Raw genomic sequence first — 57,671 nt, 5'->3', positions numbered from 1 at the left:
GATGACAGCATCGAGTCCTGATCCACATAAGCGATTGATCGTCGTACCGGCGACTTCGACCGGTAGACCAGCTAGTAGTCCAGACATCCGGGCGACGTTACGATTGTCTTCTCCCGCCTGATTCGCATTGCCGAAAATGACTTCCTCGATCGTCTTCGGATCGACTTGTGGATTACGTTCAAGCAATGCTTCGATGACACGTGCTCCTAAGTCATCTGGACGAACCTGACGCAACGCGCCGTTATAGCGACCGATCGGTGTCCGAACGGCATCGATGATAGCGACACGTCTCATGATGTCACCTCACGATTCGTATAGTCATAGACGCCACGACCTGTTTTACGACCGAGTCGACCCGCTTTGACATACTGTTCGAGTAGTGGTGCCGGACGGTATTTTTCGCCGAGCTTCTCATGCAGATACTTTAAGTTATGGAGTCGAGTATCGAGTCCGACCAAGTCCCCGAGTTCGAATGGTCCCATCGGATAGTTTAAGCCGAGTTTGATCGCTTTATCGATCTCTTCTGGTGTTCCGAGTCCTTCTTGTAACATGTAGAACGCTTCGTTTCCGACGAGCGCACTGATCCGCGAAGTCACGAACCCCGGAAACTCACGGATGACGACCGTTTCCTTCTGCATCTGACGCGCCACCTGCTCAAGAGCTGCGACCGTCTCATCCGACGTTTCAAGACCACGAACGAGCTCGATCAGTGGCATCAGATGGACCGGATTGAAGAAATGCATCGCCATGACCCGGTCCGCGCGGTTCGTAAAGGACGCGATTTCCGTCGGACTCATCGTTGACGTGTTCGTCGCAAAATAACAGTCCGGTCGTGCATGTGCTTCTAACGTTTCAAAGACTTGCTGTTTGATGCTCAGTTGTTCCGGTACCGCTTCAATGACGAGATCCGCTTGTTTCGCTGCCGTTGCCAAATCCGTCGACAGACTCAGCCGATCGAATAGTCCCTCGACCTCGTTCGCGGACATCTTGCCTCGCGTGATGCATTTCTCTGCGATACGTTCGAGTTCTTGATACGCACTTTCAACATACGCTTCTTTGATATCAACGAGTGTCACCTGAAATCCGCGGTGTGCGGCAACATACGCAATGCCACGTCCCATGACGCCGGATCCGACGACGACGATTTGTTCTACCATCTAATTTCCCCCTTATCCCCTGTGCTGTTAAAAAAGGCTGGACTTCCCGACGGAACTCCAGCCTTCCCTCTTGCTTATAGTCCGAACGGATTGAGTGGACGACTGCCGTAATACGACAAGATACTCTTCGTTTCTGTGTACAGATCAAGTGTTTCGATACAGAGTTCACGACCGAAGCCCGATTGTTTATAGCCACCAAACGGTGTACCCGGGAAAGCAGAGAACGGACAGTTGACCATGACGATCCCGGCTTTGATTTGATTGGCGACACGTGTCGCTTTCGCGCCGTCTTTCGTCCAAACGGCTGAGCCGAGTCCGAACGACGTATCGTTTGCTAAACGAATCGCTTCTTTTTCATCTTTGAACGGCATGACGACGACGACCGGTCCGAAGATTTCTTCATTGACCGCTTTCATCTCGTGCGTGACGTTGGTGATGATCGTCGGTGCGTACCAGAATCCTTTTTCGTATCCTTCTGGTGCTGAAGCGTGACCGCCTGTGACGATCGTTGCACCGTCCGCTTTCGCCGACTGGACATATCCATCGATGACATCGACTTGTTGTTGGTCAATGATCGCTCCAACGTGTGTTCCTTTATCGAATGGGTTACCGAGGACGAGTTGTTTTGTCTTCGCGACGAACTGTTCCATGAATGCTTCGTAGATCTCCTCGTGGACATACAGGCGCGAGCGCGCTTCACACGATTGACCGCTGTTATAGAAGATCCCGAACAACGAACCATCAACGGCTGCCGTTACGTCTGCATCTTCAAAAACGATGTTCGGTGATTTTCCACCGAGTTCAAGTGTGACTCGTTTTAGCGTCTCCGACGCACGTCCCATGATGTCTTTTCCGACTGGAGTCGAGCCCGTGAAGGCGACTTTATCGACGTGAGGATGTTCGACGAGATGGTTGCCGATCTCGCGTCCAGATCCCGGGATGACGTTGACGACACCTGCTGGTACACCAGCCTCTAGACAAATCTCACCGAGAATGATGGCTGTCAACGGTGTCAATGTCGCTGGTTTGACGACGACCGAACAACCGACCGCAATTGCTGGTGCGACTTTCCAAGCTGCCATCATCAACGGATAGTTCCACGGAATGATTTGCGCACAGACACCGACCGCTTCCTTTTCAGTGTAGTTATGGAATTGTCCCGGTACGTTATTGACGACACCGCGGTGACCGACGATCGCACCTGCATAGAACTCGAAGTCTTCAATCGCTTGCGTGACTTGCCCTTGCGCCGCAGCCAGTGATTTCCCCGTATCAAGAATCTCCAGTTCGACGATTTCGTTGAAACGGGAACGCATGATGCTCGCAATCTTATTCAAGATTTGTGCCCGACGTCCGACCGGCCACATCTTCCACTTTCCGTGATCAAACGCATCGCGTGCCGCTTGAACGGCACGATCGGCGTCTTCCTTCGATGCTTTTGCGACATCCGCAATCACTTCGCCCGTTGCCGGATTATATGTTTTGAACGTCTCGCCTGTTGCGCCCTCAACTTGTTCGCCGTTGATGAGCAAGTGATAGACGGACCGTTTCATTTCAAGTGTTTTTTCATGTACTGTCGACATTGTATTCACTCCTGTTCCTGTTGATTGAAAATCGGTGATCGTTTTTCGAGAAATGCTTGCATGCCTTCTGTTTGATCGGCTGTCGCGAACAAGAGATAGAAGTTACGGCGTTCGTGCTCCATCCCATCCTGTAACGATAAATCGACAGCTTTGTTTGCCGCATCCTTGATCAATCGTAACGCCATACTCGGTTGGTTCGATAACCGCTCTGCCATCGCCAGCACCGTCGCTTCGACGTCAGCCGTCACCCGGTTGATGATACCGAGTCGTTCCGCTTCCTCTGCCTTCATCCGGTCACCGGTGAAGAGCCACTCGAGCGCCCGCGTCCGACCGATACATTTCGTCAAACGCTGCGTTCCGCCTGCTCCCGGCATGACGCCGAGTCCGACTTCCGGGAATCCGAACTGCGTCTCCGGATCGGCGTAGATTAAATCACAAGCGAGTGCCAGTTCGAAGCCGCCGCCAAGGACGAAGCCGTGGACACCTGCGATGATTGGCTTTTTGATTCGGCTGATCCGGTCCCAGTCCGCGAACGGATCGAGGAGTTCCATCGAAATCGGTGTCGCTTCGAGCATCTCCTCGATATCGGCACCTGCTGAAAACGATTTTCCGTTTCCCGTCAAGACGATGACCGTCACCCGATCGTCGCGGTCAAACGCCTCCATCGCCTCGACGATTTCCCGGACCATCGTCCGGTTCAGCGCATTGTATCGTGCCGTCCGGTCGAGTCGAATCCGACCGATCCGATCGACCATTTCCGTCTTAACGTACTGTTGTGTCGGCATGGACATCTTCACCAATCATCAATGTGACGAGATCCCCTGCAAAGCTCATCAAGTCTTTCCCGGATGCTTTTCCTTCGAGCGAACGCATACCTGCTTGCATCGCTTCCTGACTTTCATAGACCATCTCGCACATCAAGTAATACTTTCCGTCTCCGCCCATTGGTGAGCCGACGATTTTTGTGACGTTCATTTCTTGCAGTCCTGGAATTTTTGCTGTCAATGGACCATGGACCTCAAAGTAGTGCTGATCGAATGCTTCCTTGTTTTCCGGATGTTTGTAAAGTGCGATTAATTTTGCCATATTGATTACCTTCCTTCACATGAGAGTAGAGACGGGTTTCATCGCCTCAAATGGATTTTTACACGATTTACAGTAGAGAATACTCCGACATGCCGTTGGTCCGAATAAGTTTTCCATCGTCACATACGTCGATCCACAATACGGACAGTCGATCTCCCACTTCCCTTGTTCAAACCGTGGGGGGGCAATGCCGAATGCCTTTAATCTTTGCATGCCTTGTTCCGTGATCCGGTCTGATGTCCACGGTGGATCAAACCGAAACTGGACGTCGACCTGTTCGACGTTCGGAATCACCTGCAAGGCGGATTCGGTATTTTTTTTGATGATTTCAAGCGCCGGGCAACCGAGAAACGTCGGGAGAAGCGTGACGCGCACTAGGTAACCATGCTCCGTCGCTTCCGCGTCCATCGTCTCGACCATGCCAAGATCTAAAATACTGACGCTATCAATTTCCGGATCCTTCACCCCGTTCAGGGCTTCTCGGATCGCATGATGGAGTGTCGTCGTCATGCTTCCCTCTCCTTTCACCACGTCGCTGTCTGATCGATCAAGTAAACTTCTCCGAGCGTTGAAAGCGCGTCATTCAAATCTTCCGTGTGATCGCCGTCCCGCCCGTTACGCGTCATCTGCATTTCTGGAAGCGTCACGTTCAATTCGACGAGTAACGGTGTGATCGTCTGATACCAACGATCGAGTAAAATCCCTTGCCCTTCGATCAACCGCATCTCTTCGATTACTTGACCGTGTTCGCCATAATCGAACATGTCACCGAAGTCATAGAGGACTTTTTCTAGGGCTGCATCCATCTTCTGGCGTGCCGTCTCCGTCGATTGATAAAGCTGAGTGAACCATGTTTGCCAGTGCAGCAAATGATAGTACAGTTCCATGTTGATCTTGACGGCAGCCGTAGCGAGTGGCTCGTAACTGCTCGATTTCAAGGCATCAATCCGGATCTTTTTCGCGACCGTGTAGCAATAGTTCCGCACGACGGCGAATGCCCAGTCATATTCAGGTTTCTCCATATAGTAGCCAGGTCCGTTGACACGTTCGACGAGAATCGAATTCTTCCGTTCATGTGCTAGTCGGACATGAGCTAATGCATCAGCATTCCCTTCGCCGAGTTCCTCGAGGAGTTGGTAGTACATCGCTGCGTGTCCCATCGAATCTTGTGCGATCGAAGACGAAGCGACATCCTCTTCGATATGCGGTGCGAGTCCGAGCCATTCCGAACCGCGGTACGCGTAGAGGAAATCATCATCCGCGAGTTGATAGAGTAAGGAGGCGAGTGCCGTCCGTTCTTGTTCCGTCATTTGGAGTCGCCTCCTTGCCAAGACATGATCTCTTTTTCATCGAGCATCTGTTGCTCGTAATGCCGCCATTTCTTCTTCAAGTAGCCGTATCCTTTCGTCGTCCGGTAGTCCTTATTATCAAGACGTTGCAACATCTGCTTCTCATCCGGTGACAAACCACAGATATCTTCGCGTTTGACGACCCAGATGTCGACGACCGGTTCCCGGCGCATGAAGTTTTCTTGTGCCATCAGTAGCGCCATCTCCTTATTCGGAGCGAGCAAGCTGAATTGATGGGTGAACGCCGCGTTCGGCGTCCGTTTGCTAAAGACTTCGAATTCGTGATAAAACGTCTCATTCATCGTGCTTTCCCCTCTCATGCCTTCGTTTCAGCGAGTGCATCCCGTACCCAGGCGTTATTTTCATAAGATGTCCGGCGCAGTTCCAGTCGCTCCTTCGAACGTGGTCCTCCCCCTTGGATGATCGTCTTGAATTTCGTCCAGTCTGGTTGTGCATATTCCCATTGCCCGGTCTCTTCATCAAAACGTAACGTCGGATCCGGAATAACGAGTCCAAGAGAACGAATCCGTGGCACGTACTTCGTAAAGAAGTTTTGCCGGAGCTCTTCGTTCGTTTTCGTCCGAATCTTATAGGCGATCGTCACGTCCTGTTTTGATGTCCCGGTCGTCTCTTTCGAGGCTGGTCCAAAGAACATCAACAAGGATTCCCACCACTCGTCCAGTGATTCCTGAATCATCGCCCGCTGTTCCGGTGTTCCTTCTGCGAGTGCCATGATGATCGACTCTCCGTGTTGCGCGTGGAAGACTTCCTCTGCACAGATTCGTTGCAAGGCACGCGCGTACGGTCCGTACGAAGCACCGAGCATGTTCGTCTGCGTGATGATTGCCGCCCCATCGACGAGCCAACCGATCATCCCGGCATCAGCCCATGACCGTGTCGGCATGTGGAAGACGTTATGGAACTTCAATCGTCCGGTGAATAAATCGTCCATCAAATCCCCGCGTGTCTTGCCATATGGCTTCATCAAATCCTCGACGACACGAAGCAACAGTTGCCCGTGTCCCATCTCATCCTGGACCTTTGCCATGATGCCAAGCTTCCGGCGAAGCGATGGTGCTTTTGGAACCCATTCTTTTTCCGGAAGCGCACCCATGATTTCACTGATACCGTGCATCGAAATCAATTTGATTAGCGTATCCCGGTAAAAAGCAGGCATCCAGTCATCAGCTTCAATCTTTTCACCTTGCTCAATCCGTTCCTTGAAGCGTGCTAATTTTTCTTCTTCCGTCAGTTGTACGGGTTCGAACAGTTGTGTTGCATCATACATGCTAGTTCCTCCTTTGAATCAGACGAGTGATGTCGAGCGTCGATCAACGATCCGAACGGCTTTCCCTTCTGATCGTGGTAACCCTTGATGCGGGTGACAGACGAGATCAATGGAAATGAGACATTCCGATTTGATGGCGTCACATATCGAACGCATTTGTCGCTCCGAGATGTTTTCGAATTCGATATGTAGCTCAACGGCATCGAGTCCGGCTTTGCACACAAGATGGATTTGATAATGCGGCGTCACGTCCGGCTGTTGGAGTAAGACGCGTTCAATTTCAGATGGGAAGACATTAACGCCTCGGATGATCAGCATGTCGTCCGTCCGACCTTTGACACGTGACATTCGTGTCGTCGTCCGACCACAGGCACACGCCTCATGCGTGATCGATGCTAAGTCACCCGTCCGGTAGCGAATTATTGGAAGCGCTTTCTTTTTTAAGCTTGTAAAAACGAGTTCCCCGACCATACCATCTGGTACCGGTTCCCCCGTAACGGGATCGACGACTTCCGTAATGAATAAGTCATCCATGATATGCAGACCTGCCTGCTCCTGACACTCCATCGCGACACCTGGTCCCATGATTTCACTGAGTCCATAAATATCGAATGCCTGTAGATTAAAGGTTTGTTCGAGTGTCTGACGCATCTCTTCCGACCATGGTTCAGCTCCGAAGATGCCGTAACGCATGCTTGTCTTTCGTGGGTCGATGCCTCGTTCGATCATGCGTTCTGCTAGTCGTAAGATATAAGAAGGTGTCCCACAGATGCCATCCGGTCGAAAATCCTCAATCAACGTGATTTGGCGATCCGTATTGCCGCCGGAAATCGGCAAGATCGTCATGCCTAGTTTTTCTGCCCCTGCGTGAAGCCCGAGTCCCCCTGTGAACAGTCCGTAGCCGTATGCATTGTGCAATAAGTCAGCTGACGAACCACCGGCTAAGACTAAGCTGCGCGCCACGGCACCTGCCCAGTCGTCTAAATCTTCTTGCGTGTACCCGACGACGGTCGGTTTACCGCTCGTTCCAGACGAGGCGTGAATCCGGGTGACCTGTTCCCGTTCGACGGCGAATAGCCCGAACGGATAATGATCGCGTAAATCTTGTTTGCGTGTGAAGGGAAACTTCCGCAAATCCTCGATCGTTTGAAAGTCATTTGCTGTCATCCGCAGTGTCTGCAGACGTTCTTGATAGAACGGGACGCGTGTGACGTGCGCCATCGTTTGACGTAATCGCTCCATCTGTAGCTGCTCCCGCATTTGCGCATCCATTGTTTCCTGATGTTGATCGTACATACCTGCACCTCCTCATCATGTATACAATAATTAAACGGTCGTTTGTTTTTAGTTATATGTTTAACGTACGATACGTTCACAATGTTGTCAATCTTGTTTTGTTAAATGCTCCCAAACGATTCTTACTTTATCACTTCAACGCACTTTGTCAGTAAATAAATTGGCTTATAAAGCTGATTTTCATAATCGAGAGTCTTTTTTTGGAAAATATTTCTGAAATGATTTGCTCATTTTGTAACGGGTTGATAAAATATCGTGTGACAAGTGTTATACTATTTTTGGTAAGACCACTTGATTGAATGAGGATTCGTTGTAGTGAAGGGGGATCACGATGAAACCAGGTTTAGCTGTCGGGGATACAGCAGAGATTCAAGCGGTCGTCTCGCAAGATATGTTTGCACGGTTCGAAGGTCAATTGGTTCATCCGGCATACTCCACCGTTTCGATGGTCTACCATATGGAATGGGCAGCACGTCAACTCATTCTGCCCTACTTAGAGACAGACGAAGAAGGCGTCGGGGGTGCGGTTTCGTTGAAGCATCTCGGGATGGCAGCAGAAGGCGCACGATTAATCGTGACCGCTACAGTAACACGCCTCACGGCACGTCGTGTTGACGCCGACATCGAAGTCCGGGATGGACACACGATCATCGGTACAGGGGAAGTCACACAATTCATTTTGGAAAAAAGCCGAATTCAAGAAAAATTACAAAATAATGTTTCAACAAAATGAAAGCGCTTACTTATATTTGATAGAGGAGGACTCTACTATGAACACGTTAAACCCATCTACGAATCCAACGCTCTCGATCATGGAAAAAATCGCGGGTCACGAACAAGTCGTCTTTTGCAACGATCCGGTATCAGGCTTACAAGCGATCATCGCCATTCACGATACGACGCTCGGTCCCGCTCTCGGTGGATGTCGTATGGCGCCTTACGCTTCTGTCGATGAAGCACTTGACGATGTCCTCCGCCTGTCGCGCGGCATGACGTATAAATGTGCTGCCGCTGACGTTGATTTCGGTGGTGGTAAAGCCGTCATCATCGGCAATCCAGCAACGGATAAATCACCGGAGCTTTTCCGTGCCTTCGGTCGCTTTGTCGATTCGCTTGGTGGACGTTTTTACACCGGAACGGATATGGGCACGACGATGGATGATTTCGTTCACGCTAGTCGGGAGACATCACGCATCGTTGGCATTCCAGAAGCCTTTGGTGGTAGCGGGGATTCATCGATCCCGACGGCTGAAGGTGTCGTCTATGGACTTCGGGCGACGATCGAGACGTTATTCGGTTCAGACGATTTGAGTCGTGCGACTTACGCGATCCAAGGACTTGGCAAAGTAGGCTTCAAGGTCGCAGAGAAACTGTTACTCGCCGGTGCGACGATTTATGTTTCAGACGTCAATGAAGCCGCACTCGCAGCAATCGTAACTCAAGCCGAAATGGCACCCGGGACAGTTCGCGTCGTCTCACCTCACGAAATTCATCTGACGGATGCTGATGTTTTCGTTCCATGTGCGTACGGTGGTGTCATTCACGCTCAAAACATCGCCCTCTTACCGTGCAAAGCCATCTGCGGTTCGGCGAACAATCAGCTTGCGGATGAACAGCTCGCTCACGTCTTGATGGACCGCGGCATCTTGTATGCACCGGACTATATCGTCAATGGTGGCGGATTGATCCAAGTCGCGGACGAACTGTACGGAGCAAATCACGAACGGGTCCTCCTGAAGACGCGTCACATCTATGACGCCGTGCTCGAAGTCTTCAAGGAGTCGCACGCAGAGAACATCACGACGGTTGAAGCCGCGAACCGAATGTGTGAAAAACGGATGCAAATCCGAGCAAAACACAACAACATCTTTACGAATACGACAAAACCAAAATGGGATATCCGTAACCACTGAAGGAGGGGCTGACATGGAGCAACATTTTCCGATTCAACGCATCATCGATGAAGAAGGTCGTATCATCGACGCATCAAAAGAACACGATTTGACAAAAGAGCTCGCCCTCACCCTGTATGAACAGATGCACCGAATCCGGACGTTTGACCGAAAAGCGATCAACTTACAACGCCAAGGGCGCCTCGGCACTTATGCACCGTTCGAAGGACAAGAAGCAGCGCAAGTCGGTAGTGCACTGGCGTTGTCCGATCAGGACTGGTTATTCCCGACGTACCGAGATCACGGTGCGACGTTGACGTTCGGTGCCGACATGGTTCGGACCCTTCTTTACTGGAACGGTCGTGTCGAAGGTTGCGTGCCATCTGAGAAACACATCTTCCCTCCTGCCGTGCCGATTGCGACGCAAATTCCGCATGCTGTCGGCGCCGCATGGGCGGAAAAACGAAAAGGAACGACGAACGTCGCGGTCGCTTACTTTGGTGACGGGGCGACTTCTGAAGGCGACTTCCACGAAGGGATGAACTTCGCCAGTGTCTTCCAAGCACCGGTCATTCTGTTCAACCAAAACAATCAATTCGCGATCTCTGTTCCGATCGAAAAACAGATGCATTCCGAAACGATCGCCCAAAAAGCGATCGCCTACGGGATGCCGAGCGTCCGGATCGACGGGAACGATGCGTTTGCCGTCTATTTCACGATGCAAGCAGCCGTTGCGCGTGCCCGATCTGGCGGCGGACCAACATTGATCGAAGCCGTCACGTGGCGGTTTGGTGCCCACACGACAGCTGATGATCCAACGAAATACCGCGATCAAGCTCGTTCACGTGACCGGGTCGATCCACTTGATCGACTCGAACAGTTCTTAAAACACCAAGGCTACTTCGACGAAACATGGATGCAACAGCTACAGGAACGGCATCAGGCAGAAGTTGAAGCGGCAGTAACTGCGATGGAGCAATTCAAGGCGCCAGACGTCAATGACCTGTTCGACCATACGTACGCGACCTTACCGGTTGATGTCCAGCAACAAAAAGAAGCGTATCTGCTAGCAAGGGGGAAATGAGATGGCAACACCAATCAATCGTCAAACGGAGATGACACTCGTCCAAGCTGTCACAGATGCCTTACGAACGAAACTGACAGAGGATGAGACGACGCTCGTCCTTGGAGAAGATGTCGGAAAAAATGGTGGCGTTTTCCGGGCAACGGACGGCTTACAAGAAGAGTTCGGGGAAGACCGGATTGTTGATACACCGCTCAGTGAAGCTGGCATCGTCGGTACGTCGATCGGCCTTGCCATCAATGGCTTTAAACCGATCGTCGAGATTCAATTTCTCGGCTTCATCTACCCTGCCTATGAACAAATCATGACTCACGTCTCCCGTATTCGGATGCGGACGATGGGACGGTACAGTGTGCCGATGGTCATTCGTGCGCCTTATGGTGCCGGTATTCGGGCACCGGAAATTCACTCCGACAGTACAGAAGCACTCTTTACATCGATGCCTGGTCTTAAGGTCGTTTGTCCAGCGACACCATACGATGCAAAAGGATTATTGATTGCTGCAATTGAAGATCCAGATCCCGTTTTGTTCCTTGAGTCGATGCGCAGTTACCGTTCATTCAAGGAAGTCGTACCGAGCGAATCGTATACCGTTGAAATCGGAAAAGCGCGCTGCGTCAGCGAAGGGACGGACGTAACGTTGATCGCCTGGGGAGCAATGGTTCAAGTATCCCAAAAGGCAGCAACGGCTGCTCAGGAACGCGGAATTTCTTGCGAAGTCCTCGACTTACGGACGCTTTATCCACTTGACCGGGAAACGATTGCTGCTTCCGTTCAAAAGACGGGTCGTGCCGTCATCGTCCATGAAGCCGCAGCAATGGGTGGTCTCGGTAATGATCTCGTGACGTTGATTAATGATACGGCGTTCCTTTATTTACGGGCACCGATTGCCCGCGTGACCGGTTTTGATGTTCCGGTCCCGCTGTTCGCCCTCGAAGACCATTACATTCCGACGCCAGAACGTGTCCTTGCGACGATTCAGCGTACGGTCGAGTTTTAAGGAGCTGAATGCCATGATCGAAGTTAAATTACATGATGTCGGTGAAGGGATGACAGAAGGTGAGATCGCCCATTACCTCGTCCAAGTCGGAGACCATGTCACGACGGATCAACCGGTCGTTGAGGTCGCGACTGATAAGATGGTCGCCGAACTACCGGCTCCCGTTTCCGGAATCGTCAAGGAAATCATCATCCCGGTCGGTCAGACGGTGCAAGTCGGTACGACGTTGTTGCATATCGAAGCAAGCAACGCTTCTGATATGCCAGTCACTGTAGCACCTGAAGCGTCGCGCGTACCTGAATCAGTACCTGTCGCAGTCCCACCTGTTCAAGCATCTCCAACAAAACGTGTCCTTGCGACACCATATACGCGAAAAATCGCCCGTGATCACGGGATTGATATCGAAGCTGTAACGGCTTCCGATCCGTCAGGTCGAGTCTCGGAGGACGATGTGCTTCGCTTCGTCCAGGCTGCTACTGCTCCACAAGAGACAGCTGTACCAATCCTTGAAGAGGTTACGTACCAAGAGGCATCACCGGAAACGATTCCGTTCCGCGGCATTCGCAAGCAGATCGCGAAAAAGATGACCCAGTCGCTGTATACGATTCCACACGTCACCCACTTCGAGGAAGTTGACATGACACGTTTGCTCGCTTTACGTGCCGAATGGAAAGCCGCTGGACGAAACATCAACATCAATGCTTTCTTCATCAAAGCCTTGATCGTTGCCTTAAAAGAGTATCCTGTCTTTCATGCCAAACTCGATGAAGCGAATGAATGTATTCGATTAGAGCAGGATTTCCACTTTGGCATGGCAACAGAGACACCGGACGGGTTGATGGTTCCTGTCATCCGTCATGCCGATCAGCTCTCGCTGACGGAACTGCATGAACAATTGGTCGCCTTGCAACAACGTGCTCAAAACGGTGCCTTACGCGCAGCAGATTTAAAACCAAGTACATTCACGATGAGCAATGTGGGTCCGCTCGGCAGTACGGGAGCAACACCGATCATCAATTATCCGGAAACGGCACTGATTGCCTTCCATAAGACGAAAAAACGAGCCTGTGTCGATGAAGACGATCAAATCGTCGTCCGCTCGATGATGAATTTGTCGATGTCGTTTGATCATCGTGTCGCGGACGGGGCAACGGCTGTTGCCTTTACGAACCGCTTCGTGTCACTGATTGAACATCCGACTACCCTACTTTTGGAGTTGATCTAACATGGTTGTTGGCGAACTTACACAAGAACGGGATCTCCTGATCATCGGTGGAGGTCCCGCAGGTTACACGGCAGCGATCCGCGCAGCACAAGGCGGTCGAAACGTCACCTTGATCGAACAAGATGAACTCGGTGGACTGTGTTTAAACCGAGGCTGTATCCCGTCCAAGGTCTACGCGCATACGGCAGAAGAGATGTTACGCATGCCGCATCTTGAAGACCTTGGATTCACGGTCCCTGCTGTCCATGATTTCAGTAAAATGAATGCTTACCGGAATCGAGTCGTGCAGCAATTACGTCAGGGAGTGGTCGCCCTCTGTCAGGCGAACCAGATTGAGCATATCTCTGGTGCAGCCTCCTTCCTGTCAGAAGACCGGATCGGCGTCGAGTCGGGACATCAGTTCGATACGTACCGGTTCCGGGACGTCATCATTGCGACCGGCAGTCACAGTATCCAGCACGAGGAATCGTGCCGTTTGAATGCCGAGCAGCTTTATCAACTCGAGCAGCGACCAGAGAGCTTATTGATCATTGGATCCGACACGTTAGCACTCGAAGCTGCTGCTTGTTTCCATGCACTTGGGACAGAGGTGACGTTGTTCGCGGATCACTTATCACTCGAACCAAGCCTTGAAAAGGAACTGAAGCGGACATTCAAAAAACAAAAAATCCGTCTCGTATCGGATGTCGTGACACGTATCGAGGCTTCATCAGACGCGACCGTTACCGTCATGAAAAACGGAGAAGAAGTCGCCTATCAGGGTGCCTATCTGTTCCAGTCCCTTTCCCGGATCCCGAACAGTTTGACACTCGGTCTCGAACGGATCGGTGTGACGCTTGCAGAAGACGGAACGATTCCAGTTGACGCATATGGACGAACGAATCAAGCGCATATTTACGCGATTGGTGACGTGACACCGGGTCCCCAGCTCGCCATTCGTGCGATTCACGAAGCGAAACGGACGGCAGCTCACTTGTCTGGTCAAGACGTCGATCTGACGACACCTTACTACCCAACGGTTCTACGGACTTTCCCACCGATTGCTTCGGTTGGGATGACAGAACAAGAAGCGAGTGAAGCCGGACACACGCTCCAAACCGGACAGTTCCCACTGAATGCAAACGGAGCGACGACGATTGAAGGTGGCAGTGGGTTCGTTAAGGTCATCGCTGACGAGCAAACATCACTAATCCTTGGTATTCATATGATCGGGGACGATGCCCATCGTCTCGTCGGACAATTTACACAAGCACTGGAACTGGCAGCGAAACGGGAGGATCTTCTCTTCCCTGTCATGGCTCATCCGAGTCGAGGCGAAGCCCTGACGGAATCGATAGAATCCTTATTCGGTCAATCGATCCACCTGCCACCCCGTCAACAGGTCGGTTCGCGCGCGTAATCTAAAAGAGGTGCCTCTGCGTCAGAAGCACCTCTTTTGGATTCGTCACTTCATTTCGTGTAGAAAGGAAAACATGTCATGGAACTGTACTTCACTCGTTTGCACTGGAATACGCATACGTTTCCGGTCGCCGCTACAGCAGATGGTCTCTGTTATGTCGGCGCTTGGGATGAACCGGAGGATCTATTCGACGACTGGTCGCGAAAACACTTCCCCCGAGCCGATCGGATTGCTTCTGACACCGCGCTTGCTCCGTATACGGAGCAGCTACTCGCTTATCTGAATCAGCAGTCGACGACACTGTCCTTTCCGCTTGCGCCTGTCGGTACCCCGTTCCAGCTTGAAGTCTGGAATGCTTTACGCGCGGTACCGTACGGTCAAACCGCCACCTACTCTGATATCGCGGAACGTCTCTTTCGACCGAACGCGACTCGCGCGATTGGCACGGCAATCGGAAAAAATCGATTACTGCTTGCGATTCCGTGTCACCGGATCATTGGCAAAAAAGGCGATCTTCTCGGCTATCATGGCGGTCTGAATATGAAGCGGACGCTACTCGCGCTCGAGCAACGCCTCTGATTCTCGTCCCTCTTCGCTGAAAGATAGAGCAAAAAGAATCCCGAACGGATCGCGGACTTGCGCATACCAACCTCCAAAGTCTGCTACAGCAAGAGGTGTGACGATTTGACCGTCTGTCGTTAATCGCAGATACACTTGCTCGAGCTCTTCAAGTGACGTAAAAGTCAACAACAGATGGAGTGAAGGAGAGATCTCCAGTGCATCACTCTCGTCCCAGAGCATCAATTCGAACGCACCATTTGATAAATGTGCGTGATAGACGGTGTCTCCTGTTTCGTCCATTACGAGACGACGACGTGTCATCGCAAATATGTTTTCGTAGTAAGCAATCGCCTGCTTGGCTTGTCCCGAAAAAACGAGACAAGGAGTGGCTGCATACTGCATGGAAATCCCTCCTTAAATTATGATTTAGTATCATCTTTCGCACTTTTCTTCCCGATCTCCTTCTATACACAAAAAGCCCCAATTTCCTATCCAACCGGACACGGAAAGCGGGGCTTCTTCGAATCAATCAAGATATTACACCAAAGCGATAAGCTGTTTTCCAGTGATACGCCTCACCGGGTGACAACAGGATTGATGGAAAATCAGATTCATGGACTGCATTCGGATGAGCTTGCGTTTCAAGGCATAAGCCAAGCGATGGTCGAGCCGAAACCCCATGAACCGTATAATCGGTCAGCAGTTGTGTTCCGGTATAGAGCACGACTGCTGGCTGATTTGTTGTCACGTCGACGAAGCGACCGGATACCGGATCTTCAAGTCGGAGTGTGTCAGCCCGCAACACGAATGGATGATCGTAGCCGTTTCCGACAGCAATCGTCTCGGGATGTTCCAGCGTAATCCCGTCACGAATCGACTGACCGTTACGGAAATCAAACGGGGTTCCGGAGACATCCCGTTGTTCGCCCGTCGGCAAGCCATCTGGCTGGACGGGTAAGTAGTAGTCACTTGGTAACGTCAAGACGTGATCCAACACATCCCGCTTCGCATTTCCCGATAAGTTGAAGTACGTATGATTCGTCAGATTGAGGGGTGTCGTTTGATCCGTTACAGCCGTCATCTCAAGCGTCAGTGTCGTATCGTCTAGGCGATAATACACGTCGAGCGTGACCGTTCCCGGATAACCTTCTTCTCCGTCTGGACTGTTCAAGCGCAAGTGGAACAATCTATCCGTCGCTTCAATGACATCGAACCACGCTTGATCGAATCCGTGAATCCCACCATGTAGATGATTCGCACCGTCGTTTGCGACGAGCGGATAGACGTCTCCCGCTACTTCGAAGCGCGCCTGTCCGATTCGACCAGCGACGCGTCCGACGATTGCCCCGAAGTAAGGCGAGTGCTGTTGATAATCTTCCACCGTCTCGAGGCCAAGGACAACACTCTCTAAATGACCATCCCGATCGATCGTCCGGATATCTTGGATGATGCCGCCGTAGTTCCAGAGTGTCACTTCGATGCCTTCCTGGCGTAACGTATGGCGGATCAACTCTTTCTCAAGTAGTCGTGTCATCGTTGTTCCTCCACCGGTTGGCGCGTCACGAGTTGAATGAATCGTCCGAACGCTGCCTGACCGTCTTCCGTCTGCTTAAAGACGCCACAGTCCTCGAGACCACGTACGAATTTCGCGGCGACTGCTTGTTCGACGTACATCGTGACATCTTGACCGTCATACGCTTGTTTTAGTTCCTCTGCCCAGTCAGCATGAGCAACTGCCACTTCGTCGATTTCACCTGTGATGAATCGTTCAACCTGTTGCAACTCTTGGAGCAAACGTGCCGGTAAGACCGCCAGTCCCATCACCTCGATCAAACCGATATTTTCCCGTTTGATATGGTGAATATCAGCATGCGTATGGAAAATACCGTCCGGATGTTCTGCTGACGTCCGGTTGTTCCGTAAGACGAGATCGAGCTCGAATTGTCCATCACGCTGACGAGCAATCGGCGTCACCGTATTGTGTCGCGTCTCACCTGTGTGTGACTGGATCTCTTGACTCTCATCCGTATACGTCAACCACGTCTCATAGACGGTCGTCGCAACATCGAGTAGTGCCGACGCATCTGTACTTTTCAGACGCAACACACTCAGTGGCCAGTGTAAAGTTTCACCAGTGACTGTCGGCTGATCCGGGAACGTAAAGGATGTTAAAGCTTTTGCCCGGTCCATCGCAAACGTATAGCGACCGCCCTGATAATGATCATGCGTCAAGATCGATCCACCGACGATCGGCAGGTCGGCGTTCGAACCAGCAAAGTAATGTGGGAATTGCTCGATGAAGGCGAGCAGACGTGCAAACGCATCCCGATTGATGACCATGTCACGATGTTCCTGCGACAAAATGATGCTATGTTCGTTGTAGTAGACATACGGTGAGTATTGTAGTGCCCATGGTTCTTCCATCAGTGTCAGCGGAACGATTCGGTGATTCGCACGGGCTGGATGATTCGCACGACCCGCGTAGCCGACGTTTTCAACGCATAACAGGCAGGTCGGATAGTTCGACGTCGTCGGTGCCTCCGTCCGGGCTGCCGCGATTTCACGCGGATCTTTTTCCGGCTTCGATAAGTTGATCGTGACATCGATCGTTCCGTAAGCTGTCTCCGCTTGATAACGTTTATTTTTAGCAATCCGTTTCGTTTGAATGTAGTTACTTGCTTGGCTCAGTTGGTAAAAATAATCCGTCGCAGCAATAGGTGATTCAGCGTACAGACGACGGAATACCGCCGTCACGTCAGATGGACGGGCGACGAAGATATCCATCACATCTGCTGCGAACTGCTCTTTGTCTTCAAGACGCGCCGGCAACTGTCCGCTTGCGATCAACACTTCGATCATGTCATCCAAAACATCTGGAATTGGGCGAGATGGTACGTCTGCCTGTTCTTCAAAATCGGCTTGACCGACCCGCGCTAGAATCCGGTTCCGGGCGTAGATCGCATCTTCCGGTTCAATCAAGCGTTCCTGGATTGCTTGCGCTACTAACTGTTGGATGAGTTCATTCATCGCCGTCACTCTCCTCATTCTGTCTCTCTTTAACGAACGCTCGTCCGGTATCCTTCTGGATTGTGCGCATGCCAATTCCAAGCATCACGGATGATTGTTTCGATGTCGGTACGTTGTGGTGTCCAGCCGAGAACTTCTTTTGCTTTAGCGGATCCGGCGATCAAGATACTCGGATCCCCTGCACGACGTTCGATGATTCGTTCTGGAATCGGATGTCCAGTTACACGACGAGCTGCTTCGATGATTTCTCGCACGGAAAACCCTTGGCTTGAACCGAGGTTAAAGACCGTACTATCGTTGCCATTCGCTAAAAAATCGAGTGCTCGTATATGGGCATCGATCAAGTCTTCAACATGGATGTAATCACGAATGCACGTGCCATCCGGCGTTGGATAATCATCGCCATAAATCGAAATTTCTGCCCGTTGTCGGTTGGCGACTTCAAGGACGAGCGGAATCAAATGTGTTTCTGGTGTATGGTCTTCCCCGATCTCTCCGGTTGCCCGTGCACCGGCGACATTAAAGTAACGTAACGCGACGTAACGTAAGCCATACGCTTGTTCAGACCATCGCATCATCTTCTCCATCATCAACTTCGTCTCACCATAGGCATTCGTTGGACGTGTTTCCGCTGTTTCGAGAATCGGCATTTGTTCCTGTTCACCGTATGTCGCTGCCGTCGAAGAGAAGACGATTTGTTTGATGTCATGAGCAGTCATCGCTTCGAGCAACACTTGTGTCCCGTAAACGTTGTTATCAAAGTAACGTAATGGTTCCGTCATCGACTCGCCGACGAGTGAAAAAGCAGCGAAATGAACGACTTGTTCAATCGTCTCTTCCGTAAAGACGCGATCGAGAAAAGCACGATCGCGTATGTCTCCTTCATATAGACGCGCTTGCGGATGAACCGCTTCACGGTGTCCGGATTGCAGATGGTCGATGACGACGACATCCTTTCCGGCATCAATCAATTGATAGACGGCATGGGAGCCGATATAACCAGCTCCACCTACGACTAACGTTGCCATTTAGATGACCTCCCGTTCGATTTCACGTGCTCCGTCACCGACCGTCGCCGTATAGAACGTCGCCGGGTAACCGATCCGTGCTTCATAATGTTCGCCGACAGCTTGTTTGAAGGCGTCGACTGCCTCGTCTTCAACGATCGCAATCGCACAGCCCCCAAAACCAGCACCTGTCATCCGTGCGCCGAGCACGCCCGGTTGTTCCCAAGCCGCTTCGACGAGTGTATCGAGTTCAATCCCTGTCACTTCATAATCTTCCCGTAACGAGACGTGTGAAGCGTTCATCAACTGACCGAACGTCGTCAGTTCTCCCGCTTCAAGTGCTGCTAGTGCCTGAAGCGTTCGTTCATTCTCTGAAATCGCATGGCGGGCGCGACGCATCAAACGTTCGTCTTCCCATGCGACTTTTGCAAATTCTGAAGTCGTCCATTGTCCGAGTGCTTCCCGTGGCGTGAATTGATTGAGATAAGCGAGTGCTGTCTCACATTCCGCCCGGCGTTCATTGTATTTCGAATCCGCCAATTCACGGCGTTTGTTCGTATTCATGATGATGATTGTATACCCCGTCAAATCGAGTGGGGCATACGTATAATCGAGCGTCTCACAATCGAGCAACAATCCCGCTCCCGCTTTTCCCATACCGATCGCAAACTGATCCATGATACCACTGTTGACGCCAATATAACGGTTTTCGACTTGTTGACCGAACCGGACGAGATCAAGACGTGGAATCTCTAATCCGTATAATCGATTGAGCAAGACACCGATGACGAGTTCAAGCGAAGCCGATGATGAAAGACCAGCTCCATTCGGGATGTCACCTTGAATCAGGATGTCACATCCTGAATCGATTCGGTACCCGGCTTCCTGTAAGACTGTAATCATCCCCTTCGCATAGTTCGCCCAACTGTGCGTCGCGTCATACGCAAGTTCGTCGAGTGCGACTTCGATGATGCCGTCTTGCTCGAAATTCAGTGAGTAGAAGCGGAAGCGTTGATCGTCTCGTTTTCGTGCGATCGCATGCGTACCGAACGTCAACGCACATGGAAAGACGTGACCGCCATTGTAATCCGTATGTTCACCGATTAAGTTGATCCGTCCTGGTGCAAAGAAGCGATGCGTCGACGGTGAGCCAAACCGCTGTTCAAATTGTGCTTCTAACGTCTGGTCTGTCATACGATCGTCTCCTTTGATTCAAGTAGTGAGAGCGCACGGTGGACTGGCTGAATCCGCAAGCAGCGGGCTTCATAGTCTGTCGTGTATGAGAACGTCAAGCCTTGTTGCATCAAGTAAGCGCCGCTTAACGTCCGGTCCTCGACTTGATAACGCATTGCTGGGTCGAGTCCTTTTAGCTTGAAGTGATACTGGTGTGTTCCGTATTGTCGAAGTGGCGCGATCGCAAGCAAGACCGTTTCTTCTTCCGATGTATATTGCATGACGCTTGGCGTCTGTTGTGTAAAAGCAGATAGGCGGTACTGGATGCCGCGTTGGATCGTCGGACGAATCGCTTGATATGTCTCGATCCAGCCTTTTGCTTCCGCAAGTTCATCCGTTGACCACTCGCTTAAGTTACCACCGATGCCGAGTGTACCTTGCATCGAGGAGACGAAGCGTGTCGCAAGTGGTACGTTGCGCCCATTTAACCAGTTCGGTCCGTCCGTCACCCAGCAGCTCATCATCTTCGCATTGTAGGCATACGAGAAGTCATGCTGAATTTGTAAGCGATCGAGTGGATCGGTGTTATCACTCGTCCAGACTTGTTCCGTCCGTGAGAGGATTCCAAGGTCGATCCGTCCGCCACCACCTGCACAGGCTTCAAAGTCGACCGTCGGATGCAAGCGACGTAATTCATCAAAGATTCGGTACAACGCATCGACGTGACGTTTCCATAATTCCTGTTGGCGATCCGTCTGGTCTTTTGGAACACCCGGTTCCGAGAAGGCGCGGTTCATGTCCCACTTGATGTAGTCGATTGCGTGACGCGTCAGCAAGTCATCCATCATCTCGAGAATGAACTGCTCGACTTCTGGTAATCCGAGATTCAAGACGTATTGATTCCGTGACGTCGTCCGAACCGCATCCCGTGCATGGTAAATCCAGTCCGGATGCGCCCGGTATAGATCAGAATCCGGGTTGACCATCTCCGGTTCGACCCATAGTCCGAATTGTAAACCTTGCTGTTTCACATACGAGATCAAAGGCTCTAGACCGTTCGGGAATTTTTCCCGATTGACGTGCCAGTCCCCGAGTCCCGCTTGATCGGAATGGCGTTCGCCAAACCAACCGTCATCGACGACGAACAGCTCACAACCGATTCCTGCTGCAAGATCAACGAGTTCACGTTGACCAGATTCCGTCACATCGAAATAAGTCGCTTCCCATGAGTTATAGAGAACTGGACGCTCCGTCGCACGCGGCATGATGACGTCACGCTGAAACGAATGCGCATAGGCGCTCATATCCGCAAACCCGTCCGCATAGCCGATGTAGAACGTTGGTGTCGTCAACTGTTGTTGATGTGATAGTTTCCAACTGAAGTCAAACGGATTCATTCCACCTGACAGTTGGACAAAACCGAACGCATCTTGTTCGACATGAATCGCCCAGTTGCCGGAATAAGCAAAATGTCCGTAGACGACTTCACCGCTGTCTTCTGTCGCGTCCTGCTCGAGCGCGAACCAGGGATTCGCTTGGTGACTCGTCACCCCACGCCGACTTTCAATCGTCTGACGCCCTGGTGTCACCGGTGTGATCTGTTTCTTGAACTCACCTGTCCACATGCCAGCAAAGTGATGAAGTTTTAAATTCGGTTGATGCCAGCGTCCCATCGCAAAGGACTGGGCTGCTGTCAAACGAACAGGTAATCGTCCCGTGTTTTCGACGACGATCGAACGACCGATGATGTCGTAATCGGTGAACACTTCGTACTGAACCCCGACACGCATCTCCTGCAAGGGATCAAACAGCCAGAGCGTCAATTTCGTTTCTGTCTGCTCGGATCGTTCAAACTGGAACTGGTGAATCCGTTGCCCGTCCTCTCGTTCCGACTTCAATGTCGGCTCCGTATACAACATCTCACCGAATGGTACGAAATCGTACGTCGCGACGCCATCTGGTGATTCAAACGAACTGTGTGCGACGATCGGACTCGGTAACGCTTCATAATCATCTCGATATGGTAACTTGGCACCGAAATACGTGTGAATCAGCTTACCGTTCGCACCGATCGTGACGACGTGAGCGACCCGTTTCCCTTCGATGACGAAACGACGTCCTGCTACTTCAAAGATTGCCATGGTTCTCTTCCTCCTTACGTCGTCAGAATCAGTGTCTCAAGTGGTGCGAGCTGGACCGTTCCACGATATGTCTCATCTTTTGTCAATGCTTGGTATGTTCCGTCTAACGTGACGTCCCGCGTTTCTTTCGTGTCATGGTTCATCAAGAAGAGGAAATCACGTTTTTCGCCATGACGACGCACGATTTCGACTTGATCCGGCGCCTCGATCATCTCGATGCCGGCCTCAGTGAACGCTTGACGGTAAATCGTATCGATCATCGCATCATCAATCGATGAGCCGATGTAGGTAATCATTCCTTTATAGGCATTGCGCGTCACAGCCGCTACACCCTCATAGAACGTATCTTCATAGACAGCGAGCGTCTCTGCTGTCGTTGGTGTGATGAGATCACACCAGAGGCGGGCTGTTGAGGATTGTCCTGCCATCTCGCCAATGCCTGCCACCTTGTGTTGTTGAACGGACTGGAGTGATTCGTATTCGTCGATTTCGATGCCCGCATACGGCGCGAATTTACCCGGTAACGTCGTTGGTACGACATGGTTCCGTGCATCCTTGACGCCTGTCCGGTACGTGAAGATGACATGACCACCTTGTTCCATGTACGCAATCAAGGCGTCATCGAACGTTGGATTCGTTAAGAAATAGAGCGGAACGATGATCAGTTTATAACGAGATAGATCATCACCTGGGAAGACGATGTCAGTTGCGACTTGTTGACGAACCGCTCCACCATAGAAGCGAACGAACTCCGTCCGGAAATCAAACGCATCACTGTGCGGCTGGTGTGTCCACGCCCAGACGTTTTCTTGATCGAAATAGACACCGACTTTCGCGTCATAACGGCTCGCGTTGATCTCATCGCCGTACGTATTCAGTTCTGTCATGATCTGTTTGACTTCTTCGAATTTCCGTTTCGGTTTTCCGTCATGATCGATGATGCCGTGACAGAACTCCTCTGTTCCGAAATGAGCAGCCCGGAAGCGGAAGTAGACGATCGCTTCTGCTCCCCGCGCGACCGCTTGGTACGTCCAGAGGCGAATATGCCCTGGTCGCGGCAAGTAACCGATTTTGCTCCAGCCTTGTGCGCCACTCAATTGTTCCATGACCCAAAATCCTTTTCCTTGCTTCGAAGAGCGGCAAAGATCGTGATCACTCGCCATCTTCTCGAACCGGTTCGGCTCCGGTAGTCCACCCCAGACTGGGTAGTTATCGAACGCCACGTAATCGAGGTCTTGCGCCATTTGTTGCTGATTGACCGCCATGTCACTGTAGACCAGATTGTGCGTGATGAAGACGTTCTCTGGAATGTAGCGACGTAAGACATCAACTTGTAATTTGTTGTAGTACGTATAGCCGTCGGCACAGAAGCGATCGAAGTCGACGAGCAAGGATGGGTTGTGTTCCTGATAGACTTTACGCGGTACCGGGATTTGCTCCCACGCCGTGTACGTCTGACTCCAGAAGACGGTTCCCCATGCTTCGTTCAAGGCATCGAGCGTTCCGTAACGGTTCTCTAACCAACGCTGAAAAGCAGCGCGGTCGACATCGCCGTAAGAACGATCCGATTTCTCATGCCCGTATTCATTATCCGTTTGCCACCCGATGACACGAGGATGTTGACCATATCGTTTCGCCATCTCTTCCGTGATCTTGACGGATAGACGCTGGTAGGTTTCGCTGTGGACCGTATAATGGCGACGAGCACCAAAGCTGATTGTCACACCGTTCTCATCGACCGGTAAGATTTCTGGATACTTCGTACATAACCAAGCCGGTGGTGTCGCAGTTGGTGTTCCGAGTACGATGTCGAATCCTTCCGCACTCAAGCGTTCGATGACGTCATCCCAAAAGCTGAAGTCATAGACGCCTTCTTCCGGCTCCATCATGGACCAAGCGAATTCTGCGAGACGAACGACGTTGACGCCAAGTTCCTTCATCAGCCGGAAATCTTCCTCCCATAGTGCTCGTGGTGTTTGTTCTGGATAATAATCGACTCCTAAATACATTGTGCTCCTCCTTACGCAAAAACAATTATTTTACTGCACCCGCCGTCATTCCTTTTTGGAAGAAACGTTGGAAGAAGATATAGAAGATCATCGTCGGTAAACTGATCAAAACAAGTGACGCGTAGATTTTTCCTGGGTCCCCACCGAGTGCATCTTTGAAGAAACTTGGTGCCATCGTCACTGTCTGATAGGCAGGATCCGTCATGAACGTAAGAACCATCAAGTATTCGTTCCATGAGTTAAGGAACGCATAGATTAAAGCTGTTGCGAGGGCTGGTTTTGCGAGCGGTAGCATAACTTTGAAGAAGACTTCAAGAATCGTCGCCCCATCGATATACGCGGCTTCCATCAGTTCGTTTGGTAGTTCATCGAAGTACCCTTTGATGAGCATCAGACCGAATGGTAAGAAGAATGCGACTTCCGCTCCGATCAGTCCCCAGTGGTTGTTCAGTCCGTCAAACGAACGGAGCGTGAAGAACAATGGAACGATCATCGAAGCGACGGGTAACATCAGACCCGCTAAGACCATGTTGAACAAAAGGCGTTTTCCAGCAAACTCAAGTTTCGAGAAGGCGAACGCCGCGAATGCCAGAATCGTGATCGAGATGATGATCATGAAGAAGGCAACGAAGAAACTGTTGAAGACGAACGTTGGGAAGTTCGGGTTTTGCAGTGTCGCGATATAGTTGTCGAATCCATTGATTCGGAGACTCTCTTTGAACATGACGAAAATCGGGAATAACCAGACGATTGATGCCAGCACCAATACAAGGTTGATCATCCAGCGGCTTTTTTTAGATTCTACATCCATGGGTCGTTCCTCCTTAGTTATCCATTTTCTTTTGTACGCGCAATTGGAAGTACGTGATGAGTAAGGCAATCGTCAACAGGATGATGGCAACAGCACTCGAGTAACCAACTTCCTGTTGCAACATCGATTTCCGGAATAGATAAGTCGAAATGAACTCCGTCGACGATCCCGGTCCGCCGGCTGTTGTGATCCAGACTAAGTCAAACGTCTTCAGACCACCGATGACACCGAGGATCGAAAGTGTGAACGTCGTTCCTTTCAAGTTCGGGAAGACGATGCTCCACAGTGTCCGGAAGAATCCAGCTCCATCGATTTTTGCTGCTTCGAAGATTTCCTTCTCAATCGTCAACATCGCCATGTAGTACATGACCATTGAAGAACCCGTCCACTGGAAGATGTTGATTGCAATGACGGAATAAAGCGCGATATCCGGGTCACCGAGCCAGTTCTGTTCGAGGCTACCGAGACCAATTGCACGGAGGAACTCATTGATGTAACCAAACTGGAAATCATAGATTTGTGAGAATGCCGCACCGAGTACGACAGGGCTCAAGACGACCGGGAAGAAGAAGACCGACTTCATCGCCGTCCGCATTGGTCCCGGTGTATGCAGGAAGTACGCCAAGACAAGACCGATACCGGCTTGGATCGTGACTGTTAAAATCGTGAAGATGAACGTATTCTTCAGCGAGAGATAGAAGTCTGGATCTTGGAACATCTCAGCATAGTTGTCGAGTCCGACGAACGCTTTGTCAAACGAGATTCCGTCCCACGAGAAGAACGAGTTATAGGCGTTATAGAAGATCCCATAATAGATGAAGCTGACGACGAACAAGACGATCGGGGCAACGAAAGCCCATCCGACCATGTTCCGCTTCATGTTCTTTTTCTTCCTTGGCGCAGGCGTACGTGTCGCTACCGGCTGGAGCGGTTCTGCTTTTGGTTTAATCGGCAATTCCTGTCGCTCTGTCTGCATATGGATTCCCCACTTTCCTCAAGTCCAAAAATCAGGAAGTGGCACGCAGGCGTACCACTTCACTGTCGAGTCTTATTTCGCTGATTGATCCGCTGCGTCTTGAACGCGTTGTAATGCTTCTTTCGGATCTTGTCCTGTCGCGATATTTTGAAGTTCCTTACCGAGGATATCGTTTAATTTCGTATCCCGGATACCACGGCTAGCAACCGCTTTTGCTAATGTTTCGTTCAACATCTTGTACGACTCTTTTTCACCTTCCGATGTGAAGGCAGCATCTGAATCGACTTTGACGTCCTTGATTCCAGGTGCCATCTCGAACTCACCCATGTAGACTTCTTGTCCTTTTCCTTGGCTCATGAAGGCGATGAACTCCGCTGCACCTTCTTGTTGTTTTGACTCTTTGTTGACACCAAGTGCCATGTCGATCGATGCGATGACGGGTTGCTCTGTTCCGCCTGCTAAGTTCGGGAGTGGAACGAATCCGAGCTCATCATCGATTTTCCATTTTTCTTTTTTCTCTTTCGTCGTCATCGAGTGTGCTTCCCATGAACCGATGACCCACATCGCTGCTTTTTTATCGAAGAATTGGTTCATCCCGTCATTGTACGTCGCTAAACCAAGTGCACCTTCTTGGAAGACTTTATCCTTGAAGAGGTCTTGCCAGATTTGCGCTGTTTTGACCATCTCGTCGTCTGTCCACTTCGCTTCACCCGAAAGAACTTTTTGGATGTAGCCTGGTGCGACTTGGTGACTGAGGACGTTGTAGACGTCGATATCGATCCACGCATCTTTTGCTCCGAGCATGAGTGGGATGACTTTATCGCCTGAGTCTTTGATCTTCTTGACTGCACTGACTGTTTCTTTGTAGTTCTTCGGTGGTGTCACGCCGTATTTGTCGAGCATCGTCTTGTTGTACATCAAGTACGCTTGACCTGTGAACCCGATTGGCACTGCATATTGTTTACCGTCGAGTGTCGTTTGTTCGATTCCAAGCTCGACGAACTTGTCTTTCCAGCCTTTGCCTGCTGCTTTATCCATGTACGAATCAACGGGTACGACACGATCCTTGTACTGCTGGATCATCGGTTCTTTTAGACCGATGATGTCTGGACCCTTACCTGACAACATCGCGACTTGTAATTGTTTTTCATAGTCTTCACTGTAGCGTTTGAATTGAACGACGTATTTGTCTTGCGATTCGTTGAACGCATCAACGACTGCTTTCCCCGCTTCTGGTTGTGGCGCCCAGCCCCACCATGTGACGATCGTCTTGCCGTCTTTCGTTTTCGTTTGTTGCTCGTCTTCGCCACCACAAGCAGCAAGGAATGCGGATAATGTTAGGACTGATGCTGCAGCAACGAGTTTCGTTTTTTTGAATTTCATGTAAGAGCTCCCCTTTTATGTGTAAGTAGTCAAGCGTATCGTCTAGCGTGTTCCCCTTCAATTTGTGCTTTTTTGCACCATTCTTCGATCACTTTCGTCTGAATCGGCATTCCCTGTAGCTGAATCAATACGCGGGCAATCAATCGAAGACGGTACGCCAGCGTATCAACGTCCGGTCGGACGAAGAGATAGAACTCCCCACCGAGCGTTAAACAACCGGCAGAGCGCATGTGTTGCATGAGTGCGCGTAATTCAATGTATCCGCTCTCATTTTTTCGAATGTGTAGCTCGGATGAACGGATCGTCAGGACCCCTTGTACCGATGACATCCGGAATTGAAACACACCGTCACGTCGTGGTCGGACGAGCACGATATCCTGCTCGTCTGTCGGGACATCGCCTGGACCCTGTTCTGTCATCTGTTGCGTCGACCGATGAAAATAAAAACCGCGGATTGCTCCGTAACGCCCGAAAGCTTCACGGTACGAAACCCATGGATCGTATGGTTCCATTGCGCGATGCCTCCCTTTCCTGCTTCAGCTTGATTAGCCCTTGCTAACCTGCATCCACCTCCACTTAGTTGACCATGAACTTAGTAAATTAAATTTATTATCTAACTTTACATCGACTATAGCATATCACTTTTTAATTTGTAAACGGTTTCATTAAATTATTTTTGAATAACAAAACCGATTCCATCTCCTGCTGGTTCGCAAGACACGGAATCGGTTCATTAAATCGTTTGAAATAAACTGTTCGTTGCAAGGGCCGCCGCACTGAGTGCTCCCTGTTTTTCACCCCATGGGACCATCTTGACATCGGTTTCACGTGAAGCAGCGGTCAACGCCGTGTGCTCGACCCGTTCCTTGATTTGATCAACGATCGTCGGTGCGAGCTCGAACATTGGTCCCCCAAGTAAAATCCGGCGTGGATTCAGGAGATGAATTGTATTCAAGACACCGATTCCGATGTATTCCCCCGCCCGTTCATACGCCCGAACCGCCTGCTCGTCTCCCTCGTTCAACCGCTTGCGCAAATCAGCAAGCGTCGAGACTTGTGGATCAACGACCGCATAATCCCGTAACAATGCTTTTTCACCTGCTAGTGCTTCTAGACATCCCCGGTTCCCGCACGAACAAATCGGACCGTCGAGATCAAGACGCATATGTCCGACCTCTCCCGTAATATGATGTTGTCCGTCGACAAGCTGTCCGTCGAGCACATAAGCACCCCCGATACCTTCCCCAGCATAGAGATAGAAAAATTGTTCGACCCCGACGCCTTCACCGAACAATAACTCAAACGAAGCGAGTGCCCGGACATCATTTTCGATGAAGACAGGATAGTCAAAGCGTGCTTCGAGTTGTACCTTCAACTCAACGTCATGCAGGTGAAAACGTGGAGCAAAAAGAATGACACCTGTCTCCGGATTGACCATCCCGTGGACGGAGATCCCGATGCCGTGAATCGTTCCTCGTCCTTCTGTCTGTGCAATCAAGGTCTCGCATAAGCGTCCGATTGCTTCGACCAGTTCTTCATTCGTCTCAAAGCGTCCCACGGCTTCGGACTCATGAATCGTGTTCCCACTTAAATCAGCAACGACACCGATGAATTGGTGACTAGTTGCATCGATGCCGATGACGTACTGTTCTGTTGCGACGAGTTCGAGCATGATCGGTTTTCGTCCCCCGTTTGATATCCCGAGCTCTCGCTCTGTCACGAGTTGTTCTGCAATCAATTCACTGACGATGTTTGATACCGTCGGCTTCGTCAAGTTCGTCCGTTGTGCTAACTCGACCCGCGAAATCGGTTGATGCATCCGAATCAGTCGCAAGACGAGTGCTCGATTATAGGAACGCATCCATTTAGAATTACGCGGTGTTTCTTTCGCCATGTCCCCCTCAACCCCTTTGGTCTGTCTCTTTACTATCTTCGCATATTTTGTAAGGGATTTCACGGTCTCATCAAAAAACCGTTCATCTGCTGAACGGTTTTTGTGCACTTTCATGCTTCGTCATATGGTTGTTCCAAAATCAAGACACGTGAACCGTCCGGATTCTCGGTCAGTTCGATTTCGACGATGGCTTGACCGACAAGCAAGACGATTGGTAGAGAAGGATCATTTTCACGGAAGAAACCGATTTTCCCGTGGTGTGCATCCATATAGTCCGCATATAAAAATGTGCCGTTGACGTGCAACTCATCCGTCACTCGATTGAACGTCAAGCGTGGGACACCGTACCAGGCTTCCCCATTCAAATAAAGCAACGGACGTTCGCCGACCGATTCATTCATCGCCCGTCGGACCTCGATCGCCCCCGTCGTATCGTAATACAATCGATCCTGACCACGTGTCGCGATGACGATCGGATGTTTCTGATACAAGACGACTTCTAAAATTTCATCTGCTTGTTCGACGAAATAGCCAGTCTCATCCGACTGGGCAAAACTAATCGTATACAGCTGCATCCAGGAAACAATATCCGTCACTTGAACCGGTTTATGAAAAAGCGCAGAAACAAGCAGTGTTTCTTGCGGAGTCACAATCAGATTGACGGAGATATCCGCTAAGCGGATCGTCCGGATTTGTGTCGAAGGATACGTATGGTCATAACTCGGAACAAGCATCGCTTCATAGTGATCATCCTTTTCGACCAGTTCAATCGACGGCATGCGTCGATCAAAATCCGCAATTTGAATTCGTTTCATCCGACATCTCCTCTCACTTTCGCTAACAGCCTCACGCAAGTTATTACCCAATATCTGGTTTTCGTGCACTCCCCTGAATTCAAAAAACCGGAACGCATGCGTCCCGGTCATTGTAGATACAGATCATATAGTAGATATAGAATGCCTCCGACGATGATTAAAAATGAGAAGATGCCCGCTTTCCCAAAAAAGACGCGATCGACGGTTTCATCCCGTTCGAATCTTGGCTTCGTCATACAGTACCGCTCCCTTTAACAAACTCGTAGTACTTTATTCATTTCGACATCCACCATCCTATCCCTTGTTATGATCTGTCATTTCATTCCATTTGCGAAATAAATCAATGTTTCGGTCTCATCTTCTGTCAACGATCGTCCGGTCTCTTCTGCATACAAGGTTCGCATATCCTTCAGTCGTCCTTCGGTCGCTTTCGTTACGCGAATGGCTCGACGCAACATCTTGACCTCTTCTTCAAATTCTGACTTTGGCATCGCTTCTCCATGCGACCAGATATAATAGTCGGTATCTAAACGATCCAGTGTCGCTAGTAAACGCGTCGTCCGCTCAACCGTATAATTCACCTTCGGCGAAAAGATATCGGCATACATGGCGTCACCTAAGAACACGACACGTTCTTCCGGGATGTAGACGAGTAGGCTTCCTGGAGAGTGATCATTTTCGACTTCGATCAGTTGGCAATGCACCCCACCTAAATCGAGATCCAGTTGTCTTTCAAAGCCGATCGTCGGTAAGACAATTTCGATATCGCGTGTCACACCGAACTCGAGCTTGATCGCGTCGGCGCAAAACGGAATCTCAATGCCTTGATCCATTCGTTCTTGCAGTGCTTCATCCGTCCAGGCATACGGCTGCATCTCCTTCATATGCGTGATCGTTTGCTTGGTCGCAATTGATGGGAGACCAAGATGTTTCATTCCAAAAATATGATCCCAGTGCCAGTGTGTCAATGCCAACAAGGTCGGCGATCCAAGTTCATGTATCTTCATTTCTTCTAAGAATAGTGCTGCATGGGCTGAAGAGTTCCCCGCATCAATCATCAATTGATGGTTCTCCCCGCGCACGACAGCGAGAATCGGGCGGTCCGTCTCGCTGACCGGTGTCTGATACCAAATCCGTGAAGTCAGTTGTTTGAAGTGTTGCATGCTCTACCTCCTTATCATCTGCTCTTAGTATACGTCATGACAAAACCGGGTTCATCTAGAAGACGAACCCGGTCTGCTTAGTTGTTATTTTTTAGCGTTTGGTCGAAACGGCCACCAGACTCCTTTACCGAACGATACCGTGATTGCTGGAATCAAGAGTGGTAAGACGATCAAACCATACAAGAGTAGACCTGTGATGACGATCGTCGCGATTTGAACGAGACTCAAGACACCAGACGGCATCATCGCCCCGAAGGTTCCTGCAAGAATAATCGCTGCCGTGATGATGACAGACCCCATTTTTTTCATCGACAGGAACATCGCTTCCTTCGTATCGAGTCCGTTGATCGTCTCTTCCCGGAAACGGTCGAGTAGGAAGATCGAGTAGTCGATACCAAGGGCAATCAACATGACGAATCCGAAGAACGGAACAGCCCAACTGATACCGTCATATCCGAGTCCGTTGACGAAGATCAGCTCTGCGATCGACATCGACGTATAATACGTTAGCAATAACGAACCAATCATGAACAACGGCATGATCAATGAACGGAACATGATCGCTAGAATCACGAAGAGACTGATCAGCATGACCGTCACCGTTCGTTTGAAATCGGCTTTTGACGTATCGTTTAAATCACTGTTGACGCTTGAGATCCCACCGTATGCAACACTGCTGTCTTCAAATGGTGTATCTTTGATTGTCTTCGCTGTCGTCTCTTTGATCGCAGCGACAGTTTGAATCGCTTCTGGAGAATACGGATCATCCTCGAGGATGACTTCGAACTTCAATCCCGTCTGTTGATCAATCGCGTAACGATCAATCGCTGGTTTAAAGGCTTTATCCGATAGCGTATCTTTTGGTACGAACACACCTGTCCCCCGAATCGATGTCGCTTGTCCCATCTCGGTCAGAAGATCCGAGATTTCCTCAAGACCACTTTCAATTTTCGTCAGTCCTTCGTTCGCTTGACCGACACCATCCGCAAGTTGTGTTAATCCGTTCCCCAACTGACCGGCTTGCGCTCCTTGAGACGCGATACCGCTCGCTGCTTGACTAATGCCAGCTTGAACTTGGCTCAATTGACCAGACAATGCATTCAACGTTCCGACGGTTTGCGGGATGTTTTGGGTCGATTGTAACCCTTGACCGACAAGCGTCAACTGTTGGTTGATTTGCCCGAGTCCGTCTGCTGCTTGTTGCAACTGACTCGCACCTGCTGAAGCCGCGTCTCCTGCCGGTAGCTGTCCTGTGATACCGTTGAGATTATCTTCAACGGTCGTCAGACCAGACTGAACGTCCCCAAGACCAGCTGTTGCTTCTTTCATGCCATCAGCAACTTGTTTTAATTGACGATCGACGTAGAAATCATTGATGACTTCGCCTGTCGGACGAGAAATCGAACGAACCGATTTGACCCCGTCAATCTTCACCAGTTCGCGACTGAGTTGTTCCGCATAAGGAACTGTTTTTTCAGTAATCAAATCATCGTCACTCTTCAGGATGACGTTGACCGGGAGCGACTCACCTGCACCAAATCCATCCGAGATCGCATTGAGTCCTTTGACCGTCTCATACTTCGCACCAATCTCATCGACGGTATTAAACGAAAGGTCATCATCATACGTAAAGAGTGTCGGGACCGTGACGATCGCAACGATGATCATCGCAAGCAACGGACGACGGATTGATAATCCACCATAATGTGCCCAGAGCTTGCTATCCTGGTGACTCGCTGCCTTCTTAGATGGCCAAAATAGCTTTTCTTTTAATGTCGCCATGAAGAATGGAACGAGTGTGAACAAAACAAGTAAGAGTACGGCAATCCCGACCGCAACGGCGACCGATGACTTAAAGATCGGGAAGTCCGCAAAACCGATCGCTGAGAAACCGACAAGAACAGCGAGACCACTGATTAGTAACGTACGCCCTGCTGTCTTATACGTGTTGACGATTGCTGTCTCAACGTCGTGCCCTGCCGTCAACTCTTCCTTATACCGGCTCAGGAGCAAGATACAATAATCCGTCCCAATCCCGAATAGAATGGCGACGAGGAAGATTTGCGTATAGTTCGATACCGGGAAGCCGAACCAATCGACGAAAAAGGCGACGAGTGATTGACTGATCAGGTACGTAAACCCAACTGCAACGAGTGGGACGAACGGTGTGACGACTGAACGGAAAACGAGCAGAAGCAGTCCGAAAATCAATCCGACGGTAATCAGTTCTGTCCGCTTCAATCCTTCTTGTGAGCTCGTATTAACGTCATCGTTGATTAACGCTTCACCCGTTAGATAGATCGTTTGATCCTTTGGTAAGAGATCCGTCCGGATTTGTTTTGCCAGTTTGACGATTTCTTCTTGCGAACCGTCGACTGTAATCGGCACGAGGACCGTCTTTTTATCTTTTGAGACGAGCTGTCCTTCCGTCTCTTTGTTTTCAAACGGATCCAGCACATCCGTGACCGGACGATCAAGTGCTTCTAAATCCTGAACGATTTGTCCGATCGACTTTCGATCGGCATCGCTGACTTTGTCTTTGAGCGGAATGACAAGCGAGATCGTTTCTTCGCTGGCCCCCGCTTTTTCTAAAATGTCAGCTGCCCGTTGCGAATCAGCATCATTTGCAAGCTGAATCGCACCTGCTTCTTCTGCTTGTTTAGCCAAGTTTGGTGCCGTAAATAGTAAACCTACTGTAACGATGAGCAATAACGCAAGAATTGCCCAGCGCCATTTGACGATTTGTCGCATATCCGATTCTCCTCTTCCTTCTATCTGTTTTTAGTCATTCAACTGCAAAATCTCTTTAATCTTTTTGAAGGTTTCGATGAACTGAATGATTTCTTCTTCCTCGACCTTTCCTTCAATCAAATTCTCAAGATACGTATAGATTTCTTGCTCCGCTTCTGTTGCCACTAACCGACCTGATTCCGTCAACGAAATGTACTTCGTCCGGTGGTCGTCTTCTCGTCGTTCGACGATGACGAGACCTTTTTCCGTCAACTTTTTCAGCCGGTTGGAGATGGCACTTTTGTGAACACCCTGCACTGCCGCGAGACGACCGGACGAAATCGGTCCATATTTTCCGACGAGCTTCAACACATGAAGTTGCTCCGGTGAATACATTTGCCAAACGGGTGCTTCGACCGACTTCAACACACGTTCTGTTCCGTGGATCATGACTTCTTCAAACAGGAGGACTGCTTCACGTAAATTGTCTTTCATTTTTAGTTTACCCCCTAAACTTACGAAGTTAGTTTAGCCCCTCAACTAGAAGGCTGTCAACTCTAAACTGTCACAACTTACAGATGCAGAACATGACCAATTTCTGTATGATAAAAGAAGAGAGGAGCTTGCTTATGTTGACTTTGTTTTGGATTGCGTTAGTCATCTGTCTCGTAGGTCTTGTCTTTACGTTACGGATTGCCAAGCAACCAGCAGAAGAAAAGTATGACCATAAAACTTCGGCCAAAAACATGTCTTGGATGTATTTTATTTTTCTTCCGATCATTTTGATTTTATTAGGCATCTTCTATTATTTTTTAACATGACATGAAACAGCACACATCGTCTGATGTGTGCTGTGTTTTATCACTTCAAGGTTTTAGGACGGACGATATAGATATCGCATTTTGCATAACGGGAGATGTTTTCAGAGACACTCCCGATCATGATGCGTTCCATCGCATTCATCCCGACCGCCCCGCAGACGATCAACCCAGCACCGACACGTGGTGCGATGACCTTCGGAATCAATGTTTTGGGAGAGCCATTTTCGATGACCAGTTCAACTGTCTCGATGCCTGCTTCTCGTGCCCGCTTCTCGTAACGATCGAGCAGTCCTTGTGCATATTCCGTGACGTTTTGATCAATGAAACGCTTATTGGCACGTACATTAGCAAATGTCTGAATATCAATGACATGGGCGATAACGAGTTTAGCACGATCGAGTTTGGCAAATTTCACTGCCTTTTCAAAGGCAAGATCTGCCGTCTTTGATCCATCGACTGCCACTAAAATCGTATGATACTGGCTCTCCATCAAGAATCATCCTTTCTGCACGACTCTCTTACAGCATCCGGTCATTTTCATTTTCGAGGGCGCGGTTTTCGTGATCAAGTTTCCGTTCTGCCTCGATCCCTTCTGGTTCAGTCTCCAAAATACTTTTTGGTTCCGGCGCAGGACGTGCTGCTCCTGCCTCGTCTGCTAACAGGACATACTCACCTTGCTGGACACGTAAGACATGCTGACGAATATCCGACTCTGGTAACCCAAGTTCCGTAAAGGCAGTTTGAATTTCCTCAGCCGAAGACGGTTTGCCTGTAAACCGCTCAAACAGCGTCCGTTTCCCGGAGACGAGTTGAGCCGCTGATTGTCCACGTAACATCGCCATATCGGTCTTGTCTTGTAACACGACATACAGATCCTCTTCTAAATAACCCGCAAAATGTAAATCCTCGATTTTTCGAATCAAATCCGTTTCATTTTGATAGACACCAATCCATTGTTTTTTTCCCATGACACACGTCTCCCCCTTTTATAACAGCTATATGGGATATACCCCAAATTCACCTAAAACATGACTAAGACGAAGAAGACTTCGGTGATTGCTGTCGAAAAAGACGTTGCCGTTTATAAAAGACGTAATAGCACAACAGTAAAGCACCTACGATCCCGATTCCTGTTACGATTTGTTGCACAAGAGCGAGGCGATCGTTAAAGAACAGTCCAATCAAATACCAGACGAGCGTGAGACCAAACACCCAGTCGGAATGAATGATGACAAACAAGAGTCCTCCGATAATCGCTACGACGAGTGCGAGCGTACTCCATTGCTGTTCGGAAAGACCAAATAGCGAAGTGAACTGAAAATCGGATAAGATCCGAAATGGTAAAATCAACAACATCGTACTCATCCAGGCGAGCAGGACTGAAATCGGAGAGCGCATCCAAGGCGATCGTCGCGGATGGTGTTGAATTTTCATATAAACTAAGCACAGACTAATGAATGAAATCGTTGTCCAGACAAGTTCCCATGGTGGTCCGGTCATACTACTGACGCCAAGCGTCACGAGTGATAACGCGAGCCATCCTCCGATATCTTCAATCAGTTCTCGATCTGCAGGAAAGGCACGAACCGGTCGAATACACCAAATTAACAACGTCGTGAACACGACACCTGTAATCGCATCGAAAAAAGATGCTGGAACAAGAGGCAACGCAGGAATGGTGACCGGATTTGACCAAACGACGCGCGCTAGCAATGCAAAGAGGAATGCTCCTATATTCATGAGGCGTAAAAATGTTAAATACTGCACGTCCCTCTTCACCTCCTCGTTCATTCTGTTATTCAATTCCCCTTGCAAGAGGCAGAAAAACAAAAATGTCGCTTTGTTCTGTTGCTAAATTCCGGTACGATGAAAAGAAAAGGAGGAACGCGAATGGACGCATTTTTATTGCCCTATCAATACAACTTTATTCGGAATCAAGTCGATCTGTTACAACATCAATTCGCTGCCGTTCATGATCCGGATGTTCGTGATGCTGTCCGGTATAGTGCTGCTGAAAAGATATTCGATCTATTGCCCGTACTTACACCAGAACAGGAAGCGCTGTTGACGAACATTCGTGACGCTGAATCCGAACAAGATCTCCTCGCGTATTTAGCACATGTCGAACCGTTCGTCCAACCGTTTCCGAGCATTTCTGAATCACGGATCCGTCAGCTCTTCAAAAAAACGAAAAAGTTACATGTTCCGCCACTTCACTCCTTTGAATGGGCTCACACGACGTTTTTAAGCTGGAACGATACCGGGAATCGTAAAAAATACTTCGTCTATCCTTTGGACGATCAATGGATCGGCGTCGAGGGAACCTATCTTCCATCGATCCAAAAAGGGATTTGTGCGATTTGCCATACGTATAGTGACATCACACTCGTAACCGCCACGACACGTCGTTCAGCTGAACAGCATCAGACGATTGGTCATCATATGTGTATCGACAGCGATGCATGTAATCAAGCTGTGACGAATCCAGAAGTCATTGAAACGTTCTTAGCACGCACGCAAAAGAAATGATCGGCATCAAAAAAACACGTTCGTATGACTGATCCGATAAGGTTCGGTATACGAGCGTGTTTTTGAATATGACGACGTTCATGTGTTCGTTATCGCTGGATCATGCAAGCAAAATTGATTCTTCCCGCGACGTTTTGCCTCATACATCGCTAGGTCTGCTTGCTCGATCAAGTCCGATCGAGAAGCTGCATGCGCCGGATAGATCGCTCCACCGATGCTCGCTGTTACCGGAAGTGGAATGATACCATGGTGAAACGGCTGTCGGAACAAGGAAACGAGATGTTCCCCACACTGCACCACTTCTACTTCTTGTTCAACGTCAAATAACAAGACGACGAACTCATCTCCACCTTGTCTTGAAATGACTGTATTGGGCGGCAATTTCTTTTGTAGACGTGTCGTAACATCGACGATGAGTTGATCTCCGACACGATGTCCATACGTATCGTTAATCTCTTTGAAGTGATCGATATCAATAAAGAACAACCCAACCTGCCCGTCAGTCGCTTCCGCTCGGTACAAGGCATCTTGGAACAGTCGCGCAAACAGATATCGATTCGGTAACCCTGTTAAGGCATCGTGATATGCCATGTGTCTCATCTCCTCCATGGCAGTTGCTAATGCTTCCGTTCGCTCTTCCACCTTCGCTTCGAGATTTTCGCGCAACCGTTGATTGTCAACAACGATCCGGATTTGACGGGAAATCAACAACGGAATCGCAATCATTAACCCAATCGTCAAACCGTTCCAACTAATCGTTTGTCGTGCCATCGTCACGAATAGAATCAATAAGAATAAGTAAGGAGTGATCAAACGTAAGACATCGATCCATCTCCGTGTAACGTCAAGAGGAACGAGAGATTCCTCAGCATCAAAGCGATACGCGGCAAGCCCGACAATCAGGACAGTCGCTAACCATAACGGATCGAGCCAACTCGAAGGAAATGGATAATCAAATCGTTCGAGTATCACGTATAATAGATCAGCGAGTAACTGAAAATGAAATGCGAGTAGAATCAATAATAACGAGCCGCCATTGCCACGCTTCATCAAACCAAAGAATAAGACAATCATTCCACCGAGCAACAATAAATCACCGATCGGATAACGAAGCCATAAAAGCGTTTCAATCGTCAACAAGGCATTCGCTTCTAAATAAGGCGTCACTAAGTAGTGCCACGAAAGAGATCCTGCAACGACTAAAATGATGAACTCATCGAACAAAAAGACCCGCAAATTGACTTCTTGTCGTCGATTACGCAGGAAATAACCGAAAGCAATGATATAGATCAAGATTTGAAGACTGAAGATCAAGTCGATCCAATCAAACGGTTCTGTTCGCGTCCATTCTCGGAGGAAGTATAGAAGTTGTCCACATTCGCCTATACCAAGCATCGCATTAGCGAATAATAATAGAAGAAATAAGCGGTAAGTAAAAGGGCGTCTTGTATGGCGTCGTTGTGCCCGCCAAATCAAATAGAGGGAAAGCGTTACGCCACCGATCGTGAACAGACTGTTGACGACTTGTCCGATTACCGTATCCGTGCCTACATACGTCACCCAGACGATATGAAACAGCAACCAGCCCATAACGACTCCCAACCATCTCTGATACATGACGATTCCCCCTTTCCTTTTTTAACCATAGTTCGTTTGTCCTATAGGTATATCGGTTCAGGATTGCTGTTTATTCACTCTTTTTTTATTTTATTAAAATCTTTTTTTCGCATGATTACTCATTTTAAAAACAACCAAAAACCGTGTTCACACCTAAGCGGTCTGAACACGGTTTAACTGGAACGTATCACGTTTTCTTTAACTAGAACGTCGATTCTTTTCTGTCGACTCAATGGATTCACTTAGACTGAGCGGTAACACGATGATGAATCGACTACCTTTGCCAACTTCAGATTCGACATGGATGATGCCTTCGTGTTCTTTGACGATTTCCTTACAAATCGATAAACCGAGTCCCGTTCCACCGATTCGACGTGTATCCGAGTTATCGACACGATAGAATTTATCAAACAAGTGAGCAAAGGCATGATGCGGAATCCCAATTCCTTCATCCTTCACTTCAATGATGGCTTGATCGTCTTTCGTATCAATCCAGACATCTATGCGCCCACCATCTGGAGAATACTTGATCGCATTGTTGATCAAGTTACTCATTAATTGTTTAATCCGGTCTTCATCTCCTAAAATGAATGGACGATCCGGGCTGAGCAACTGCAAATGGAGATCGTGCTGTTCACTTGAAGCGTCATACAAGGACATCACTTGTTCAGTTAGGGTAAACAAATCGAGATGTGCCATTTGGTACAACTGTCCACCTGACTGCATTCGCTGAACGTCTAAGAAGTCCGTGACGAGGTTCGATAACCGTTCCGTCTCATTATGGATCGTCGCTAGATATTTCTGCTGTTTTGAGTCATCGATCTTTCGATTCAGCATCAACTCTGTAAAACCATAAATAGATGAGAGTGGTGTTCGTAACTCATGCGATACGGTCGAGACGAGTTCTGTTTTGAGACGATCGGCTTCTGTTTCCCGGGTAATATCCCGTAAGACGAGGATGATTCCCTTCCATCCTCCGACAACATCAATACGTTCCGCGTAGACTTCGAGATGAGCGGTGTTGTTTCGAATATCAAACCGGACCTTGTCCGGTGAAATCTCACCGGAACGAATCAAATCTAGATACGTATTAAAGGCTTCGACGTCATCCACCAACTGACGCATTACATTGATGACGTACTCACTCGACGGTAACGTTCGATCTACCGTAAATTCCGATTGTAGTTCTGGAATTAACTCAAACAACGGACGGTTGACGTATAATTCTCCATTTCCATCCTCAAGATAAATGATTGCTTCTCGGATTGAGTCCAACACTTGCTCGGTCTTTTCTTTTTCTTGACGCATCCCTTCGTAAGAACGCGTTCGTAGGAGCGATAACGTCATCTGTTGCGCGAACTCGCGAATATCCGTTAACTGCTGTCCTTTATAGGCAGATTTATAACGAACCAGATAGATGGCTGCAATCAATTCATGCGTTTCTGGATCTTCGATAGGAATCGTCACTTCATACGTGCTAAATGAATATGGATAGTCTTTTTGACGCGTCACCCGTTTTTCCGATTGGATGAATTCCATCTCCCGAACCGATCGATTGATGACGGACATCTCATCTTTCAAAAGAACTTTTAAATAATCCATCGTCATCCCATTCGTCGTCGCACCCATGAACTGTCCTTCTTCATAGAGCAATAGGGCACCGTACTCCGAAGAGGTGATATCGATCATCTTTTGAACGATTGCCGGGTACGATTCGACGGTTTCACGAACAGCAAGCGCCTCGGTCAATTCGCTACGCAATCGGAGCTTTTCCTCATTCTTTTTCGTTGTTTGATACGCTTCTTCGAGTTCTTCTTGTTGCGCTTGCAGTTCTTCTTGTTGCGCGAGCAACTCTTCACTTTGCGCCTGCAACTCTTCGTTTTTGCCTTGCATCGCATCCGTATGGGCATTTGTCGTCACGACCATCCGATTAAAGGCTGCGCGCAACAATCCGATTTCGTCTGGTCGCTGCTCGGCAGCTTTATCAATCTTAATCGGTTCTTTCCGAGCGAGCTTCTGATTATCATCGATTAAGCGTAGTAATTGTCGTGTCATCCGGCGAAGGAACGGGTGCACGAATAAGAGAATGAAGGCGATGAGCACAACAATACTGGAGATCCAAATCCATTGTGATTTTGCGACCTCACTCCGAAGTTCACCGACAGCCGTTTCTTGTTGTTGGCTGAGATTCGTCCGGTATTCCTCAAGTGCTGCAGATGCTTTTTCGATGTCTGGCGTAATATCAATCGAACCATCGGCAGTTGGCTTTAATCGCCCTTGATCAACAAGACGCTCGGCAATCGGCAAAGAAAACAGACTATCCCCCTGTAAGAAGTCCTCATTGATCCGATTCGCCTTTTTTTCATTGACGTAAGACTGGGTCAACGGGAACAAGGCATCATAGTATAACTCATATAAATTCGTCATTTGCGCTGCGAATTCTTCTTCTTCATCCGTTTTTGCGTTTCGCATGAACCAATCTGTCTCACTTTTGATATCTGTTCGGAGCGCTTGGATTTCATCAAACCGTTCCTGATTACCAAAAATGACGAATCCGCGTAAACCGAACTGAACCGTTTGCCAATTGTCCCACAAATCATTGGCTCGGCGATTTTGTTCACTGATCGTCTCGAGATTCTGTTTTGATGTTTCGATTCGTCCTTCCATGTAGTCATAGACAAAGAACGAAGTAATCGATACTACGATCAGTACCGCATAAAAAACAGTCAGCAGTTGCCGACCGATTCGTCGCCGAATCCAATTCACCATGAATGTATCCTCCTCATCATTCGTTGAATGATGCTTTTTCATTTGTTTCTATAGATTTAATATAATAGAAACGCTTTCGAAGCAACAGCTAGGATATCCAAAAAAAGACCTTTTCTCGGAATGTACCCGAAAAAAGGTCTTTTTACCCTCTTACTTTTTCGCTTTCTTCACTGTCACAGAAGTCACAGGGCTAACTTGACCACGTGTATTCTTAACATAGATGGAAAGCTTCGCTTTTGCTTTTTGCTTCGGAATTTTGACGGAATAGTTGCCTTTTGCAGAAACCGTTCCTTTTCCGACAACTTTTTTCTTCGCATCTTTTACATAAACACTCAATTTCTTTTCAGCTGTACCGGTTACTTTCGTTTGTCCGGCATAGACGGATTTCACTTTCGGTGCCGCTGGGGCTGGTAGGACTTTTACGATCGTCGGTTTACTTGTACGTTTAGCAATATCCGTCACTGTGACGATCAAGCTTGAACCACCGACTTGTTTTGGTAATTTCGCACTGAAGTGACCTTTTGCATCAACTTTTGCTGTGGCGATTTTCTTTTGTTTCGCATCTTTAACGGTAATCGTACCACCCGCGAGAGCTGTACCTGTCATTTTTGTCGCACCAGCAAGAACTGGTTTGACCTTCGGTGCTTTTGGTGCTTTTCCTGGAAGAACTTCTGTCCGTTCCGATGTAACGTCTAATCCGTTCGCATAGCGAACCGTCAAGACTGTCTTTTGGTTTTGACGCGGAATCTTCACGCTGTATTTTCCTGCTTGAGCTGTTGTCGTAGCTAGCTTTTTGTTCGTCGTTGTTTCCTTACCATTCTTATCTTTCGTTACGACTGCTGCCCATACTTCAACTTTTGTTCCTGTCTTGACCGTTCCAGAAACAAACAATTGGTTATCGTAGACGTCATTGACATTCCCGTTCAAGTTCAACTGAGAAATCGCACGTGGAATACTGACTTTTCCGTATCCAGAGACTGGGCTGACGTAAGCTGGGAATGCAGGTTCCATCTTTTCCCCGTCTTCATCTTCTTCAAAGTCGAACCAGTCGTTTGGATTTTCAAACGCAAGTGGCTCTGCACTCTTACGCAAGATCTGTTCGATTTGTGTTGGTGTCAGTTTCGGGTTCAGTGACTTCAAGATTCCCGCTACTGCTGCAACGTGTGGTGAAGCCATACTTGTTCCATCCATGTATACCGTGTTACCGTCTGGAATCAAACTAGCGACTTTCGATCCGGGTGCTACGACGTCAAGACCAACACCATAGTTCGAATAATCAGCGACCATTCCGAGTGGGTTTGTCGCTCCGACAGAAATCGCATATTCCGAGTTCGCTGGGTAACCGACCATCATGTCATAGTCGTTTCCTGAAGCCGCAACCACCGTAACACCATGATCTGCTGCATATTTCATCATATAAGCCATCGTCCGGCTCTCACCGCCACCAAGACTCATGTTGATGACTTTTGCGCCATGATCGACTGCATATTTAATCCCGAGTGCAATCGCGTCTGTTTCGCCTTCGCCATTTGCATTCAAGACTTTAACCGGCAAAATTTGTGCCGATTGATGAATTCCTTGGATCCCGTAATCGTTGTTCATCGTTGCTGCGATGACGCCCGCTACGTGTGTTCCGTGACCGTTATCATCGATCGCATCCCCGTCACCGTTGACGGAAACATAGTTCTTTTCATTTGCGATATCAACTTTTCCTTGTAAGTCCTTCAAGCGATAATCGACACCTGTATCGATGACTGCAATCTTAACAGGCGCTAACTTCTTCGAACCGAAACGTTGTTGGAACGCTTCAAACCCGATCCCAACGTTATCAAATTGCTCAAAGACGGTCTTTTTGTTGACAGCCCATTGATAATCGAAGTTGATGTCCTTCGTTGCGCGGTACGTCTGAATTTTCTCAACGTACTCGACAGCTGACGAACGGTTGAGCGATTGTTTTAATGCGGTTGCCGATTGACCTTTGACAGTTGGGTCTTCCGTCACGATGACGAAGTCTCCCGCATTACCAAGGGATAAACGTTCTACATCCGTTGCCTGAACACCCGCAATCTTCATCGAACGGTTCATTTTACCTGGCTTTAATTTAACGATATAACGTGTTGCTTCTTTTGATTGAATGTTCATTCCCAGTGACTGGAATGTTTCGCTCAATTTGCTTCCACTTAATTTAGAGACATCCATTTTGTTGGCATATCCATCAATCTCTTCCGCAATCACAGCAGGTGATGCGTCACGTGATAATTTGTAGAGACGATCGACAGCTTGTTGATCAGCTTTCGTCAATGTGTATGATGTTCCACGTACGAGTGATTCCATCGCAGGCTTCAATGTTTTTAAATCTTCGTATGCTTGTTGACGCTTATCTTTGTTGAATAATAGCGTTTTGACGACGTAAGGAGACGCTTTGTAGTAAAGCGATGTTAAAGCACGTCCTGCATCAGATTGGCTCAATACTTGCTTTTGGATCGAGTGCATGAGTGCAAGCATCGGCTTTTCTTCTTTTGTTTGTTTGAGTGCTTCTTCCGCCATACAGCTGATGTCATTGATCGGCTCATATTCAACCGGCAATTTGACGTTGTTATACGTCAACTTGACATGAGCGGCTTTCGTCGTCTTACCTTCTTCGATGTTCGGGTAATATTCGACTTTGACATAATACGGTCCATCCCATGCATATGGAACGGCTAATTTTGTAAGGTTTTTTTCATCTGGCTCCGCCTCTGTCCGGTAACGATCAAACGTATCGTCTTCCGCAGCCATCGCTTCACTCGGATACGCCGTTACTTGAACAGGTTGATCCGTATCAATCGATAGTTCGAAGTGTGACGCGGTCTTTTCTACACCCGCTTCATGGTTGACGCGGTACCAATATGTATTTTTTTCTTCCGTTCCTGTTTCAAGCGTCGTTTCTTGTCCTACTTTCAAGAGCGTTGCTTTAGCAAGGGCTGTTTCCGCCTTTGCTGTCGTAGGTCCTACTCCGAGTGTCAAAATCAGACAGCTCAGCATGACCCAAATCACCAGTTTCTTCACGCCTGTTCCTCCTTCAAGATCGATGTACTTTATCTTGATTATAAACAGTAACTGGATAAAATGGATATTTATTTTATGGATGTATCTTACAATTTTGAAAGGAAAGGCATCCCATGCATATGAGCATCGAATGCCTTTTTGTGATTATTTAAAATCTGCTACATATTCACCGTATCCTTCTTGTTTCAAGTCCTCTTTCGGAATGAAACGTAAGGCAGCCGAGTTCATACAATACCGAAGTCCTGTTGGCTCTGGACCATCCGAGAAGACGTGTCCGAGATGCGCATTCCCATGTCGGCTCCGGACTTCCATCCGTTTCATGCCGATTGAAAAGTCACTTTTCTCAATGATATTACCTGGTTCGAGTGGTTTCGTAAAACTTGGCCATCCCGTTTTCGAATCATATTTATCATTTGACGAAAACAATGGTTCACCAGAAATCAGATCGACATAGATTCCGTCCGCCTTCAAGTCATGATACGGATTATCAAACGCCGGCTCCGTCCCATCTTCTTGTGTCACCTTATACTGAATCGCAGTTAATTTCTTTTTGATTTCTGCATCAGACAACTTTGCATACGTTGGAAGATCGAGCTTTGGTTGATCATTCCAGTAGCGGTTGATGAAGTCGTCGCGTCCAGAAGCTGCCCGGTAAAACTTATACTTTTTCTCACTCTTCAAATAGTAATCCTGATGGTATGCTTCCGCTTCATAAAAAGGACCTGCCGCAATCAACGGTGTGACGATTTTATCATCGAAGACTTGTTGTTTCTCTAAATCTTGTTTCGATTGCGCGGCGATTTCTTTTTGTTTCTCATTCGTATAGAAAATCGCTGTCGTATAAGACTCACCACGGTCGACGAATTGACCATCTGCATCCGTCGGATCAATCTGACGCCAGTAGACATCTAGCAGTTGCTTGTACGAGATGACGTTCGGATCAAACGTGATCAATACCGCTTCCCGATGCCCTGTCGTCTCCGCCGACACTTGGTTATACGTCGGATTCTCAACATCGCCGCCCGTGTAACCAGAAATGACGGATTTGACTCCTTTTAACTCTTCGAACGGTGGCTCCATACACCAGAAGCATCCGCCGGCTAGAATCGCCGTCTCTTCCGGTTGATAACTCAATTCCTTACTACCACTTGATTTTGCCTGTTGTTGCTGGAACACGAAGTATCCCCCGACCATGATGACGATGAGACCGATGACTGATACAATCGTCCACATTCGTTTCTTCATCTCCCTTCGCCTCCTTTATTTAGCTTACGTCACGTGACGTCGATTGGATGTTCTTTTATTTAACTGTAACGCGCTACTGCCGTCTTGTCGTAGCATGTGCTCAAGCAGAGCACATTGGATCATCCTGATTAAAGAAGTGTGATCAGGGAATAGACTCTATAACTCGAAAACACCAGGAGGGGTATTTATGTTTGATTACACTGTGACATCGCATCACAATCTGGATCAGGTCATGACTCAACTGAAGCAAGCTCTCTCAGAGGCATCGTTCGGTGTCTTATGGGAGTTTGATTTGGCCAACAAATTCGAAGAAAAAGAGCTCTCTTTTGATGAAAGCTATCATATTTTAGAAGTATGCCAACCAAAAGAAGCACACCGCGTCGTGTCCCATGACTTGCGGGCTGGTTACTTTCTTCCATGTAAAATCGTCGTCTATACCGAGAACGGGCAAACGAAAATCGGTATGCCAAAACCAACTGCCTTGATGGACTTAGCAGATGAAGCCGAACTAAAGACGGTCGCAGAAGAAGTCGAACACACGTTACGACACGTGATCGATCAAGCTGCACAATAAGAAAACGCTCTACTTGTACATTGTTTCATAAAGAAACATCGTACAAGTAGAGCGTTCTTTTGTTTACAAGATGTCGATCCAAATCTTCACCGCTGTCGCTAAAATCAGAACAGCAAGAATGACTTGGAGAATCTTCGTATTCATCTTCTTCCCGGCGATTGCGCCAAGCGGTGCTGCAATTAGACTGGCAACGACCATGATTGCCGCAGGACCCCAGTCGACTTGCCCTGTCGTGATTTTACCGACCGTTGCGCCGATCGACGAAATGAACGTAATCGCAAGCGATGAAGCAATCGTCATCCGTGTCGGGATTTTCAAGAGAACGAGCATAATCGGGACGAGTAAAAAGGCACCTGCTGCCCCAACGATTCCGGCTCCGACACCCACGATGAATGCCGATACTGCCGCAATCGTTTTGTTGAACTGAACCTGATCAAGCGGAATGTCGTCGATCCCTTTTTTCGGAACGAACATCATGACCGCTGCCGTTAACGCGAGAACACCATAGACGATGTTGATCGTGTCTTCAGCCAGGATATTTGAACCATACGCACCGATGAAGCTACCGATTAAAATCGATCCCCCCATGTAGACGATCAATGATTTATTCAAATAACCGCCTTTTCGGTAAGCCCAGACGCCACCAACCGTTGCAAAAAAGACTTGAATCGCACTGATTCCCGCAACCTCATGGGCAGAAAATGCTGCAAAACCGAGTAGGGGCGGGATATACAATAACATCGGATATTTAATGATTGAACCGCCAATTCCTAACATTCCTGAAATGTAGGATCCGACAAATCCGATTAAGAAAATCGTCACGATAAAACCGAATTCCATCGTTTATCACTCCTTAAAAAAAGAGAGCCGTAACTCAGCTCTCTTTTCGAAATTAACCTTTTTGAATCCAGAATTTTAGGACGCTTGCTTCTTCTTCGTGTTTGACGAGTTCATGACCACCTGATGTCGCCCACGCCTGAAGATCGTTTTTTGCCCCTTTATCCGTTGCATGGACTTCAAGGATTTGACCTGATTCGAGTCCTGCGATGGCTTTTTTTGTTTTTACGATTGGCATCGGACAAGCAAGTCCTTTTGCGTCGAGTACGAGTTCTGATTTCATGTTGTATTCCTCCTGAATGATTTAATGTTTGTTATGATTCGGTTTAGCGTACCGCACAGCGGTTCGGTCCGACTTCCATTTCCCGTTGTGTCTCAAGATCGGGTGTCTGTTTCCCCATGTTCGTTTCACGGATATCTTGATACGCGTTCGGTTGTGGCGGCAAGTTCTCTGTGACCATTTTCCGGAATGTTGCTTCATCATCAATGTTGAGACCATGGTTGTTCGCAAGCAAGATGCTTAATTTCTCCGCTACACTACCATCCGCGTTCAATTCTTCAATGATCATGAAATGTGCTGGTAAGACGATTAATTCCGGTGAAAGATCACGATACGTGTTGTAGAGCGAATCACGTAAGTCGCCGACCCAGTCTTCCGCGAGACCGGCTAAATCCGGACGACCAATCGAATCGATGAACAGGATATCACCCGTTAATAAATAACGCTGATCGACGATGAATGAAGTCGATCCAATCGTATGTCCCGGGGAATAAAGAGCGCGTACTTCAATCGCTGTATCCCCCACTTGAACCGTACTACCGTCTTCAAGTGGTGCATAATCGAATGTGACATCCGTCGCATCTTTTGGCGGCAACCAGTATGTCGCGCCTGTTTTTTCGGCGATGTCGCGTCCTCCAGAAATATGATCCGCATGAAGATGTGTATCAAACACATGCTTAATCGTGACATTGCGTGATGCGGCATAATCCAAATACACATCCGTCATTCGTGTCGCATCGATGAGCACGGCCTCTCCTTCCGAGATGACCATATACGAGAGACACCCTTTACCGATTCGAACGAACTGAACGACTTCACCTTGATCAGTTCCTGTTTCGTTCAGCGTTCCGAGTGAAATCGGTTCTAGATGTTCACTCCATGCTTTCATGCCGCCTGACAGATACGATACGTCTCGTCCTGCTTCTTCCAACATATCGGCGACGAAAATTGATGAACCTTCTTTTGCGCAAACGACGAGTACATCCTGATCCGTCGGAAGCTGATCGAGAATCTCCTCGACACCATCCAACAATTCAAAATACGGAATGTTGAGGTACTTGAAGTTCTCTCCTTCGATTTTCCAATCTTGAAACGCATCCTCATTCCGTACATCTAAGATGAACAGAGACTCGCGTCCAATGATTTTTTTCGTAACTTGTGCGGCTGTCATTGCTTGTGCCATATCTACTAGTTCCTCCTCTGCTTTACGCTGGTGAATTATTTCGCTGAAACGAGTGTTGTCGTCTCAAATGCCCATTCCTGCATACCTGGTACGACATTGTGGACCGTATACCCCTTGTCACTGAGCTGTCGGCATGCCATGTCACTTCGGCTACCTGTTCGGCAGATGACGTAAACCGTCTGATTTGAATCCAGTTCTGCATGTCGTGTCTCAAGTTCACCTAACGGAATATTGATGGCTCCCGGTACATGCGCGAAGGCATATTCTGCTTGTTCACGAACATCAAGCACTGTGATCGAGTCGTCTTGACGTGCTGCTTCGACTGTTGCATTGTCGACGGTTTGAGCGAATGCTGCTAGTTCCGTGACATCACCTGTTGATTTCCGAACGTAATGGCGGAGTACTTCGCCTTCTTCGATCGTGCCTAAATAATGATTGCCGGTGCTGTTTGCCCAGGCACGGAGATCTGCAGTTGATCCTTTATCTGTCGCCTGGACTTCGATGACTTGTCCCGGTTCTAACGTCTTGATCGTTTTTTTCGTCCGAACGATCGGCATTGGACAAGCGAGACCTTTGGCATCCAATACGATATCTGATTTAATCATAGTCATACAATTCGCTCCTTTACGGTGTGGGGTATTATTTATTTCGTTTCGCCTTCGTACGACATCATGCCGCCATCCATGTTCGTCACGTCATATCCTTGTCCTTCGAGATATGTCGTTGCGCGACCACTGCGTGCACCAGAACGGCATACCATGACATACTCTTTTTTCTTGTCGAGTTCGTTCATCTTGAATTCAATCAATCCGAGTGGAATATGGATCGCTCCCGGAATCATTCCTTCTTTGACTTCATCGACTTCTCGGACATCAATAACGTTCAGTTGTTCACCACGTTCGATTTTTTCCTGTACTTCTGTTGCTGTCATGCGTTTCATATTGAATTCCTCCTCTTGATTCGATTCAGCGCCAGGCATTCATTCCGCCACGGACTTCCGTGACATTTGAATAACCGGCTTTTTTTAGTACTTTAACGGCTTGTTTGCTTCGCATCCCGCTTTGACAGATGACGAGCACTTCTTTGTCTTTCGGGATTTGATTCAGCTGACTGTTTAGCGTTTGTAACGGAATGTTCTTAAATCCTTTGATGTGATTGCCTTTGAATTCTGCCGGTGTCCGAACATCGAGATAAAATCGTTTGCGGTCGTTTAGTAACGGCTTCAGTTCCGTGGTCGACACTTGCTTGACCCCTTTCGTTGGGGCGAACATCTTATAAGCGAGATAGCCGACGACGAGCAACAAGATAATCGATAGTACATCCATGCGTCATTCCTCCTTCAGATCATTAGATGAATAGATTGACGTTTCCGTTCTCCGCATCGGCGAGGTAGGCGGCAACACCTGCATACTCAATCCCGTCGTGTAATTCTTCTTGTTTCAAACCGAGTAAATCCATCGTCATCGTACAGGCGACGAGTTTGACATCCTGTTCTTTCGCTAATTCGATTAAGTCTGGAAGTGGCATCGCATTGTGCTTCTTCATGACGTTTTTAATCATTTTTTGACCTGCACCACCGAAGTTCATTTTCGAGAGTGGCATCTTATCGGCACCGCGTGGCATGAACTTACCGAACATCTTCTCAAGGAATGTTTTATCCGGCTGGATCGGTTCATCCTTACGCATCGCATTCAAACCCCAGAAGGTATGAAAAATCGTGACTTCGTGATCGTATGCGGCTGCACCGTTGGCAATGATATAAGCTGCCATGACTTTGTCGTACTCTCCACTAAATAAAACGATGGTTGTTTTTTTTGTATCTGACATGAACGTAATTCCTCCAAGTTTTTACCCTAAGGGGTATATTAATTCGTAAAATTTTTTCATCTGCTTTTCATTAAGAGTTGAACAGCCTCTGCAACGGCTTGTTCATGATTTTCCGTCGCATCATCCTGACGGACACAGTCGATCAAGTTTTCACTGACGACGAGACCAATGACGCGATCGATTGCACTACGTGTAGCGCTCAGTTGTGTGACGACATCCTTACAAGACGCCTCCTCTTTCATCATTCGAACGATGCCGTGGATTTGTCCTTCAATCCGATTCATCCGATGAATGATGCGATCTTCATAACCGTTTTCCATATGAAGTCCATCTCCTTTTTTCAAATGTGACATGCGTCATACCTCGTTGGTACATTTCATACAATAATACCTACAGGGGTATAAGTCAACGAAAAAGATTTCTGGATTCATCACTATGTTCAGTGAGTCCGAAAATCTTTTTGTAGTCAGCCTTTCCAATTCGCTTCTAAAAAATCGATCCAACGCTCGGCTAGTCGAGTTGGCATCTTCTCTGGTAACAGATAACGAAACGTCCGGTTGGAGATCCCTTTCGTATGAATTGTAAAAGATTCAGACGGGAAAGACGTGACAAGTCGTTCCGACAACGCTGCAATACCACTCCCATTCAAAACAAGTTGTCGCGCTAAATAATTCGCATCTACTGTAATCGTTCGAGTGGGAACGATCGACGACGCATCAAGCCAACGATGAAGTGCATAGCGAGAAGCGGATCCTTCTTCCCGGACGATCCACGTCGCGTCTTCGAGTGCAAGATGTGTCGCTCCAATGATATGCAGTTGATCTTTCGCAAAGACGATTTGTCTCATTCCATCAAGTGTCAGTTCTCCTTCAATCATACCGAGATCAATCTCACGATGTCGTAAAGCTGTTGCCACTTGATCATGATTCATCAATTGGATGTCCAGTGAAACTTTAGGGTGAGCATGTGAAAACAGATGGATCATATCATCAAGCAATATCTCGTGGATCGTATGTGTTGCTCCGATCCGTAGTGTACCTTGGAAAACACCTTCCGATTCATCTAACTGCGACTGCATCTGTTCGAGTTGGAATAGAATTTCTTTTGCGTGGCGATAGACAATCCAGCCCATTTCCGATACCTCGACCCCTATTGCGAATGAATCACGTATTAACAATGAATGTCCGATATCTTCTTCTAGTCGTTTCACGTGAACACTGACCGTCGGTTGCGATAGAAATAACTGCTCCGCTGTTTTCGTAAAATGACGTGTTTCAACGAGTGTGACGAACGTTCTGAGTTCAGTTAATTTCAACAATACCCCTCCTCATTACATTTCATAATCATTTATATATAATTAATTCATTTTTATAATCTTGTATTCCTCTTTCATACTCAAGGTATCACGTATTAGAAAGAAGGACTGTTTCATGATGTATATCTCATTTATGTTATTAGGAGCAATCATCGGCATACTCTCCGGCTTTTTCGGAATCGGTGGTGGCATCATCCTGACCCCACTGTTATTGATTCTTGGCTATGAAGCCAGCACCGCGATCGTCCTCAGTCTGTTGCTGACACTCGGATCGACCGTGACCGGTACACTGTCACATCTTCGATTAAAAACTTTCCGTTTTCGCGATGCCGGGATCATTGGTCTGTCCGGGATCATCGGTTCGGCGTTGATCACACCAGTCGTCTTTTGGCTCGAGCGTCATGCTGGTGCTGATGTCGTCTTATCAAGTCTCTACATTTTCTTACTGATTGGTTTTTCGATTCAATTCCTTCGTCCCCGTTCAAAGGAACGTCCGTCTTTTCCGGTCCATGATGCTTCCGTAGTGAAGCTCGCTGTCATCGGACTTGCTGCCGGAATTCTCTCGTCATTGATGGGTGTCAGCGGTGGATTTTTGTTGACGCCTCTCTTGCTCGGATGGGTTCGTTTTCCGCTCAAACAAGCAATCGGAACGAGCATCGCCTCTGCGACATTGATCGTTCTCGGAGGAGTGACGAGTTATGTCGCTTCCGGAACCAGTGCTCCGTTATCACTCGGGATCGCCTTAATCATCGGTGCGTTCATCGGCTCACCACTCGGTGCTTCACTCTTGCATCGCTTCAATGAACCGTTCGTCCAAAAGACATTAGGAATCTTTTATGGCGTCGTCGCCTTAAGCGTCATTGTCAAAGTGTTCGGTCTTCCTTATCTGTCACTTGTCTTGCTTGCTCTATTCACACTTAGTTTGTTAAGCGTCTTCGGCTACCGGATTCTTAAAACTGCCTAAATGAAAAAGCAGCTGACGATATGTGTCAGCTGCTTTTTTGCGTGCCCAATGATTAACGCACGCTTTCTTCTTTGATTTTTTGTGGTTTCATGATTTTTGCCTCTTTTTTCTGACGCATCCGTTCCGCATTCATCAATCCCCCTAACATCAGGACGACAGCGGACAAATAGAACCATGTCATCAAGACGATGATTCCGGCAAGCTGACCGTAAAGACGATCGTAACTACCGAACTCAGCGTAATAGGAGAAAAATTCCGAGACGACTTGCCAGGCAATCGTTGCAAAAATGGCTCCAGGGAGTACCTGACGAACCGTTAGTCGGACACTCGGTAAGATCCGATACAATAAGATGAAAAAGACAAGTAAGAACAACGTCCCGAGTCCCCAACGGAATAAGAACCAGATCCACGAATAGTTCGTCACGAAATCAGCGACGATTGCAAAGTGATTGATGAAACGTCGTGTTAACTTTTCTGAAATCGGAACAATCAATGAAATCGGAAGGATGATCATCATCCCGATCGTAAAGGCGAAGTCTTGCAACAGTCCGCGCCAGAATGGCGCTTTTCGTGTCACTTCGAGCGCATCGTTTAGCGAGCGGACAAGCGACTGGACCGACATTGAAGCGAGCCAAAAGGCGGCAAGGAAACTGATTGAGGCAAGCTTGAAACCACCCTGATCAAAGATTCCGACGACGTTCCGCTGAATCAAGTCGTACGTTTCTGCTGGAGCAAATGGTCGAATTAAGTCCAGCACGTTATCCGACGTAAACGGTAAGAACGAGACGATGCCAACTACAAATAATAAGAACGGGAATAAGGACAACATCAGATAATAGGCGAGCTGAGCCGATTTATCAAAAAAGGCTTCGCCAAAAAAACGGGCAAATACAGGTTTGATTAAAGACATACATATTTCCTCACTTTCAACTAATTCTCTACACTATCCCCCATTTCGTACTTCCTTTAAACTTTTGGAAGTCTTTTGAACTTATAAAAACCTTATACATCATTCAAGTTTGGCGCTTCGTTTCCTTGCGAGGTACACTAAGAACAGAGAATGTATCGTGCTTGTTTTTCAGAAAGGATTTCGATTCGTGTACCCACTCATTCAAACAGAAGCAGAACGCTTCTTTACTTCTTATATAGAGCAATACCCTGAAATGTCCGGACGTCAGCAAGAAGTCATTCGTTCCATCGAGAAGACGGGAACATACGAGCAAACGACTTCCGAGCTGGCGTTCGGTGCCAAGCTTGCTTGGCGCAATAGTAACCGATGTGTCGGACGTCTCTTTTGGGAACAACTCCATGTCTTTGACGCACGGGATGCGTTGACCGTCGAAGCGGTCCGCGACGCGTTATTTGAGCATATCCGGTTCGCGACGAACGAAGGACGGATTCGCTCGACGATCACGATTTTCCATCCGGCACGTGTCCGGCTTCATAATCACCAACTGATTCGTTATGCAGGTTATGAGACAGCAACAGGAGTCATCGGCGATCCGGCTTCCATCGACCTGACGCGCCAATGTGAAGCACTTAGTTGGACCGGAGCGCATACACCGTTTGATATCCTGCCCCTGTTGATCGAACTCGATGGACAAGTCAGCCTGCATCCGATTCCTGACGAGCTCGTGCTTGAAGTCACCATCACGCATCCTGACTATGATTTGTTTGGTGGTCGCGAAGTCCGCTGGTACGCCGTACCGATGATTGTCGATATGCAGCTCGAGATCGGTGGCATCGTCTATCCGTGTGCCCCATTCAACGGATGGTATATGGGAACGGAGATTGGTGCTCGTAACCTCGCTGATACGGATCGTTACGATCTCTTGCCGCTCGTTGCGACTCAACTCGGTCTGAACACCTCGCGTGAACGTTCGCTCTGGAAAGACCGGGCGCTCGTCGAATTGAACGTTGCCGTACTCGAATCGTTTGAACGTGCCGGTGTGACGATCGTCGATCACCATACGGCTGCGAAACAATTCGCTCGTTTTGAAAAAAACGAAGCATCATGCGGTCGCGATGTCACAGGGGAATGGTCCTGGCTCGTGCCTCCGATGAGTGGGGCAACGACGCATATGTTCCATAAGGACTATGATCCGGAGATCAAACGACCGAACTTCTTTCCAAAATCTACACAGACGGCACCTGTGACCGGCTGTCCGTTTCACCAAGGAGCCTTGAAATGAATTATGTCGAACAGTTACGTCAAAAAATCGGTCATGACCCAGTCATTCTCGTCGGTTCCGTCGTCCTCGTCGTTCAGAACGAGCACATTTTGCTCGAACAACGCAACGAAGCCCAAGCCCGCTTCGGTTTGCCCGGAGGATTGATGGAATGGGCGGAATCACCGGAAGAGACCGCTCGTCGGGAACTCGAAGAAGAAACCGGCTTACAAGTGGAACGATTAACGTTACTCGATGTCTACTCCGGTCCGCAATACGTGACGACGTTAGCGAACGGAGACGTCTTTCAAAGCGTCACCCTCGCCTACATCGGTGAACATCCGATTGGAATGTTAAAACAAAGTGATGAAAGTATCAAGCTCCAGTTCGTTCCGCTCGACGACTTACCGGATCACTTAGTGGGTTCTCACGCTCGAATGATTGAAGACTACAAAAACCGCCGCTAAATGAATAGCAGCGGTTTTTGTTTATAGCGACTGACGCATGATATATTGTTTCAAATCCCGCTGAGTCCATCCTCCAGAACGTAATGCTTCCCACACCCGCACATCTGTTGATTGATAATGATAGGTCGTGCCTGGTAAACGACGGACGACTTCTGTCGCATGTCTTGCTTTGTGTTCTGCGGGACCGACAACTGACAAGAGTGATGATCCGGCTATTGCCACTACACTTTCTTCTAATTGATAATAATCCGTTTGTAATTGCTGCATGACATGAGGATCTTGCTGCCAGATGTATTCCCCTTGTCCATGGTATTGTTTTAAAAACTCCACTTCTTCGATCGTCGGCAGAGCAGCTTCTTCGCGTTCATCCGTTAAATGAAAATAACCGATTTCTCCAACGATCGTGTAGTGAAGCGATTCATACAAGCGAATTGCCGGATCGTTCCCTTGAATGACTTCAAGCATCAGACCATCCATTCCGATTTCTTTAGCATGGCTCAGTTGTGCTTGATACAAAGCTTTAGCGATGCCTAGTCGTCGATACTGGGCTGAAATCCCCAGTCCTCCACACCGCATGATGCGTTGACCCTCGATCTCCTTCCAACCGTTCAGCCAGAGACCGACCGGTATTTCTCCATGATAGGCAACGAATGAATGCTCCAATTGATTCCCATCTCGTTCGATGATGCGCTCTTGGAATTCTGCTTCCGATAAGTGCAGTGGAATCAAATAATCTTGGAATCCATCCTGCATCGCTTTGTAAGCTGTCTTTACGTCAGGTGCGCGTTGAATATGAATCATCGAAAAACCTCCTTTTCCACTGAGCTGTTTCGCTTTCGTTCGCCTAATTTCCTGCATACAAAAACACCCTTGTCACCAAGGGTGTTAGTCGATTCATTGATGAAGTTTCGAACGCTTGCGTCCATATCCGAAGTACAACAGTAATCCAATGGCTGTCCAGATAAAGAAGGCAATCCACGTGAATGGTTGTAAGTTGAACATGAGCATGATACAAGCAAGGACTGACAAGATCGGTAAGACTGGGACGAACGGAACCTTAAAGGCGCGCTTCAAATCGGGACGCGTCCGGCGTAGGACGATGACCGCGATTGAGATGAGCGAGAAGGCTGCCAGTGTTCCAATGTTGATCAATTCAGCAAGTGTACCGAGTGGCACGAATCCAGCGATTAAACCAGCAGTCGTTCCGAGAATCCATGTTGCTTTAACTGGTGTGTGTGACTTTTCATTGACGTCTGAGAAGACTTTCGGTAATAATCCGTCACGGCTCATCGCGAACAAGAGACGGACGAGACCAAATGTCATGACGAGGATGACCGTCGTCATACCAACGATAGCACCCAAATCGACGAATCCAGCGACCCAGTCTTGACCTGCGACTTTTAAGGCAAGAGATACCGGACTATCGACGCCTTCAAACTGTTTAAACGGAACAATCCCGACCATGATGGCAGAGACGATGACATACAGAACAGTAACGATCGCAAGTGATCCTAAGATCCCAACCGGTAAGTTACGTCCCGGATTTTTGACTTCTTCTGCTGCTGATGTGACGGCATCAAATCCGAGGTAAGCAAAGAAAGCAATTGCTGAAGCCTGTAAGACACCGCTCATACCGAATGGCGCAAACGGTTTGTAGTTGCCCGGTTCGATGTACCAGATCCCGACGACGATGAACAGGACGACGACAGCGACTTTGACGAGTACCATGATATTGTTGACGCGTTTTGTTTCTTTAATACCAAGTGAAAGCAAGAGCGTGATGATCATCAGAATCAAGAACGCTGGTAAGTTGAAGAACGTCTCGCTTCCTGGTACAGCACCTGGAGCAGCCGTCAAAGCTGTTGGCAAATGTAATCCAAAGCCCGCTAAAAGTGACTGGAAGTAACCTGACCAGCCGGTTGCAACCGCACTCGAAGCAAGTCCGTATTCCAAAATGAGACACCAGCCGATGATCCAG

The 57,671-nt window shown here is 48.5% G+C and carries 59 protein-coding genes (2 of these 59 running past the window's edge); 13 read left to right on the top strand and 46 right to left on the bottom strand.

The genetic code is table 11. The features are described 5' to 3' along the window. The 10 genes from L985_RS02355 to L985_RS02310 all read right to left on the bottom strand — a co-directional run. Positions 1–294: the start of an acetyl-CoA C-acyltransferase gene (locus tag L985_RS02355; protein WP_047391543.1), read on the bottom strand. It extends 915 nt beyond the left edge of the window; the window shows 294 of its 1,209 coding nt (coding positions 1–294); the start codon lies at positions 292–294; its stop codon lies beyond the left edge, outside the window. Then, complete coding sequence (locus L985_RS02350; protein WP_047391546.1) at positions 291–1,157, bottom strand: 3-hydroxyacyl-CoA dehydrogenase; 867 nt, start codon at positions 1,155–1,157, stop codon at positions 291–293. The genes L985_RS02355 and L985_RS02350 overlap by 4 nt, the downstream gene beginning before the upstream one ends. Before the next feature lie 74 nt (positions 1,158–1,231). Further along, positions 1,232–2,740, bottom strand: a complete 1,509-nt coding sequence (locus tag L985_RS02345; protein ID WP_029343364.1) for an aldehyde dehydrogenase family protein — start codon at positions 2,738–2,740, stop codon at positions 1,232–1,234. A gap of 5 nt (positions 2,741–2,745) precedes the next feature. Continuing rightward, a complete protein-coding gene (locus L985_RS02340; protein WP_029343363.1) occupies positions 2,746–3,525 on the bottom strand; it encodes an enoyl-CoA hydratase/isomerase family protein in 780 nt (259 codons plus the stop codon). Then, positions 3,503–3,826 carry an EthD family reductase gene (locus L985_RS02335; protein WP_023466996.1) on the bottom strand — a complete coding sequence of 108 codons (324 nt, stop codon included), beginning with the start codon at positions 3,824–3,826 and terminating at the stop codon, positions 3,503–3,505. Before L985_RS02335 ends, L985_RS02340 begins: the two co-directional genes overlap by 23 nt. A 15-nt stretch (positions 3,827–3,841) precedes the next feature. Beyond that, entirely contained in the window at positions 3,842–4,336 is a 495-nt protein-coding gene (gene paaD, locus L985_RS02330; protein WP_047391550.1) for a 1,2-phenylacetyl-CoA epoxidase subunit PaaD, read from the bottom strand. Positions 4,337–4,350: 14 nt separating this feature from the next. After that, positions 4,351–5,136, bottom strand: coding sequence for a 1,2-phenylacetyl-CoA epoxidase subunit PaaC (gene paaC / locus L985_RS02325; RefSeq protein WP_029343361.1), 786 nt, complete (start codon positions 5,134–5,136; stop codon positions 4,351–4,353). Beyond that, on the bottom strand, positions 5,133–5,477 hold the full coding sequence (gene paaB / locus L985_RS02320; protein ID WP_047391554.1) for a 1,2-phenylacetyl-CoA epoxidase subunit PaaB: 345 nt from the start codon (positions 5,475–5,477) through the stop codon (positions 5,133–5,135). The genes paaC and paaB overlap by 4 nt, the downstream gene beginning before the upstream one ends. Positions 5,478–5,491: 14 nt before the next feature. Next, the gene (paaA, locus tag L985_RS02315) at positions 5,492–6,463 is read right to left on the bottom strand and encodes a 1,2-phenylacetyl-CoA epoxidase subunit PaaA (protein WP_029343359.1); all 972 of its coding nucleotides are present in this window, start codon (positions 6,461–6,463) and stop codon (positions 5,492–5,494) included. A gap of 18 nt (positions 6,464–6,481) precedes the next feature. Further along, positions 6,482–7,759, bottom strand: a complete 1,278-nt coding sequence (locus tag L985_RS02310; protein ID WP_047391558.1) for a phenylacetate--CoA ligase family protein — start codon at positions 7,757–7,759, stop codon at positions 6,482–6,484. Positions 7,760–8,090: 331 nt separating this feature from the next. On the opposite strand from L985_RS02310, the gene L985_RS02305 reads away from it, so the two are divergent. The 7 genes from L985_RS02305 (at position 8,091) to L985_RS02275 (ending at position 14,938) form a co-directional block, all read left to right on the top strand. Beyond that, positions 8,091–8,492, top strand: a complete 402-nt coding sequence (locus L985_RS02305) for a thioesterase family protein (protein WP_047391561.1) — start codon at positions 8,091–8,093, stop codon at positions 8,490–8,492. A 37-nt stretch (positions 8,493–8,529) separates the two neighbouring features. Next, positions 8,530–9,672 carry a Glu/Leu/Phe/Val family dehydrogenase gene (locus L985_RS02300; RefSeq protein WP_047391564.1) on the top strand — a complete coding sequence of 381 codons (1,143 nt, stop codon included), beginning with the start codon at positions 8,530–8,532 and terminating at the stop codon, positions 9,670–9,672. Between the two features lie 13 nt (positions 9,673–9,685). After that, positions 9,686–10,735 (top strand): pyruvate dehydrogenase (acetyl-transferring) E1 component subunit alpha, encoded by a 1,050-nt coding sequence (gene pdhA, locus L985_RS02295; RefSeq protein WP_047391568.1) that lies wholly within the window; start codon positions 9,686–9,688, stop codon positions 10,733–10,735. 1 nt (position 10,736) lies between these two features. Further along, on the top strand, positions 10,737–11,735 hold the full coding sequence (locus tag L985_RS02290; RefSeq protein WP_047391573.1) for an alpha-ketoacid dehydrogenase subunit beta: 999 nt from the start codon (positions 10,737–10,739) through the stop codon (positions 11,733–11,735). Positions 11,736–11,748: 13 nt separating this feature from the next. Beyond that, positions 11,749–12,960: a dihydrolipoamide acetyltransferase family protein gene (locus tag L985_RS02285; RefSeq protein WP_197499336.1), complete on the top strand. Its 1,212-nt coding sequence runs from the start codon at positions 11,749–11,751 to the stop codon at positions 12,958–12,960. A 1-nt stretch (position 12,961) separates the two neighbouring features. Next, positions 12,962–14,359 (top strand): dihydrolipoyl dehydrogenase family protein, encoded by a 1,398-nt coding sequence (locus tag L985_RS02280; RefSeq protein ID WP_047391576.1) that lies wholly within the window; start codon positions 12,962–12,964, stop codon positions 14,357–14,359. Positions 14,360–14,437: 78 nt separating this feature from the next. Next, the gene (locus L985_RS02275; RefSeq protein WP_029343351.1) at positions 14,438–14,938 is read left to right on the top strand and encodes a methylated-DNA--[protein]-cysteine S-methyltransferase; all 501 of its coding nucleotides are present in this window, start codon (positions 14,438–14,440) and stop codon (positions 14,936–14,938) included. Here L985_RS02275 and L985_RS02270 read toward each other — a convergent pair. The 17 genes from L985_RS02270 to L985_RS02195 all read right to left on the bottom strand — a co-directional run bounded on the left by L985_RS02270 (position 14,912) and on the right by L985_RS02195 (position 34,544). Then, positions 14,912–15,322 (bottom strand): VOC family protein, encoded by a 411-nt coding sequence (locus L985_RS02270; RefSeq protein WP_047391581.1) that lies wholly within the window; start codon positions 15,320–15,322, stop codon positions 14,912–14,914. The two genes, L985_RS02275 and L985_RS02270, sit on opposite strands and share 27 nt — an antisense overlap. Before the next feature lie 127 nt (positions 15,323–15,449). Continuing rightward, positions 15,450–16,454 carry an aldose epimerase family protein gene (locus tag L985_RS02265; RefSeq protein ID WP_047391585.1) on the bottom strand — a complete coding sequence of 335 codons (1,005 nt, stop codon included), beginning with the start codon at positions 16,452–16,454 and terminating at the stop codon, positions 15,450–15,452. After that, positions 16,451–17,947, bottom strand: a complete 1,497-nt coding sequence (locus L985_RS02260; protein ID WP_047391588.1) for a UDP-glucose--hexose-1-phosphate uridylyltransferase — start codon at positions 17,945–17,947, stop codon at positions 16,451–16,453. Before L985_RS02260 ends, L985_RS02265 begins: the two co-directional genes overlap by 4 nt. Positions 17,948–17,976: 29 nt before the next feature. Next, positions 17,977–18,975 carry a UDP-glucose 4-epimerase GalE gene (gene galE, locus L985_RS02255; protein WP_047391592.1) on the bottom strand — a complete coding sequence of 333 codons (999 nt, stop codon included), beginning with the start codon at positions 18,973–18,975 and terminating at the stop codon, positions 17,977–17,979. After that, positions 18,976–20,148, bottom strand: coding sequence for a galactokinase (locus L985_RS02250; RefSeq protein WP_047391595.1), 1,173 nt, complete (start codon positions 20,146–20,148; stop codon positions 18,976–18,978). Beyond that, a complete protein-coding gene (locus tag L985_RS02245) occupies positions 20,145–22,268 on the bottom strand; it encodes an alpha-galactosidase (protein WP_047391598.1) in 2,124 nt (707 codons plus the stop codon). The genes L985_RS02250 and L985_RS02245 overlap by 4 nt, the downstream gene beginning before the upstream one ends. A 14-nt stretch (positions 22,269–22,282) precedes the next feature. Beyond that, positions 22,283–24,277, bottom strand: a complete 1,995-nt coding sequence (locus L985_RS02240) for a beta-galactosidase (RefSeq protein WP_047391602.1) — start codon at positions 24,275–24,277, stop codon at positions 22,283–22,285. 25 nt (positions 24,278–24,302) lie between these two features. Further along, complete coding sequence (locus L985_RS02235) at positions 24,303–25,088, bottom strand: carbohydrate ABC transporter permease (protein WP_023466970.1); 786 nt, start codon at positions 25,086–25,088, stop codon at positions 24,303–24,305. Positions 25,089–25,101: 13 nt separating this feature from the next. Next, a complete protein-coding gene (locus L985_RS02230) occupies positions 25,102–26,064 on the bottom strand; it encodes a carbohydrate ABC transporter permease (RefSeq protein WP_029343340.1) in 963 nt (320 codons plus the stop codon). A 72-nt stretch (positions 26,065–26,136) separates the two neighbouring features. Then, positions 26,137–27,447 (bottom strand): ABC transporter substrate-binding protein, encoded by a 1,311-nt coding sequence (locus L985_RS02225; protein ID WP_029343338.1) that lies wholly within the window; start codon positions 27,445–27,447, stop codon positions 26,137–26,139. A 29-nt stretch (positions 27,448–27,476) separates the two neighbouring features. Continuing rightward, entirely contained in the window at positions 27,477–27,959 is a 483-nt protein-coding gene (locus L985_RS02220; protein WP_047391606.1) for a hypothetical protein, read from the bottom strand. A 221-nt stretch (positions 27,960–28,180) separates the two neighbouring features. Then, on the bottom strand, positions 28,181–29,341 hold the full coding sequence (locus tag L985_RS02215) for an ROK family transcriptional regulator (RefSeq protein ID WP_029343336.1): 1,161 nt from the start codon (positions 29,339–29,341) through the stop codon (positions 28,181–28,183). Positions 29,342–29,451: 110 nt separating this feature from the next. Next, on the bottom strand, positions 29,452–30,156 hold the full coding sequence (locus L985_RS02210; protein ID WP_047391610.1) for a hypothetical protein: 705 nt from the start codon (positions 30,154–30,156) through the stop codon (positions 29,452–29,454). A 107-nt stretch (positions 30,157–30,263) separates the two neighbouring features. Further along, positions 30,264–30,392, bottom strand: coding sequence for a hypothetical protein (locus tag L985_RS17200; protein WP_255415721.1), 129 nt, complete (start codon positions 30,390–30,392; stop codon positions 30,264–30,266). A gap of 78 nt (positions 30,393–30,470) precedes the next feature. After that, entirely contained in the window at positions 30,471–31,319 is an 849-nt protein-coding gene (locus tag L985_RS02205; protein ID WP_047391613.1) for an MBL fold metallo-hydrolase, read from the bottom strand. Positions 31,320–31,403: 84 nt separating this feature from the next. Then, positions 31,404–34,070: an MMPL family transporter gene (locus L985_RS02200; RefSeq protein WP_047391618.1), complete on the bottom strand. Its 2,667-nt coding sequence runs from the start codon at positions 34,068–34,070 to the stop codon at positions 31,404–31,406. A gap of 30 nt (positions 34,071–34,100) precedes the next feature. Beyond that, positions 34,101–34,544: a MarR family transcriptional regulator gene (locus L985_RS02195; protein WP_029343331.1), complete on the bottom strand. Its 444-nt coding sequence runs from the start codon at positions 34,542–34,544 to the stop codon at positions 34,101–34,103. Between the two features lie 134 nt (positions 34,545–34,678). Between L985_RS02195 and L985_RS02190 the strand changes: the two genes are divergently transcribed. Continuing rightward, positions 34,679–34,870, top strand: coding sequence for a hypothetical protein (locus L985_RS02190; RefSeq protein WP_029343330.1), 192 nt, complete (start codon positions 34,679–34,681; stop codon positions 34,868–34,870). A gap of 40 nt (positions 34,871–34,910) precedes the next feature. On the opposite strand, the gene L985_RS02185 is transcribed toward L985_RS02190, so the two are convergent. The 3 genes from L985_RS02185 to L985_RS02175 all read right to left on the bottom strand — a co-directional run bounded on the left by L985_RS02185 (position 34,911) and on the right by L985_RS02175 (position 36,610). After that, positions 34,911–35,360: a universal stress protein gene (locus L985_RS02185; protein ID WP_029343329.1), complete on the bottom strand. Its 450-nt coding sequence runs from the start codon at positions 35,358–35,360 to the stop codon at positions 34,911–34,913. A 28-nt stretch (positions 35,361–35,388) separates the two neighbouring features. Then, entirely contained in the window at positions 35,389–35,838 is a 450-nt protein-coding gene (locus L985_RS02180) for a general stress protein (protein ID WP_029343327.1), read from the bottom strand. Between the two features lie 64 nt (positions 35,839–35,902). Continuing rightward, positions 35,903–36,610 (bottom strand): hypothetical protein, encoded by a 708-nt coding sequence (locus tag L985_RS02175; protein ID WP_148662004.1) that lies wholly within the window; start codon positions 36,608–36,610, stop codon positions 35,903–35,905. Between the two features lie 150 nt (positions 36,611–36,760). Between L985_RS02175 and L985_RS02170 the strand changes: the two genes are divergently transcribed. Further along, positions 36,761–37,399, top strand: a complete 639-nt coding sequence (locus L985_RS02170; RefSeq protein WP_029343324.1) for a FusB/FusC family EF-G-binding protein — start codon at positions 36,761–36,763, stop codon at positions 37,397–37,399. Between the two features lie 78 nt (positions 37,400–37,477). Here L985_RS02170 and L985_RS02165 read toward each other — a convergent pair whose 3' ends face one another. From L985_RS02165 to msrB, 4 genes are all read right to left on the bottom strand, one after another. Further along, positions 37,478–39,016: a GGDEF domain-containing protein gene (locus L985_RS02165; RefSeq protein ID WP_029343323.1), complete on the bottom strand. Its 1,539-nt coding sequence runs from the start codon at positions 39,014–39,016 to the stop codon at positions 37,478–37,480. A 198-nt stretch (positions 39,017–39,214) separates the two neighbouring features. Beyond that, complete coding sequence (locus L985_RS02160) at positions 39,215–41,785, bottom strand: HAMP domain-containing sensor histidine kinase (RefSeq protein WP_052169396.1); 2,571 nt, start codon at positions 41,783–41,785, stop codon at positions 39,215–39,217. A 150-nt stretch (positions 41,786–41,935) separates the two neighbouring features. Then, positions 41,936–44,833, bottom strand: coding sequence for a S8 family peptidase (locus L985_RS02155; RefSeq protein ID WP_047391622.1), 2,898 nt, complete (start codon positions 44,831–44,833; stop codon positions 41,936–41,938). Between the two features lie 144 nt (positions 44,834–44,977). Continuing rightward, entirely contained in the window at positions 44,978–46,078 is a 1,101-nt protein-coding gene (gene msrB / locus L985_RS02150; protein ID WP_047391625.1) for a peptide-methionine (R)-S-oxide reductase MsrB, read from the bottom strand. A gap of 187 nt (positions 46,079–46,265) precedes the next feature. On the opposite strand from msrB, the gene L985_RS02145 reads away from it, so the two are divergent. Then, positions 46,266–46,652, top strand: coding sequence for a DUF302 domain-containing protein (locus L985_RS02145; RefSeq protein WP_029343319.1), 387 nt, complete (start codon positions 46,266–46,268; stop codon positions 46,650–46,652). A gap of 63 nt (positions 46,653–46,715) precedes the next feature. On the opposite strand, the gene L985_RS02140 is transcribed toward L985_RS02145, so the two are convergent. The 9 genes from L985_RS02140 to L985_RS02100 form a co-directional block, all read right to left on the bottom strand. Continuing rightward, positions 46,716–47,492, bottom strand: coding sequence for a sulfite exporter TauE/SafE family protein (locus tag L985_RS02140; protein WP_047391629.1), 777 nt, complete (start codon positions 47,490–47,492; stop codon positions 46,716–46,718). A gap of 52 nt (positions 47,493–47,544) precedes the next feature. Next, the gene (locus tag L985_RS02135; protein ID WP_029343316.1) at positions 47,545–47,772 is read right to left on the bottom strand and encodes a sulfurtransferase TusA family protein; all 228 of its coding nucleotides are present in this window, start codon (positions 47,770–47,772) and stop codon (positions 47,545–47,547) included. Positions 47,773–47,815: 43 nt separating this feature from the next. Continuing rightward, complete coding sequence (locus L985_RS02130; protein WP_047391633.1) at positions 47,816–48,952, bottom strand: MBL fold metallo-hydrolase; 1,137 nt, start codon at positions 48,950–48,952, stop codon at positions 47,816–47,818. Positions 48,953–48,987: 35 nt separating this feature from the next. Then, entirely contained in the window at positions 48,988–49,557 is a 570-nt protein-coding gene (locus tag L985_RS02125; protein ID WP_052169416.1) for a sulfurtransferase TusA family protein, read from the bottom strand. A gap of 38 nt (positions 49,558–49,595) precedes the next feature. Continuing rightward, positions 49,596–49,892: a rhodanese-like domain-containing protein gene (locus L985_RS02120; RefSeq protein ID WP_023466941.1), complete on the bottom strand. Its 297-nt coding sequence runs from the start codon at positions 49,890–49,892 to the stop codon at positions 49,596–49,598. A 25-nt stretch (positions 49,893–49,917) separates the two neighbouring features. Further along, on the bottom strand, positions 49,918–50,277 hold the full coding sequence (locus L985_RS02115) for a rhodanese-like domain-containing protein (RefSeq protein ID WP_047391640.1): 360 nt from the start codon (positions 50,275–50,277) through the stop codon (positions 49,918–49,920). Between the two features lie 22 nt (positions 50,278–50,299). Further along, on the bottom strand, positions 50,300–50,779 hold the full coding sequence (locus tag L985_RS02110) for a DsrE/DsrF/DrsH-like family protein (protein WP_023466937.1): 480 nt from the start codon (positions 50,777–50,779) through the stop codon (positions 50,300–50,302). A 56-nt stretch (positions 50,780–50,835) separates the two neighbouring features. Then, the gene (locus tag L985_RS02105; RefSeq protein ID WP_023466936.1) at positions 50,836–51,099 is read right to left on the bottom strand and encodes a metal-sensitive transcriptional regulator; all 264 of its coding nucleotides are present in this window, start codon (positions 51,097–51,099) and stop codon (positions 50,836–50,838) included. A gap of 146 nt (positions 51,100–51,245) precedes the next feature. Continuing rightward, on the bottom strand, positions 51,246–52,094 hold the full coding sequence (locus L985_RS02100; protein ID WP_047391645.1) for a LysR family transcriptional regulator: 849 nt from the start codon (positions 52,092–52,094) through the stop codon (positions 51,246–51,248). Positions 52,095–52,227: 133 nt separating this feature from the next. Between L985_RS02100 and L985_RS02095 the strand changes: the two genes are divergently transcribed. Beyond that, positions 52,228–53,058 carry a sulfite exporter TauE/SafE family protein gene (locus L985_RS02095; protein ID WP_235609853.1) on the top strand — a complete coding sequence of 277 codons (831 nt, stop codon included), beginning with the start codon at positions 52,228–52,230 and terminating at the stop codon, positions 53,056–53,058. A 52-nt stretch (positions 53,059–53,110) separates the two neighbouring features. Here L985_RS02095 and L985_RS02090 read toward each other — a convergent pair whose 3' ends face one another. Beyond that, positions 53,111–53,968, bottom strand: coding sequence for a YihY/virulence factor BrkB family protein (locus tag L985_RS02090; protein WP_023466934.1), 858 nt, complete (start codon positions 53,966–53,968; stop codon positions 53,111–53,113). A 187-nt stretch (positions 53,969–54,155) separates the two neighbouring features. Between L985_RS02090 and L985_RS02085 the strand changes: the two genes are divergently transcribed. Both L985_RS02085 and L985_RS02080 read left to right on the top strand, forming a co-directional pair. Further along, the gene (locus L985_RS02085) at positions 54,156–55,250 is read left to right on the top strand and encodes a nitric oxide synthase oxygenase (protein WP_047391652.1); all 1,095 of its coding nucleotides are present in this window, start codon (positions 54,156–54,158) and stop codon (positions 55,248–55,250) included. Further along, complete coding sequence (locus tag L985_RS02080; protein ID WP_029343307.1) at positions 55,247–55,693, top strand: NUDIX hydrolase; 447 nt, start codon at positions 55,247–55,249, stop codon at positions 55,691–55,693. The genes L985_RS02085 and L985_RS02080 overlap by 4 nt, the downstream gene beginning before the upstream one ends. Positions 55,694–55,714: 21 nt before the next feature. On the opposite strand, the gene L985_RS02075 is transcribed toward L985_RS02080, so the two are convergent. Both L985_RS02075 and L985_RS02070 read right to left on the bottom strand, forming a co-directional pair. Continuing rightward, complete coding sequence (locus tag L985_RS02075) at positions 55,715–56,494, bottom strand: GNAT family N-acetyltransferase (RefSeq protein WP_052169397.1); 780 nt, start codon at positions 56,492–56,494, stop codon at positions 55,715–55,717. 93 nt (positions 56,495–56,587) lie between these two features. Beyond that, positions 56,588–57,671, bottom strand: partial view of a branched-chain amino acid transporter BcaP gene (locus tag L985_RS02070; protein ID WP_047391657.1) — the 3' portion only. The gene runs 305 nt beyond the window's last position; the window shows 1,084 of its 1,389 coding nt (coding positions 306–1,389); its start codon lies off the right edge, out of view; it ends in the stop codon at positions 56,588–56,590.

Source organism: Exiguobacterium sp. ZWU0009, assembly GCF_000798935.2.
In the GTDB taxonomy this organism is placed as follows: domain Bacteria; phylum Bacillota; class Bacilli; order Exiguobacteriales; family Exiguobacteriaceae; genus Exiguobacterium_A; species Exiguobacterium_A acetylicum.
Note: the sequence above shows the minus strand (reverse complement) of the source record. Positions and strands in the feature narration are given on the sequence as shown.

What these genes read in the sequence shown, in the direction of transcription:
- L985_RS02230 (WP_029343340.1), bottom strand. Translation starts at nt 26,064, where the DNA reads ATGCAGACAGAGCGACAGGAATTGCCGATTAAACCAAAAGCAGAACCG.
- L985_RS02195 (WP_029343331.1), bottom strand. Translation starts at nt 34,544, where the DNA reads ATGAAAGACAATTTACGTGAAGCAGTCCTCCTGTTTGAAGAAGTCATG.
- paaA (WP_029343359.1), bottom strand. Translation starts at nt 6,463, where the DNA reads ATGTATGATGCAACACAACTGTTCGAACCCGTACAACTGACGGAAGAA.
- L985_RS02290 (WP_047391573.1), top strand. Translation starts at nt 10,737, where the DNA reads ATGGCAACACCAATCAATCGTCAAACGGAGATGACACTCGTCCAAGCT.
- L985_RS02275 (WP_029343351.1), top strand. Translation starts at nt 14,438, where the DNA reads ATGGAACTGTACTTCACTCGTTTGCACTGGAATACGCATACGTTTCCG.
- L985_RS02265 (WP_047391585.1), bottom strand. Translation starts at nt 16,454, where the DNA reads ATGACACGACTACTTGAGAAAGAGTTGATCCGCCATACGTTACGCCAG.
- L985_RS02120 (WP_023466941.1), bottom strand. Translation starts at nt 49,892, where the DNA reads ATGAAACGCATGACAGCAACAGAAGTACAGGAAAAAATCGAACGTGGT.
- L985_RS02110 (WP_023466937.1), bottom strand. Translation starts at nt 50,779, where the DNA reads ATGTCAGATACAAAAAAAACAACCATCGTTTTATTTAGTGGAGAGTAC.
- msrB (WP_047391625.1), bottom strand. Translation starts at nt 46,078, where the DNA reads ATGAAGAAACGAATGTGGACGATTGTATCAGTCATCGGTCTCATCGTC.
- L985_RS02190 (WP_029343330.1), top strand. Translation starts at nt 34,679, where the DNA reads ATGTTGACTTTGTTTTGGATTGCGTTAGTCATCTGTCTCGTAGGTCTT.
- L985_RS02210 (WP_047391610.1), bottom strand. Translation starts at nt 30,156, where the DNA reads ATGAAACGAATTCAAATTGCGGATTTTGATCGACGCATGCCGTCGATT.
- L985_RS02235 (WP_023466970.1), bottom strand. Translation starts at nt 25,088, where the DNA reads ATGGATGTAGAATCTAAAAAAAGCCGCTGGATGATCAACCTTGTATTG.
- L985_RS02350 (WP_047391546.1), bottom strand. Translation starts at nt 1,157, where the DNA reads ATGGTAGAACAAATCGTCGTCGTCGGATCCGGCGTCATGGGACGTGGC.
- L985_RS02145 (WP_029343319.1), top strand. Translation starts at nt 46,266, where the DNA reads ATGTTTGATTACACTGTGACATCGCATCACAATCTGGATCAGGTCATG.
- L985_RS02300 (WP_047391564.1), top strand. Translation starts at nt 8,530, where the DNA reads ATGAACACGTTAAACCCATCTACGAATCCAACGCTCTCGATCATGGAA.
- L985_RS02170 (WP_029343324.1), top strand. Translation starts at nt 36,761, where the DNA reads ATGGACGCATTTTTATTGCCCTATCAATACAACTTTATTCGGAATCAA.
- L985_RS02205 (WP_047391613.1), bottom strand. Translation starts at nt 31,319, where the DNA reads ATGCAACACTTCAAACAACTGACTTCACGGATTTGGTATCAGACACCG.
- L985_RS02345 (WP_029343364.1), bottom strand. Translation starts at nt 2,740, where the DNA reads ATGTCGACAGTACATGAAAAAACACTTGAAATGAAACGGTCCGTCTAT.
- paaD (WP_047391550.1), bottom strand. Translation starts at nt 4,336, where the DNA reads ATGACGACGACACTCCATCATGCGATCCGAGAAGCCCTGAACGGGGTG.
- L985_RS02175 (WP_148662004.1), bottom strand. Translation starts at nt 36,610, where the DNA reads ATGAATATAGGAGCATTCCTCTTTGCATTGCTAGCGCGCGTCGTTTGG.
- L985_RS02305 (WP_047391561.1), top strand. Translation starts at nt 8,091, where the DNA reads ATGAAACCAGGTTTAGCTGTCGGGGATACAGCAGAGATTCAAGCGGTC.
- L985_RS02280 (WP_047391576.1), top strand. Translation starts at nt 12,962, where the DNA reads ATGGTTGTTGGCGAACTTACACAAGAACGGGATCTCCTGATCATCGGT.
- L985_RS02215 (WP_029343336.1), bottom strand. Translation starts at nt 29,341, where the DNA reads ATGGCGAAAGAAACACCGCGTAATTCTAAATGGATGCGTTCCTATAAT.
- paaC (WP_029343361.1), bottom strand. Translation starts at nt 5,136, where the DNA reads ATGACGGAACAAGAACGGACGGCACTCGCCTCCTTACTCTATCAACTC.
- galE (WP_047391592.1), bottom strand. Translation starts at nt 18,975, where the DNA reads ATGGCAACGTTAGTCGTAGGTGGAGCTGGTTATATCGGCTCCCATGCC.
- L985_RS02200 (WP_047391618.1), bottom strand. Translation starts at nt 34,070, where the DNA reads ATGCGACAAATCGTCAAATGGCGCTGGGCAATTCTTGCGTTATTGCTC.
- L985_RS02270 (WP_047391581.1), bottom strand. Translation starts at nt 15,322, where the DNA reads ATGCAGTATGCAGCCACTCCTTGTCTCGTTTTTTCGGGACAAGCCAAG.
- L985_RS02080 (WP_029343307.1), top strand. Translation starts at nt 55,247, where the DNA reads ATGAATTATGTCGAACAGTTACGTCAAAAAATCGGTCATGACCCAGTC.
- L985_RS02250 (WP_047391595.1), bottom strand. Translation starts at nt 20,148, where the DNA reads ATGACAGACCAGACGTTAGAAGCACAATTTGAACAGCGGTTTGGCTCA.
- L985_RS02130 (WP_047391633.1), bottom strand. Translation starts at nt 48,952, where the DNA reads ATGGCACAAGCAATGACAGCCGCACAAGTTACGAAAAAAATCATTGGA.
- L985_RS17200 (WP_255415721.1), bottom strand. Translation starts at nt 30,392, where the DNA reads ATGACGAAGCCAAGATTCGAACGGGATGAAACCGTCGATCGCGTCTTT.
- L985_RS02225 (WP_029343338.1), bottom strand. Translation starts at nt 27,447, where the DNA reads ATGAAATTCAAAAAAACGAAACTCGTTGCTGCAGCATCAGTCCTAACA.
- L985_RS02335 (WP_023466996.1), bottom strand. Translation starts at nt 3,826, where the DNA reads ATGGCAAAATTAATCGCACTTTACAAACATCCGGAAAACAAGGAAGCA.
- L985_RS02240 (WP_047391602.1), bottom strand. Translation starts at nt 24,277, where the DNA reads ATGTATTTAGGAGTCGATTATTATCCAGAACAAACACCACGAGCACTA.
- L985_RS02090 (WP_023466934.1), bottom strand. Translation starts at nt 53,968, where the DNA reads ATGTCTTTAATCAAACCTGTATTTGCCCGTTTTTTTGGCGAAGCCTTT.
- L985_RS02340 (WP_029343363.1), bottom strand. Translation starts at nt 3,525, where the DNA reads ATGCCGACACAACAGTACGTTAAGACGGAAATGGTCGATCGGATCGGT.
- L985_RS02105 (WP_023466936.1), bottom strand. Translation starts at nt 51,099, where the DNA reads ATGGAAAACGGTTATGAAGATCGCATCATTCATCGGATGAATCGGATT.
- L985_RS02125 (WP_052169416.1), bottom strand. Translation starts at nt 49,557, where the DNA reads ATGATTAAATCAGATATCGTATTGGATGCCAAAGGTCTCGCTTGTCCA.
- pdhA (WP_047391568.1), top strand. Translation starts at nt 9,686, where the DNA reads ATGGAGCAACATTTTCCGATTCAACGCATCATCGATGAAGAAGGTCGT.
- L985_RS02185 (WP_029343329.1), bottom strand. Translation starts at nt 35,360, where the DNA reads ATGGAGAGCCAGTATCATACGATTTTAGTGGCAGTCGATGGATCAAAG.
- L985_RS02095 (WP_235609853.1), top strand. Translation starts at nt 52,228, where the DNA reads ATGTTATTAGGAGCAATCATCGGCATACTCTCCGGCTTTTTCGGAATC.
- L985_RS02310 (WP_047391558.1), bottom strand. Translation starts at nt 7,759, where the DNA reads ATGTACGATCAACATCAGGAAACAATGGATGCGCAAATGCGGGAGCAG.
- L985_RS02135 (WP_029343316.1), bottom strand. Translation starts at nt 47,772, where the DNA reads ATGAAATCAGAACTCGTACTCGACGCAAAAGGACTTGCTTGTCCGATG.
- L985_RS02115 (WP_047391640.1), bottom strand. Translation starts at nt 50,277, where the DNA reads ATGGATGTACTATCGATTATCTTGTTGCTCGTCGTCGGCTATCTCGCT.
- L985_RS02075 (WP_052169397.1), bottom strand. Translation starts at nt 56,494, where the DNA reads ATGATTCATATTCAACGCGCACCTGACGTAAAGACAGCTTACAAAGCG.
- L985_RS02220 (WP_047391606.1), bottom strand. Translation starts at nt 27,959, where the DNA reads ATGGAACCATACGATCCATGGGTTTCGTACCGTGAAGCTTTCGGGCGT.
- L985_RS02180 (WP_029343327.1), bottom strand. Translation starts at nt 35,838, where the DNA reads ATGGGAAAAAAACAATGGATTGGTGTCTATCAAAATGAAACGGATTTG.
- L985_RS02285 (WP_197499336.1), top strand. Translation starts at nt 11,749, where the DNA reads ATGATCGAAGTTAAATTACATGATGTCGGTGAAGGGATGACAGAAGGT.
- L985_RS02140 (WP_047391629.1), bottom strand. Translation starts at nt 47,492, where the DNA reads ATGGAATTCGGTTTTATCGTGACGATTTTCTTAATCGGATTTGTCGGA.
- paaB (WP_047391554.1), bottom strand. Translation starts at nt 5,477, where the DNA reads ATGAATGAGACGTTTTATCACGAATTCGAAGTCTTTAGCAAACGGACG.
- L985_RS02165 (WP_029343323.1), bottom strand. Translation starts at nt 39,016, where the DNA reads ATGTATCAGAGATGGTTGGGAGTCGTTATGGGCTGGTTGCTGTTTCAT.
- L985_RS02160 (WP_052169396.1), bottom strand. Translation starts at nt 41,785, where the DNA reads ATGGTGAATTGGATTCGGCGACGAATCGGTCGGCAACTGCTGACTGTT.
- L985_RS02260 (WP_047391588.1), bottom strand. Translation starts at nt 17,947, where the DNA reads ATGAATGAACTCATCCAACAGTTAGTAGCGCAAGCAATCCAGGAACGC.
- L985_RS02245 (WP_047391598.1), bottom strand. Translation starts at nt 22,268, where the DNA reads ATGGCAATCTTTGAAGTAGCAGGACGTCGTTTCGTCATCGAAGGGAAA.